62 protein-coding genes and 1 pseudogene (2 of these 63 only partly in view) are annotated in these 56,830 nt (G+C 39.4%); 36 read left to right on the top strand and 27 right to left on the bottom strand.

Features of this window, described 5'->3' with window-relative positions; translation table 11 throughout:
• The 6 genes from SULBA_RS05305 to SULBA_RS05275 all read left to right on the top strand — a co-directional run.
• On the top strand, positions 1-437 hold the 3' end of the coding sequence (locus tag SULBA_RS05305; RefSeq protein ID WP_014769247.1) for a type II toxin-antitoxin system HipA family toxin. Its footprint begins 727 nt before the window's first position; only the last 437 of its 1,164 coding nucleotides appear in the window; the start codon falls outside the window, past its left edge; the stop codon is at positions 435-437.
• Positions 438-784: 347 nt separating this feature from the next.
• Positions 785-1,537, top strand: a complete 753-nt coding sequence (locus SULBA_RS13080; RefSeq protein ID WP_014769245.1) for a hypothetical protein — start codon at positions 785-787, stop codon at positions 1,535-1,537.
• A gap of 72 nt (positions 1,538-1,609) precedes the next feature.
• The gene (locus SULBA_RS05290) at positions 1,610-2,176 is read left to right on the top strand and encodes a hypothetical protein (protein WP_014769244.1); all 567 of its coding nucleotides are present in this window, start codon (positions 1,610-1,612) and stop codon (positions 2,174-2,176) included.
• An 88-nt stretch (positions 2,177-2,264) separates the two neighbouring features.
• Positions 2,265-2,984 (top strand): TerB family tellurite resistance protein, encoded by a 720-nt coding sequence (locus tag SULBA_RS05285; RefSeq protein WP_014769243.1) that lies wholly within the window; start codon positions 2,265-2,267, stop codon positions 2,982-2,984.
• Positions 2,985-3,057: 73 nt separating this feature from the next.
• Complete coding sequence (locus SULBA_RS05280; RefSeq protein ID WP_014769242.1) at positions 3,058-4,677, top strand: L-lactate permease; 1,620 nt, start codon at positions 3,058-3,060, stop codon at positions 4,675-4,677.
• Positions 4,677-5,531: a helix-turn-helix transcriptional regulator gene (locus SULBA_RS05275; RefSeq protein ID WP_014769241.1), complete on the top strand. Its 855-nt coding sequence runs from the start codon at positions 4,677-4,679 to the stop codon at positions 5,529-5,531. Before SULBA_RS05280 ends, SULBA_RS05275 begins: the two co-directional genes overlap by 1 nt.
• 14 nt (positions 5,532-5,545) lie before the next feature.
• On the opposite strand, the pseudogene SULBA_RS05270 reads toward SULBA_RS05275, so the two are convergent.
• Positions 5,546-6,747: pseudogene (locus SULBA_RS05270) on the bottom strand (IS256 family transposase).
• A gap of 369 nt (positions 6,748-7,116) precedes the next feature.
• Between SULBA_RS05270 and SULBA_RS05265 the strand changes: the two are divergent.
• From SULBA_RS05265 to SULBA_RS05210, 12 genes are all read left to right on the top strand, one after another.
• Positions 7,117-8,244: an aminotransferase class I/II-fold pyridoxal phosphate-dependent enzyme gene (locus SULBA_RS05265; protein WP_014769240.1), complete on the top strand. Its 1,128-nt coding sequence runs from the start codon at positions 7,117-7,119 to the stop codon at positions 8,242-8,244.
• The gene (locus tag SULBA_RS05260) at positions 8,234-8,704 is read left to right on the top strand and encodes an FKBP-type peptidyl-prolyl cis-trans isomerase (protein WP_014769239.1); all 471 of its coding nucleotides are present in this window, start codon (positions 8,234-8,236) and stop codon (positions 8,702-8,704) included. The genes SULBA_RS05265 and SULBA_RS05260 overlap by 11 nt, the downstream gene beginning before the upstream one ends.
• Positions 8,705-8,922: 218 nt before the next feature.
• Positions 8,923-9,336: an NADH-quinone oxidoreductase subunit B family protein gene (locus SULBA_RS05255; RefSeq protein ID WP_014769238.1), complete on the top strand. Its 414-nt coding sequence runs from the start codon at positions 8,923-8,925 to the stop codon at positions 9,334-9,336.
• Complete coding sequence (locus tag SULBA_RS05250; protein ID WP_014769237.1) at positions 9,333-9,758, top strand: 4Fe-4S binding protein; 426 nt, start codon at positions 9,333-9,335, stop codon at positions 9,756-9,758. The genes SULBA_RS05255 and SULBA_RS05250 overlap by 4 nt, the downstream gene beginning before the upstream one ends.
• Positions 9,759-10,253, top strand: coding sequence for an NADH-quinone oxidoreductase subunit C (locus tag SULBA_RS05245; protein ID WP_014769236.1), 495 nt, complete (start codon positions 9,759-9,761; stop codon positions 10,251-10,253). It abuts the gene before it with no gap.
• The gene (locus SULBA_RS05240) at positions 10,246-11,334 is read left to right on the top strand and encodes a hydrogenase large subunit (RefSeq protein WP_014769235.1); all 1,089 of its coding nucleotides are present in this window, start codon (positions 10,246-10,248) and stop codon (positions 11,332-11,334) included. The genes SULBA_RS05245 and SULBA_RS05240 overlap by 8 nt, the downstream gene beginning before the upstream one ends.
• A 1-nt stretch (position 11,335) precedes the next feature.
• Positions 11,336-11,809 carry a 4Fe-4S dicluster domain-containing protein gene (locus SULBA_RS05235; RefSeq protein ID WP_014769234.1) on the top strand — a complete coding sequence of 158 codons (474 nt, stop codon included), beginning with the start codon at positions 11,336-11,338 and terminating at the stop codon, positions 11,807-11,809.
• 5 nt (positions 11,810-11,814) lie between these two features.
• Positions 11,815-12,177: a hydrogenase maturation nickel metallochaperone HypA gene (gene hypA, locus SULBA_RS05230; RefSeq protein ID WP_014769233.1), complete on the top strand. Its 363-nt coding sequence runs from the start codon at positions 11,815-11,817 to the stop codon at positions 12,175-12,177.
• Entirely contained in the window at positions 12,164-13,588 is a 1,425-nt protein-coding gene (locus tag SULBA_RS05225) for a glutamate synthase subunit beta (RefSeq protein ID WP_014769232.1), read from the top strand. The genes hypA and SULBA_RS05225 overlap by 14 nt, the downstream gene beginning before the upstream one ends.
• 56 nt (positions 13,589-13,644) lie before the next feature.
• Positions 13,645-14,622: a calcium/sodium antiporter gene (locus SULBA_RS05220; RefSeq protein ID WP_014769231.1), complete on the top strand. Its 978-nt coding sequence runs from the start codon at positions 13,645-13,647 to the stop codon at positions 14,620-14,622.
• A 274-nt stretch (positions 14,623-14,896) separates the two neighbouring features.
• Complete coding sequence (locus SULBA_RS05215; protein ID WP_014769230.1) at positions 14,897-15,196, top strand: sll1863 family stress response protein; 300 nt, start codon at positions 14,897-14,899, stop codon at positions 15,194-15,196.
• Between the two features lie 61 nt (positions 15,197-15,257).
• Entirely contained in the window at positions 15,258-15,548 is a 291-nt protein-coding gene (locus tag SULBA_RS05210) for a sll1863 family stress response protein (RefSeq protein ID WP_014769229.1), read from the top strand.
• Between the two features lie 142 nt (positions 15,549-15,690).
• Here SULBA_RS05210 and SULBA_RS05205 read toward each other — a convergent pair whose 3' ends face one another.
• Both SULBA_RS05205 and SULBA_RS05200 read right to left on the bottom strand, forming a co-directional pair.
• Positions 15,691-17,721, bottom strand: a complete 2,031-nt coding sequence (locus SULBA_RS05205; protein WP_014769227.1) for an FIST N-terminal domain-containing protein — start codon at positions 17,719-17,721, stop codon at positions 15,691-15,693.
• On the bottom strand, positions 17,718-18,431 hold the full coding sequence (locus tag SULBA_RS05200; protein WP_014769226.1) for a response regulator transcription factor: 714 nt from the start codon (positions 18,429-18,431) through the stop codon (positions 17,718-17,720). The genes SULBA_RS05205 and SULBA_RS05200 overlap by 4 nt, the downstream gene beginning before the upstream one ends.
• A 197-nt stretch (positions 18,432-18,628) precedes the next feature.
• On the opposite strand from SULBA_RS05200, the gene SULBA_RS05195 reads away from it, so the two are divergent.
• The 8 genes from SULBA_RS05195 (at position 18,629) to SULBA_RS05175 (ending at position 22,791) form a co-directional block, all read left to right on the top strand.
• Positions 18,629-19,006: a PA2779 family protein gene (locus SULBA_RS05195; protein ID WP_014769225.1), complete on the top strand. Its 378-nt coding sequence runs from the start codon at positions 18,629-18,631 to the stop codon at positions 19,004-19,006.
• Positions 19,003-19,929 carry a PA2778 family cysteine peptidase gene (locus SULBA_RS05190; RefSeq protein ID WP_014769224.1) on the top strand — a complete coding sequence of 309 codons (927 nt, stop codon included), beginning with the start codon at positions 19,003-19,005 and terminating at the stop codon, positions 19,927-19,929. Before SULBA_RS05195 ends, SULBA_RS05190 begins: the two co-directional genes overlap by 4 nt.
• Before the next feature lie 350 nt (positions 19,930-20,279).
• Complete coding sequence (locus tag SULBA_RS12960; protein ID WP_014769223.1) at positions 20,280-20,429, top strand: hypothetical protein; 150 nt, start codon at positions 20,280-20,282, stop codon at positions 20,427-20,429.
• A gap of 2 nt (positions 20,430-20,431) precedes the next feature.
• The gene (locus SULBA_RS12955; RefSeq protein ID WP_050985276.1) at positions 20,432-20,773 is read left to right on the top strand and encodes a BON domain-containing protein; all 342 of its coding nucleotides are present in this window, start codon (positions 20,432-20,434) and stop codon (positions 20,771-20,773) included.
• Positions 20,774-20,785: 12 nt separating this feature from the next.
• Positions 20,786-21,214, top strand: a complete 429-nt coding sequence (locus SULBA_RS12950) for a BON domain-containing protein (RefSeq protein ID WP_172634071.1) — start codon at positions 20,786-20,788, stop codon at positions 21,212-21,214.
• 14 nt (positions 21,215-21,228) lie between these two features.
• Positions 21,229-21,378, top strand: a complete 150-nt coding sequence (locus tag SULBA_RS12945) for a lmo0937 family membrane protein (RefSeq protein ID WP_014769222.1) — start codon at positions 21,229-21,231, stop codon at positions 21,376-21,378.
• 32 nt (positions 21,379-21,410) lie between these two features.
• Positions 21,411-21,701, top strand: a complete 291-nt coding sequence (locus SULBA_RS05180; RefSeq protein ID WP_014769221.1) for a sll1863 family stress response protein — start codon at positions 21,411-21,413, stop codon at positions 21,699-21,701.
• 169 nt (positions 21,702-21,870) lie between these two features.
• The gene (locus SULBA_RS05175; RefSeq protein ID WP_014769220.1) at positions 21,871-22,791 is read left to right on the top strand and encodes a phosphoglycerate dehydrogenase; all 921 of its coding nucleotides are present in this window, start codon (positions 21,871-21,873) and stop codon (positions 22,789-22,791) included.
• 248 nt (positions 22,792-23,039) lie between these two features.
• On the opposite strand, the gene trhA is transcribed toward SULBA_RS05175, so the two are convergent.
• The 5 genes from trhA to nifH form a co-directional block, all read right to left on the bottom strand.
• Positions 23,040-23,678: a PAQR family membrane homeostasis protein TrhA gene (gene trhA, locus SULBA_RS05170; protein WP_014769219.1), complete on the bottom strand. Its 639-nt coding sequence runs from the start codon at positions 23,676-23,678 to the stop codon at positions 23,040-23,042.
• A gap of 272 nt (positions 23,679-23,950) precedes the next feature.
• Positions 23,951-25,495 carry a nitrogenase molybdenum-iron protein subunit beta gene (nifK, locus tag SULBA_RS05165; RefSeq protein ID WP_014769218.1) on the bottom strand — a complete coding sequence of 515 codons (1,545 nt, stop codon included), beginning with the start codon at positions 25,493-25,495 and terminating at the stop codon, positions 23,951-23,953.
• Between the two features lie 10 nt (positions 25,496-25,505).
• Positions 25,506-26,960 (bottom strand): nitrogenase molybdenum-iron protein alpha chain, encoded by a 1,455-nt coding sequence (nifD, locus tag SULBA_RS05160; RefSeq protein ID WP_014769217.1) that lies wholly within the window; start codon positions 26,958-26,960, stop codon positions 25,506-25,508.
• 29 nt (positions 26,961-26,989) lie between these two features.
• The gene (locus tag SULBA_RS05155; protein WP_014769216.1) at positions 26,990-27,349 is read right to left on the bottom strand and encodes a hypothetical protein; all 360 of its coding nucleotides are present in this window, start codon (positions 27,347-27,349) and stop codon (positions 26,990-26,992) included.
• A gap of 145 nt (positions 27,350-27,494) precedes the next feature.
• On the bottom strand, positions 27,495-28,406 hold the full coding sequence (gene nifH / locus SULBA_RS05150; protein WP_014769215.1) for a nitrogenase iron protein: 912 nt from the start codon (positions 28,404-28,406) through the stop codon (positions 27,495-27,497).
• Between the two features lie 482 nt (positions 28,407-28,888).
• Here nifH and SULBA_RS05145 point away from each other — a divergent pair, with 482 nt between their 5' ends.
• The 3 genes from SULBA_RS05145 to SULBA_RS05135 all read left to right on the top strand — a co-directional run bounded on the left by SULBA_RS05145 (position 28,889) and on the right by SULBA_RS05135 (position 31,914).
• Positions 28,889-31,030, top strand: coding sequence for a methyl-accepting chemotaxis protein (locus SULBA_RS05145; RefSeq protein WP_014769214.1), 2,142 nt, complete (start codon positions 28,889-28,891; stop codon positions 31,028-31,030).
• Between the two features lie 220 nt (positions 31,031-31,250).
• Positions 31,251-31,541: a type VII toxin-antitoxin system MntA family adenylyltransferase antitoxin gene (gene mntA, locus SULBA_RS05140; protein WP_014769213.1), complete on the top strand. Its 291-nt coding sequence runs from the start codon at positions 31,251-31,253 to the stop codon at positions 31,539-31,541.
• Complete coding sequence (locus SULBA_RS05135) at positions 31,525-31,914, top strand: HepT-like ribonuclease domain-containing protein (RefSeq protein WP_245391444.1); 390 nt, start codon at positions 31,525-31,527, stop codon at positions 31,912-31,914. The genes mntA and SULBA_RS05135 overlap by 17 nt, the downstream gene beginning before the upstream one ends.
• Positions 31,915-32,152: 238 nt before the next feature.
• On the opposite strand, the gene SULBA_RS05130 is transcribed toward SULBA_RS05135, so the two are convergent.
• The 3 genes from SULBA_RS05130 to SULBA_RS05120 are packed head-to-tail and all read right to left on the bottom strand — an operon-like array spanning position 32,153 to position 37,927.
• On the bottom strand, positions 32,153-34,357 hold the full coding sequence (locus SULBA_RS05130; protein ID WP_014769211.1) for a DEAD/DEAH box helicase: 2,205 nt from the start codon (positions 34,355-34,357) through the stop codon (positions 32,153-32,155).
• Positions 34,354-35,679, bottom strand: a complete 1,326-nt coding sequence (locus tag SULBA_RS05125; RefSeq protein WP_014769210.1) for an ATP-binding protein — start codon at positions 35,677-35,679, stop codon at positions 34,354-34,356. The genes SULBA_RS05130 and SULBA_RS05125 overlap by 4 nt, the downstream gene beginning before the upstream one ends.
• 4 nt (positions 35,680-35,683) lie before the next feature.
• Positions 35,684-37,927 (bottom strand): tellurite resistance TerB family protein, encoded by a 2,244-nt coding sequence (locus SULBA_RS05120; RefSeq protein WP_014769209.1) that lies wholly within the window; start codon positions 37,925-37,927, stop codon positions 35,684-35,686.
• 258 nt (positions 37,928-38,185) lie between these two features.
• Here SULBA_RS05120 and SULBA_RS05115 point away from each other — a divergent pair, with 258 nt between their 5' ends.
• Positions 38,186-39,046: a D-amino-acid transaminase gene (locus SULBA_RS05115; protein ID WP_014769208.1), complete on the top strand. Its 861-nt coding sequence runs from the start codon at positions 38,186-38,188 to the stop codon at positions 39,044-39,046.
• Positions 39,047-39,137: 91 nt separating this feature from the next.
• Positions 39,138-40,283, top strand: a complete 1,146-nt coding sequence (locus SULBA_RS05110) for a GGDEF domain-containing protein (RefSeq protein WP_014769207.1) — start codon at positions 39,138-39,140, stop codon at positions 40,281-40,283.
• A 1-nt stretch (position 40,284) separates the two neighbouring features.
• Here the strand turns inward: SULBA_RS05110 and SULBA_RS05105 are convergent, their stop codons facing one another.
• Together SULBA_RS05105 and SULBA_RS05100 are read right to left on the bottom strand one after the other, a co-directional pair.
• Positions 40,285-40,779 carry a hypothetical protein gene (locus SULBA_RS05105; protein WP_014769206.1) on the bottom strand — a complete coding sequence of 165 codons (495 nt, stop codon included), beginning with the start codon at positions 40,777-40,779 and terminating at the stop codon, positions 40,285-40,287.
• A 1-nt stretch (position 40,780) separates the two neighbouring features.
• The gene (locus SULBA_RS05100) at positions 40,781-41,716 is read right to left on the bottom strand and encodes a DMT family transporter (RefSeq protein WP_014769205.1); all 936 of its coding nucleotides are present in this window, start codon (positions 41,714-41,716) and stop codon (positions 40,781-40,783) included.
• A gap of 153 nt (positions 41,717-41,869) precedes the next feature.
• On the opposite strand from SULBA_RS05100, the gene SULBA_RS05095 reads away from it, so the two are divergent.
• Positions 41,870-42,742 carry a DMT family transporter gene (locus SULBA_RS05095; RefSeq protein ID WP_014769204.1) on the top strand — a complete coding sequence of 291 codons (873 nt, stop codon included), beginning with the start codon at positions 41,870-41,872 and terminating at the stop codon, positions 42,740-42,742.
• Here SULBA_RS05095 and SULBA_RS05090 read toward each other — a convergent pair.
• The 3 genes from SULBA_RS05090 to SULBA_RS05080 form a co-directional block, all read right to left on the bottom strand.
• The gene (locus SULBA_RS05090) at positions 42,739-43,248 is read right to left on the bottom strand and encodes a M48 metallopeptidase family protein (RefSeq protein ID WP_014769203.1); all 510 of its coding nucleotides are present in this window, start codon (positions 43,246-43,248) and stop codon (positions 42,739-42,741) included. The genes SULBA_RS05095 and SULBA_RS05090 overlap by 4 nt on opposite strands.
• Positions 43,249-44,127, bottom strand: coding sequence for a CHAD domain-containing protein (locus SULBA_RS05085; protein ID WP_014769202.1), 879 nt, complete (start codon positions 44,125-44,127; stop codon positions 43,249-43,251).
• 100 nt (positions 44,128-44,227) lie between these two features.
• Complete coding sequence (locus SULBA_RS05080; RefSeq protein ID WP_014769201.1) at positions 44,228-45,619, bottom strand: MAC/perforin domain-containing protein; 1,392 nt, start codon at positions 45,617-45,619, stop codon at positions 44,228-44,230.
• 196 nt (positions 45,620-45,815) lie between these two features.
• Here SULBA_RS05080 and SULBA_RS05075 point away from each other — a divergent pair, with 196 nt between their 5' ends.
• Complete coding sequence (locus SULBA_RS05075) at positions 45,816-46,976, top strand: MotA/TolQ/ExbB proton channel family protein (protein ID WP_014769200.1); 1,161 nt, start codon at positions 45,816-45,818, stop codon at positions 46,974-46,976.
• Positions 46,976-48,133, top strand: coding sequence for an OmpA family protein (locus tag SULBA_RS05070; protein ID WP_014769199.1), 1,158 nt, complete (start codon positions 46,976-46,978; stop codon positions 48,131-48,133). Before SULBA_RS05075 ends, SULBA_RS05070 begins: the two co-directional genes overlap by 1 nt.
• 6 nt (positions 48,134-48,139) lie before the next feature.
• Here SULBA_RS05070 and SULBA_RS05065 read toward each other — a convergent pair whose 3' ends face one another.
• Complete coding sequence (locus SULBA_RS05065; protein WP_014769198.1) at positions 48,140-48,694, bottom strand: hypothetical protein; 555 nt, start codon at positions 48,692-48,694, stop codon at positions 48,140-48,142.
• A 109-nt stretch (positions 48,695-48,803) separates the two neighbouring features.
• Here SULBA_RS05065 and SULBA_RS05060 point away from each other — a divergent pair, with 109 nt between their 5' ends.
• Together SULBA_RS05060 and SULBA_RS05055 are read left to right on the top strand one after the other, a co-directional pair.
• Entirely contained in the window at positions 48,804-49,868 is a 1,065-nt protein-coding gene (locus SULBA_RS05060) for an AI-2E family transporter (RefSeq protein WP_014769197.1), read from the top strand.
• Between the two features lie 97 nt (positions 49,869-49,965).
• Positions 49,966-52,221 carry a bifunctional diguanylate cyclase/phosphodiesterase gene (locus SULBA_RS05055; protein ID WP_014769196.1) on the top strand — a complete coding sequence of 752 codons (2,256 nt, stop codon included), beginning with the start codon at positions 49,966-49,968 and terminating at the stop codon, positions 52,219-52,221.
• A gap of 45 nt (positions 52,222-52,266) precedes the next feature.
• On the opposite strand, the gene SULBA_RS05050 is transcribed toward SULBA_RS05055, so the two are convergent.
• The 10 genes from SULBA_RS05050 to SULBA_RS05005 all read right to left on the bottom strand — a co-directional run.
• Positions 52,267-52,497: a phage tail protein gene (locus tag SULBA_RS05050; RefSeq protein ID WP_245391443.1), complete on the bottom strand. Its 231-nt coding sequence runs from the start codon at positions 52,495-52,497 to the stop codon at positions 52,267-52,269.
• A 94-nt stretch (positions 52,498-52,591) separates the two neighbouring features.
• Entirely contained in the window at positions 52,592-52,915 is a 324-nt protein-coding gene (locus SULBA_RS05045; protein WP_014769194.1) for a nitrogen fixation protein NifQ, read from the bottom strand.
• Positions 52,912-54,138: an RNA polymerase factor sigma-54 gene (rpoN, locus tag SULBA_RS05040; protein ID WP_014769193.1), complete on the bottom strand. Its 1,227-nt coding sequence runs from the start codon at positions 54,136-54,138 to the stop codon at positions 52,912-52,914. The genes SULBA_RS05045 and rpoN overlap by 4 nt, the downstream gene beginning before the upstream one ends.
• 62 nt (positions 54,139-54,200) lie before the next feature.
• Positions 54,201-54,497 (bottom strand): 2Fe-2S iron-sulfur cluster-binding protein, encoded by a 297-nt coding sequence (locus tag SULBA_RS05035; RefSeq protein ID WP_014769192.1) that lies wholly within the window; start codon positions 54,495-54,497, stop codon positions 54,201-54,203.
• A 9-nt stretch (positions 54,498-54,506) separates the two neighbouring features.
• Positions 54,507-54,845, bottom strand: coding sequence for a hypothetical protein (locus tag SULBA_RS05030; RefSeq protein ID WP_014769191.1), 339 nt, complete (start codon positions 54,843-54,845; stop codon positions 54,507-54,509).
• Positions 54,846-54,858: 13 nt separating this feature from the next.
• Positions 54,859-55,227, bottom strand: a complete 369-nt coding sequence (locus SULBA_RS05025) for a nitrogen fixation protein NifZ (protein ID WP_014769190.1) — start codon at positions 55,225-55,227, stop codon at positions 54,859-54,861.
• On the bottom strand, positions 55,220-55,546 hold the full coding sequence (locus SULBA_RS05020; RefSeq protein ID WP_014769189.1) for a nitrogenase-stabilizing/protective protein NifW: 327 nt from the start codon (positions 55,544-55,546) through the stop codon (positions 55,220-55,222). The genes SULBA_RS05025 and SULBA_RS05020 overlap by 8 nt, the downstream gene beginning before the upstream one ends.
• A 15-nt stretch (positions 55,547-55,561) precedes the next feature.
• A complete protein-coding gene (locus tag SULBA_RS05015; protein WP_014769188.1) occupies positions 55,562-56,080 on the bottom strand; it encodes a flavodoxin in 519 nt (172 codons plus the stop codon).
• A 3-nt stretch (positions 56,081-56,083) separates the two neighbouring features.
• Positions 56,084-56,524 (bottom strand): NifX-associated nitrogen fixation protein, encoded by a 441-nt coding sequence (locus tag SULBA_RS05010; RefSeq protein ID WP_014769187.1) that lies wholly within the window; start codon positions 56,522-56,524, stop codon positions 56,084-56,086.
• Position 56,525: 1 nt separating this feature from the next.
• Positions 56,526-56,830 carry the 3' portion of a NifB/NifX family molybdenum-iron cluster-binding protein gene (locus tag SULBA_RS05005; protein ID WP_014769186.1) on the bottom strand. 52 nt of this gene lie beyond the right edge of the window, so 305 of the gene's 357 nt are visible here — the last part of the coding sequence; the start codon falls outside the window, past its right edge; the stop codon is at positions 56,526-56,528.

Genomic DNA, 56,830 nt, shown 5'->3' with positions numbered 1-56,830 from the left:
TCAAAACCTTTGTCTCGCCCAAACACAAGAAAAAGGCGTTGAGAGACTTCTTTAAGATGATGGTCATCAACTCCCTCGTACAAAATGGCGATGCCCACCTCAAAAACTTTGGCGTACTCTATGAAAATATTAACGACATTTGGCTTGCACCTGCGTACGATGTCGTCTGCACCACACTCTACATCCAAAAAGACATCCCTGCTTTGCATCTTTTAGGAAGTAAAAAATGGTGGAGTAAAGCGTTTTTGCTCCGTTTTGGCAAAGAGAGTTGTGAGCTAAATTCTAACGAAACACTCATGCTTTACGATGAATGCGTTGAAGCGATACGCATCACTGCGAATGAAGTGAAAGAGCGCATTGAGGGGGAAAATGATTTACATGTAAAGGTATTTTTGAGCAGTTTGGTGGAAGTGTTTGAAAGAGAAAAAGACCATTAATTGTTTCGTTTATTTTATATTCTCTTGTTTCAATGATATAGCCCTATAAAAACTCACATTACGACACAACCTGTCAGGTACTCTGGCTACACTTCTTCCATAATATTTAGGAGAAGGATGAGCCTTTATGCTTTCAATTACAATAAGTATTACTTCCATTATTCTTACAATATATATTTTAAGGCAGTGTATCTGCGATTTATCAAAATCTGAATTGGACATATACTCATGTTTTCAAGATTATGAAAGTGATATTTCAGAAAGCTATACAGCAATTGAAAAAGCTTTAGAAAATCAACAAGACATAGACAAATAATATACAAAAATCTAACGACAAGGAGCATTTGATGCTAATAAAAAAAATAGTGGTTTTATCTATTGTGAGTTTTAACTGTTGGGCTGCTACTATGCCTTGGGAGACAGGCTGGGCAATGGGCGGAACATCAACGTATGCCATTATCGACAAAGATAATAACCAATTACTCATAGAGTGTAATGACCAAAGTGGAGCGTTATATTTAAGAAATGAAAAACGAAATGATGTCAATGTAGGGCAAGTTGTTGCGATTAGTGTTAACAACACTAAAATGACTGTGCCAACAAGCATTGATACCACAAGTGCTCAAAGCGATAAAATGGCTTGGGGGAATTTTATTTATTCTCTTTCAAAATCTAAATCTATCACACTCAACAATAAAAAATTTGAGCCAAATAACTCAGAAAAACTATCAGACATAGTACAAGCATGTACAGCTTATGATGAATCGGATAGCAGTGTACCACAAAATACGCCGCAGCAAACAACAAAACCTGTACTTAAAGTAAGCGTACACTATGAACAAGGAAGCTTTGGCAGTATTCCTGTCACCGTGCCTATCTTGCATTTAGTTGGTCTTAGTGAGAAACCCTTTAAAGTTCAAGGGCTTGTCGTCAATAAAGGCAATTGTAAAGTTACTGCATACGGATTAGACAAGTTAAAAACACCTATGGTTTATGGCGAAGAAAGGACGGTTCCTTTGGCAGCATCATCGACATGTAGCACTATATTGGATATTGACGTACGAACAAATTTAGGCAATTTTTCTTATACCATGCAATAATTCTTCTAATGACACAACCTGTCAGGCACTCTTGATAAACTTCTTTTATATATTTGAAAAAAGGAGTTTGTCATGATCCCAGTAGTTGTTGGAAGTATAGCCTTAGTTGCTGCAGGTTACGGTTTAAAAAAGTATTTGAACGATGAATCGTTTTTTGAATCAGACGTATTTTCTACATTAGAAGAAGATGAAAATGATGATACAGATGCTCTTTCAAGCTTTGACGTAATCAAAAAAACCTTAGAGAATAGCACTTTAAAAGAGGTATTTTTGGCTCTTGGTGAAATTAAAAATCTTCCATTAGAGCTAAGCATCAAACCATTACAGTCTTATAAAGAGACCGCTATTGATTTACCTCTTAATGATGAAAATCTAGCCATCCTAAAATCTTTTTGCGATGTACTTGAAAAAGTAAAATCACTTCTCAATACACTTTTAGATGAACTTGATATGTTTGTCGTCAGAGAAAATGACTACTCAAAGTATAACCATGAAGAGAAAGAAAAGATGCAAGAACTTGTGTTACTTGTAAAAACACTGCAAGAGGTACTTTCTCTTCCTTTGACATTTGATCATGTGACAATCAATAGAGCGGTGAAAAGAGGGTATGAAAAACTGAAACATTTTGAAGCAATTTAAGCATCTTTATAGACAGGGGGGGGGTAATATTTGTCCTTATACAAGATTATCTTGTATGCAATATACAATATTCCATGAGGGAGAAAGAATGGGTTGGTTTAAAACTATGAGTTATATTGGTTTAGGCGTTGCAGGTGGTGTTGCTGCTATAGCAGCTGCTCCTTTCACAGGCGGTGGGTCATTACTAGGTGCAGCTACATTGGCGACGTCTTTAGCAGGAGCAGGAACAATTGCAGCAGCAACTGGAGCAGCAGCAGTTGCTGGAGGCACGGGTGCATACTTAGCTAAAAAAGATGATGATGATGATGAAAAAAAAGATGAAAAAATTTCTGAATTAGCCTTAAGAGCAAATAAATTAGAAACAGGACTAAAAAAAGCATTTCAAAGTTTTGAGGGCGATAAAGAATATTTTAATTTCATTGTAGGGATGACAGCTCTAGGTTTAGCAATGGCAAATGTTGATGGTGAAATATCTGCTGAAGAAAGAGAAGAAATAGATGAATTTGTAGGGGGAATTGCCAATTCTCATTACCCTCAACACGTTAAAGACAGTATTCAACAATTAAATGAAAACATCCCAAATCTTATGACGGCAATGAAAGTGTATATTTCTAAAGTCAATCCAAAAAATTATGATGTTTTGAGAGATTTATTAAAAATTGTCATGCTCGCTGATGGTATAGAACATGAAAGAGAAATCGCTTTTATCAGTGCATTTGAGCAACAGATTTTACAAGTAGAATACCAACCAGAAAAGATTGATACTAAAGGTGAGTTTTTATTAACTATTCAAGCAAATATCGCATAAGTTATATTTCTAGGTAGCTTTGCTACCTAGAAATATTAAAGATTTGAAACATATTTTAAGGAGTTGATACACTATGAATAGTATAGAGCAATATAAAAAAAGAAAAAATATTTTGAAAGATAAAAATAGTGTTTCTTTAAAACCCGTTAATTTTGATATTGTTAATCAACTTGTGTCTTCAAAAGTAGATTTAAATCTAATCAAAGAAATAACTAAGACAATGGAAGACCATTATCATTTTGAAGATAATTTTGCGGTAACGCAAGAAGAAGCAAAAGAATTTTTAGAACAATTTAAAAAAGATTTTAACCAAGCTAGATTTGATAAATTAATTATTGATTGTAAAAAAGATGTGATTCATTCTATCGTAACTCCATTTGGACTTGGGAAAATTGTTGCTGCTTATGATAAAGCTGGAGGTAATGTTGATACTGTCTATAATGTTCGAAATGGCATATATGCTACTGTAGCTGAAGAGGAAGTTTACAAAAATAGAGGTGAATACAATAGTAATGAATACCATAAAGATTCAAGTTATATAAAGACAAATGCGCAATATTCTGATCATAGGAAGAAAGGTGAAGCTAAAGATTATATGACAGGGGCACAATTAGACCAACATCAAAGTCACGATTTAGATCATATAAAATCTGCTAACGAAATACATGATGATGCTGGGAGAGTTCTAGCTGAAATTAAGGGAACCGAACTTGCAAATACAGAGACAAATCTGAAACCAACAACTGCTAAAAATAATCGTTCTAAAAAAGCCGACCCAATGGAGGTTTTTTTAGCTAAAAAAAATGAAAAACTAAAAAAAATAAAAGAGTTAGAATCAAAAGATAATTTATCTCCTCAAGAAAAAAAAGAATTAGAAAATATTAAAACATTAGCAAAAATTGATGATGAAAAAGCACGAGAAGCAGACAAAAAAGCACGAGAAGAAATAGATAAAAAGATAAATGGCGATTATTACGGAAGTAAAAAATTTATTGGGAATACTGCGATTACGGGTCTCAACGAAGGCTCTAAAATGGGTATGCAACAAGCTATCGGGCTTGTTATGACTGAATTTTTCACCGCTCTTTTCGATGAGATATTAGATATATACAAAAATGGTTTTTCTGCTGGATTTGATGATGATAAATTTTTAACTATTTTAAAAAAGAGACTCAAAACAATTGCTAAAAAGATAAAAGCCAAGTGGAAAGATGTAGCGATTGCTTTTAAAGACGGTTTCATTTCAGGATTTATCTCTAATCTTGTAACAACGGTTACCAATATGTTTGTAACAACAGCAAAAAGGGTAATAAGAATTATTCGAGAAGGAATTTATTCTTTGTTTAAGGCTATAAAATTACTCATTTTTCCACCAGAGAATATGACTTATGAAGAAGCGATGCACGAAGCTAAAAAAATCATTGCAAGCGGTTTGATCGTCACTTTAGGAGTCATAGCAGAAGAGTATATCGAAAAATTTCTCGCCTCAACTGGGGCATTGGCTCCCTTTTCAAGTACATTAACAGCAATTTTTGTAGGTGCTATTACAGGGCTTGCTATCACAATGACGGTTTATTATCTTGATAAACGCAAAAATGACAAAGATGCAATTAAGGCATTAATGACTCAAGTAGAGAATAGTATAGCCAATGGTGAAGCTTTACTTGCTAAACTAAATCTAGGCTATGCTTAATGAATGAACATGATAAAATCGCTACAAGATTAGCATTAATCCTTCAAAAATTAGTTTCAAAAGAGAGATTTACAATTGAAGAGCTATGTGAAGAGTTCAATGTCAATAAGCGAACCATTCAAAGAGATATAAATGAACGGCTTGCATTTTTACCTATAAAAAAAGAAAATGGGTTTTACTTTGCTGAGTCTTTTACATTTGGAGATCTAAGCTTTAAAGATATTCAGGCATTTGCTACATTATGTGGGATTAAGTCACTCTATCCTGCACTCACAAACGAGTTTATCGTCGATCTCTTAAATATCAAAACAAGTCAAGCCTATCTTATTAAATCCTTCAACCATGAAAGTATTACAAACCAACAGAAATCTTTTGAAGCCATCTCCGCATGGATTTTAAAACACCAACAAATCTCATGTACTTATAAAAATAAACAAAGAGTTTTAAACCCTTACAAGCTTGTCAATATCAATGGTATTTGGTATTTGGGTGCAGATGAAGATGGTACTTTCAAAACATTTACTTTTTCAAAAATGACCAATCTAAAATTTTTAGATACACAATTTTCAGAAAATCCTGAATTTCTAGAACTTCTTAGAAAAAATGAAATCACGTGGTTTTCTAATAGTACATTTGATGCAACCTTGCAAATCAATGCCAATGTAGCCGAATATTTTTTTAGAAGAGCACTGCTACCTAACCAAAAAATTATAGAGCAAAATGATGAGTATCTCATTCTTTCTACAAAAGTATCTTATGAAGATGAACTTTTTAGCATCGTCAAATATTGGTTACCACATATAAAAATTTTACAACCAAGGGAGTGTTCAAAAATCTGTGTCAGCACCAAGTAGTTCCTAAAATTGTATCATAAATTTAAAGCCTTGTTGAGTCTACCCTCGAAATAAATTGAGAGTTGTGAGAGGGTTAGACTCCAATTTCGTATAGGCATTGTCCATTTTTTTTCTGCATTTTTAATACCCATAAAAAGAAGTTTGAGTAAGCTATCATCATTTGGAAAAGCCCCTTTAGTCTTTGTCAATGTTCTAAACTGGCGATGAACGGATTCAATAATATTGGTGGTATAAATAACACGTCTAATATCTTCAGGGTACTGAAAATACAGTGAGAGGTTATCCCATTTGTTGCGCCATGATTGAAAAACAATAGGGTATTTTTACCCCATTTTTCTTCCAGTTTATCCAGTTCATTTTCAGCTTCTTCTTTGGAAAATGCTTGATAGACTGCTTTAAGTTCACTAGCAAATTGCTTTTGATTGATTGAGCCTATAAACCTGAGGGAATTGCGTATTTGATGGACGATACACAGCTGAACTTCTGTATTGGGAAATACTGAGTTAATCGCTTCAGGAAATCCTTTAAGTCCATCGACTGAGGCAATCAATATATCTTTCACTCCACGGTTTTGCAGATCTGTGAGCACTTGTAACCAGAACTTTGCTCCTTCACTTTCACCTAAATAAAGACCTAATATCTCTTTTTTACCATCGGTTTTAACACCAAGCACGGTATAAAATGCTTTGGAAATATATTTGCCTTCATCTTTCACTTTATAGTGAATGGCATCTAAGAATATAAAGGGATACAGCTCTTCCAAGGGGCGAACGCGCCACTCTTGTAACATGGGTAGGATTTTATCGGTTACGGCGCTTATGGTGGCTTTAGAGAAGCCTACACCGTATATTTCTTCAATAAGGTCAACTATTTGGCTATAACTGTTGCCAAGGGCATAGAGTGAGAGTATCTTTTGCTCTATTTGATCCGACATATGGGTTTGATTTTTCTTCACGATTTGAGGCTCGAATCTACCAGTTCGATCTCTTGGAACATCGAGTTCGAAGTTACCTACTTCACTCTTCATTGTTTTAGAGCTAAATCCATTTTTACGATTCTTTTGCAAATCTTGGGTAAGGTGCGATTCTATCTCTGCTTGAAGTGCTGCTTCTGTTAGTTGTTTAATAAGAGGAGCCAGTGCTCCATCTTTCCCTCCAAGGGCTTTGCCCTCACGTATGTGCTGTAATATTGCCTCTGTGTCTATCTGAAATTCCATCGTTCAATCCTTGTGTATTTGAAATACTACCTGATTGACACAGAATTTCTAACGCTCCCACAACCAACGAATTTACAAGCCAAATTTGAAAGAATTTTAAAAGATTATTTAACATTTCCTTCACCCAACTAAAAACCCTTTATGTTTTTTAACCAATGCCTTGTATAGAACCTCAATCCTCTGGTATTTGTTCTATTCTTTTATAATTGGGGTTGTTCTTTCCCTCCATGATTTTTTTAATATCTGAAGAGTTATCTAAATTATCAAAAATCTTTACTCCTTTTCATATATTTAACCAATGCAAAAGTCAATGTTATTTTGTATCTCATTGAAAATCAAGCTATAATCCCATCAAAAAAAGGTCGGTGTGTGCGTTGTGAAAAAATGAGCTCTTTTATTGTGATGGACATCGTCAAAGAGGCGGAGAAATATGCAGATGCGATTCATTTTGAAATCGGACAACCCGACCTTCCTCCCTCACCCAACGTGAAAAATGCTTTACATGTAAGCATTGATGAGAACCGCTTTTCGTATACGCAAAGTCATGGGCTTGTGGCACTGCGTGAGAAAATCAAATCCCACTACGCCACAACCTACGGTGTTCACATTGACATCGAGCAGATTTTTCTCACCCCTGGAACCAGTGGGGCATTTTTGATTGCTTATGCACTCACTTTAGGCAAAGATGCCACGCTAGGATTTAGCGACCCATCTTATCCGTGTTATAAAAACTTTGCTTATCTCTTAGACATCAAACCGCTTTTTATGCCCATTGGAAAAGCGGATAATTTTGAATTACATGTAAAGCATTTAGAGCCTCATACACTTGACGCCTTGCAAATCTCCTCCCCTGCCAATCCTACGGGAAATATCTACGATGCCAAAAACCTTGAAGCGCTTGTGGCGTATTGTGAAAGTAAAAACATAGCCTTTATCTCCGATGAGCTTTACCACGGCTTAACCTATGAAAAAGAGGCTAACTGTGCTTTGGAGTTTGGAGACAAAAACGTCTATGTTATCAACGGTTTTTCAAAATATTACTGCCTTCCAGGTCAGCGTTTGGGCTGGGTCATCGTTCCAAAAGAAAAAATTCGCCATGCCGAGATGGTCGCACAAAACCTCTTCATCTCCGCCCCTACCCTCTCCCAATACGGCGCACTCGAAGCCTTTGATGAGGCGTATTTAGCAGAAGTTAAAGAGGAGTTTCAAAAACGCCGAGACTATCTTTACAAAGAACTCTCAGAACTTTTCGACATCGACGCCAAACCTGAGGGGGCATTTTACATCTGGGCAAACATCTCACACTACTCAAACGACAGTTTTGCTTTTGCCAAAGAGCTTTTAGAGAAGATTCACATCGCTACCACACCAGGGGTTGATTTTGGAAGCAATGGAACAAGTCACTATCTGCGTTTTGCTTACACGAGGAACATCGAACACATGGCTGAGGGCATTCAAAGACTCAAAAACTATTTAAAGGAAAAAAATGAAAATTAGTAAAAACAGCGTGGTGACCTTAAGTTACCGAGTGGTCGATAAAAAAGGCAACCCCTTAGACACAGGTGATGAACCACTGGTTTATTTGCATGGCGGATACGGCGATATTTTCGCAAAAGTGGAAAAAGCGCTTGAGGGTAAAAGTGTTGGTGATGAAGTCGAAGTAACATTGCTTGCCAAAGAGTCGTTTGGTGAGTTTGATGAGAATTTGATTGTGACACAGCCTCGTAGTGAGTTTGATGAGCACATCCATGAGGGTGAGCAATTTGAAGAAATCATCGAAGATGAGTTGAGCGGCGAAGAAGAGAGTATTATCTACCTCGTCAAAGAAGTGACACCTGAGCATGTTGTTTTAGATGGAAACCACCCTTTTGCAGGCACTGATGTTGTGTTTCATGCAGTTGTTGCGGATGTAAGAAAAGCCAACAAAGAAGAAATAGAGTGCCAATACGCACGTTAAAATCTCTTTACATGTAAGGAAGTTTTCTTCCTTACCTCTTGTTTACAAACACCCCATAAAATATTCCTAATCAAATAAGGCATAGTGCATCACGTGAGGTAAACTTTTTTGATAGGCATCTTCCCAATTCTTTGATTATTGTGTTACAATACAAACTTTAAATAAGTCTTTACTTATAAAATTAATTTTAATAAAAAATATACCCAAAGAGACCCTTTATGGTAGATACTATGAACGTTTATCGCATCAATGCAGGTTCTTGTAATGGCTGTGATGTCGAGCTTTTGGCGAGTATCCTTGTTCCCAAATTTGGCTTTGACACGCTTCATTGCACCTACACCAACACACCTGAAGAGGCACATATTGTCATCGTCACGGGTTCCATCACCACACGCTCCAAACCTTTTTTAGAAGCCACGCTCAAACGGTTACCTCCTAAAAAAGTGGTGGTCGCCATGGGAATATGCCCGATCACGGGCGGTGTGTTTCGTGATAGCTACTCTATAGAGGGTCCATTGGATCGCTTCGTGGATGTGGATGTCAACATCGCTGGCTGTCCGCCCTCACCGCAGAGCATTGTTGATGGACTCATTAAAGCCTGTGCACTTTGGAAAGAGAAGGTGAGCGCATGAATGCCTACAAAGGAAAAATCACGTTTGATAAAGAGCAGTGTGTTCTGTGCCAAACCTGTGCCTTTGTCTGCCCTGCTGGTGCGATCAACATCACCTGTGTCGAGCCACAAAAGAGCTATGACTTCATCATCTGGCACAACACCTGTACCGTGTGTGGCAACTGTACCTATTTTTGTCCCACAGGTGCGATCACGTTAAGCAACACGCTAGCCGAAGCAACACCCCAAAGTGAAAAATACACCTCGATTACGGCTAATATAGTCGAATATGGTGAATGCCCAAACTGCCATGAACCGATGATAAACGTTCCTTTAACGATGCTCAAAAGAAGCTTTAAGACAATAAGCGAACCTATTACCTCTCTTTTTAAACTCTGCCCTAAATGCAGACGTGACCATACATTTGAAAGAAGAGTCCTTTAAATGAAATCTTTACATGTAAAACTCAATGACGCTCTTAACACCCTAAAATTAGGTTGTCATTTTGATCTTCAAGGTGATAGCCTTTGGTGCGAAATAGACGATAAAAACCTGCTTTTAAGCCTTGCAGAGATCCTTCAAACGATGAACGCACGGGTCTGTATGATCACTGCGTATCAAAAAGGTGAGGCGCATGAACTGGTCTATCACTTCGACCTTGATGGCATGATGCTCAATGTCAAACTGCACATCAACGACAAAAGCGTTCCCTCCATCACACCACTGTTTAAAAGTGCGGACTGGACGGAGCGGGAACTTTCCGAAATCTATGGCATAGCTATCCTCAATCACCCCAACCCCAAACGCCTTTTTCTCGATGAAGCGATTAAAGAGGCTGTTTTAAGCGAGTACTATTCACTCTCTTCCGCCATGAGTGGCAAAGTCAGCCAAGCACTTTGGAGCAGAGTTAAAGCAGAAGAAGGAAGCAACCGTGGATAACACTAAAGTCATTTTAGGACCATTTGATGTGGCACTCGAAGAGCCCGTTTATTTTAAAATTGAGCCCAACAGTGATGGCAAAACGATCAAAACGGTTGATATGATCAACGGTTTTGTTCACCGTGGCATCGAATCTATCGTACTTCAACGAAATTTTTTGCAAAATCTTATCATCACCGAAAAAGTCTGCGCACTCTGTTCCAACAACCACCCCTTTACCTACTGCATGGCGGTGGAGAAGATCGCAGGACTGAGACTGCCTGAGCGCGCCCTTTACCTTCGTGTCGTCGCCGATGAGATCAAGCGCATCGCAAGCCACCTTTTTAACCTTGGCATGCTTTCACATCTCATTCACAACAAAGCATTGATGACACAGTTTTTGGAGGCACGTGAGGATTTTCAAGACCTCAAAGAAGCCATTTGGGGCAATCGCATGGACTTAAGTGCCAACACCATTGGTGGCGTGAAGTTTGATCTAGACGCCACACTGATCGCTTCCATCAAAACGACACTGGATAAGAACAAAAGCAAAATCGAAGCGTTTATCGCTCTGTTTGAAACCGATGCAACGCTTATCTCCAGACTTTCTGGTGTAGGTGTTTTAGGCTACGAAGACGCTCTCAGACTGGGCGTTGTAGGCCCTGTGGCACGTGCAAGCGGTGTCAATAACGATGTACGAAAACGCGCTCCTTATGCTGCGTATGACCAACTTTCGTTTGATGTCGTGCTTCAACAAGATGGCGATGTGCTCTCTCGTGCGAAAGTGAGACTGTATGAAATTTTAGAATCCATGAAACTGCTTCACCAAGCGCTGGATGCCTTACCAACGGGAGAAATTGTGCTTCCAACACGCACACTCATTCCAGAAGGCGAAGCGATCTCTCGCACCGAAGCACCACGTGGTGAGCTCGTTTATTACCTCAAAACCAATGGCACCCAAAAGCCTGAGCGAATGAAGTGGAGAGTTCCCACCTACATGAACTGGGAAGCGCTCAAAGTGATGATGCCCAACAATAGCATTGACGATGTTGCCCTGATTTTTAACAGCATTGATCCGTGTATCTCCTGTACCGAGCGTTAAGATGAGACATCGATTTATTTTAGCCGATAGCACCAAATGTGTGGGGTGTTTGAGTTGTGAGTTAGCCTGTGCTGCTAGTTACCAAGGCATTGCTTTTGAGGAAGCCTACACCACGAAGTTACCGCTTATTTCACGCAATCGTGTGGTAAAGATGGAGACCAAAACCGCTCCGCTTCAGTGTATGCACTGCGAAGATGCTCCTTGTGCAACGATTTGTCCGCATGGCGTCATTGAGCGGATGGATGGGTTTATCAAACTGCATGAAGAAGCGTGTGTGGGGTGTGGCTGCTGTTCGCTCATCTGCCCGTATGGCGCGATTCGTATGATCCAAAAAGAAGACCGCAGGGTCGCTGTAAAATGCAATCTCTGCTTTAGCCATCCACAAGGGCCTTCGTGCGTGCGTGTCTGCACCACCGATGCGATTCGTCTGGTTGATTACGATACGTTTGAAACGCTTATGGCAGCCAAAGGCTAAGGGTTATGCACGAGTATTCCATCGTCGCTTCACTCATTGATGTGTGTGAAAAAGAGGCGAAAAAGCACCATGCCAAGGCAATTAAACGTCTTGAAATTCGTGTGGGAAGACTCAGTGGCATTGAAATTCATTTTTTGGAACAGTGTTTTGACACCTTTAAAGAAGGGACCATCTGCCACGATGCCACACTCGTTGTTGAGCTGTGCGACGTGGTGCTTCTGTGCGCTTCGTGTCATGAGCAAAGTGTCGTGAGTGAGAACCATTTTATCTGCCCCAAATGTCACAGCGAGGACGTCTCCATGATAGGTGGGCAAGAGTTACATGTAAAGAGTATAGAAATCATCGAGGATGAACATGAGAGACTATAAAACAATCGCAAAAGCCTATCCAAAAAAACGCCCTGCGCAGGAACGCGTTGAGGATTATTACCCCATTTATCATAATTTTGAAGAGAGCGAAGCCAAGGCGCAGGCGAGTCGTTGTCTGCAATGCCCGATTGATCTTTTGCGTGGACTTGAGAGTGAATTTAAGTTCTGTCGCACAGGCTGTCCACTCAATAACAACATCCCAAGATGGCTTAAAAAAACCTATGAAAATGACTACTTAGGAGCGTTTGAGCTCTCCAATGCACGCTCTCCTTTTCCTGAAATACTCGGTCGTGTTTGTCCTAAAAAAGGGCTGTGTGAGAGTTCATGTACGCTGGAGAAAACAGAGTACCATGCCGTTTCCATCGGCAATGTGGAAGTCTTTCTCAATGAAAAAGCGTACGAACAAGGCGCCATTCCCGATTACGGTCAAGCGGAGGGTCGAAAGTTCAAAGTCGCCGTTGTGGGCAGTGGTCCTGCGAGTTTGAGCTGTGCGACGTTTTTGCTTCGTTCCAACATCGAAGTCGAACTGTATGAGCGCGAAAACCGAGTGGGCGGGCTTTTGATGTACGGCATTCCTAACTTTAAACTACCCAAAAGTGTCATCTTGCGACGTTTTGAGTGGATGAAAGCAGCTGGTATGAAAGTGCATCTAAACACCGAAGTGGGAAAAGATGTGAGCCTCAGCGAGCTTCAAGAGAAGTTTGATGCCGTCTTTTTGGGACTAGGTGTGCCTAAAGGTCGCAGTGCCGATATGGAAAATGAAGATGCAAACGGTGTGCATCAAGTCATGACCCTTCTTACCCAAACGCAAAAAAATCTTTTCGACCATGCCCTTCAAAAATCAGTTTTACGCAACAAACACGTCGTCGTCATCGGTGGTGGCGACTCTGCGATGGATGCGCTTCGCACCGCCATTCGTCATCATGCTAAAAGTGTGACCTGTGTCTACCGAAGGGATGAGAAAAGTATGCCTGGAAGCCCTGCTGAAGTCCTTAACGCTAAAGAAGAAGGGGTACAGTTTATCTTTAACGCCTTGCCCAAAAAAGCGCTCGTGGATGAAGAGCATCGTGTCATTGGACTTGAAATTATGGAAACCTATACCGATGAAAACAAGAAATTGCAAACCAAACCACAGAGCCTTCAAACCTTACCTGCGGATAGCATCATTTTAGCCCTTGGTTTTGAAGCCAAACATTTTAGCTTTTACGATGAACTCAACCTCGCTGTTGGTCGTTCAAACACGCTTATCGTCGATGAAAACAAAGAGACCTCCCATCCGTTCATCTTCGCAGGTGGCGATGTGGTGAGAGGCGCAAACCTCGTTGTGAACGCAGCCCTTGATGGCAGAACCGCCGCTGTAGCGATTGCCCGAAAATTGGGCGTTGTGGAAGATCAAAAGCTTTACATGTAAAGAATCTTTAGCAAAAAAAGGTAAAATACACTTCATTTTATCTCACAGGATTTTTTATGCTTCTTTTTTCGTTAGCGCTTCTTTTAGGTCTTATTTTACTTGTCTGGAGTGCCGATAAATTTGTCGATGGCGCAACCGCACTTGCTCTCAATCTTGGTATGCCAACCCTACTCATTGGAATTTTAATTGTTGGTTTTGGCACAAGTGCCCCTGAAATCGCCGTCTCTTCTATTGCCGCATTTAATGGCACACCTGCTCTTGCAATGGGCAATGCACTGGGCTCAAATATTGCCAACATTGGTCTTATTTTAGGCATTAGCGCACTTATTGTGCCTATTGCACTGCACTCCAATGTCGTGAAAAAAAATATTTTGCTCTCCCTTGGCATTACCCTCCTCTCAGGCTACATGCTTTTTGATGCAACCTTAAGTCTCATTGAGGGTATAGTGCTTTTGGTGGCATTATTTGGCTTTATTGGGTGGACAATCCGAAGTGGGCTTAAAACACGACGGGATAAATTCATTCATGAGATTGAAGATGAAATTTTTCAAAAAACGATGAGCCTGCCTAAAAGTATTGTTTTGCTTCTCATAGGATTAGTGCTTTTGGTGGGAAGCTCTCAACTGCTCGTGTGGGGAGCCGTTGGCATTGCTACGATACTTGGGGTCAGCGATTTGATTATTGGGTTAACCATTGTTGCGGTTGGAACATCTTTGCCAGAATTGGCTACGTCTATTGCCGCTGTTAAAAAAGGAGAGTCTGATATTGCCATTGGAAACGTGGTCGGTTCAAATATTTTCAACATTCTAGCGGTTATGGGAGTTGCGGCTACCATTGCACCTGATTATGTGATTGCGCCTGAAATTTTTTACCGAGATTGGGGTGTCATGTTTATGATGAGTTTTGCACTCTTTTTTATGGCATACGGCGGAAAACATGAAAAAAATCGAATTGGCGTTGAAAAAGGAGCTGTTTTACTTTTAGGCTATGTGGTTTACACGCTCTATTTAGTCATGGGAGCCCTTTACATGTAAGCACCTATACGCTTACATGTAAGACCAACATACCATCCCAACCTACCTTAACTCTTTTCTCTTTGATGCATTACTCTTGTCTTCACTCACGAATGGGTACTTTCGTAATGAATAAAAGCATTATTTCCTTATTGTTCAAAAAAACCCCACAATCTTCAAAATAAGAGTATAGTAGGAGCAGTAGATGAACTTCTAAACTCCATAAAATACTCACAACACTTTATGTTACAACACTCTACCTCGTATCGACAGTCCCAAAACAGAAGGAAACACAATGAACGATAAAGAGATGCTTTACTATCACACGAAACAAACACAACTCAATGAGTGGAAAGCAGGAATGACACAGATTAGGACACAAGCCTTAGCCGCACGTGTTCATCTGCAAGTCGCCTTAATCAAACACGTTAAACTGCTTGAAGTCCAACTTGAAGAGGGAAAAACATGCCTTACTCAATTAATGAACACCACAGGCAGTGGATTTGAATCTGCTAAAAAAACATTTGAAGTTGCATGGGAAAGTATTATTAAATCACTTGAAGATACAACAGCAAAGTTTAAAGCAATTGTCTAAACAAGGAGTGCACACGCACGCCTACCATCAAAAAACCACATCACACTCTTAAGGATTTACAATGAGCGATAAAACAGTCTATGAACAACACATCAAAGCACACTTTGACGAATGCAGTGCCAAAGTGGATGCCTTTAAAGAAGAAGCTTCCAAAGCCAATGAAACAGCGCAAATCGAGATGCACAAACACATCCAATACCTTGAAGAAAAAATGAGTGAGGGTAAAGCCAAACTTGACCAACTCGTTTGTGCAAGTGAAGAGAAATTTGAGTCTATGAAAAAAGAGGTTGAATCCATTTGGCAATCCACCAAATCTACCCTACACCACGCTTCAAAACACTTTGGCAAATAAAAGCTTCGCCTCTCAACGTAAAAGAGGGAAATCCTCCCTTTCTTACGTCTGTTTACATGTAACTATCATTCGCACACCATCAACAAGGGTAAAATAAGAATCATCGCATCTTTATGGGATAGATGCGCTCTAAGGACTTGTTTTACTTCACTACCTGCAAGGGTTCCTTCATTCCAATAGGAAAATCTATCGTAATACATGCCCCACCTTCAATGTTTTTGCTAGCAATAGTTCCTTTGAAATGCTTTTCGATGATGGTCTTTGCCATGTACAATCCAAGCCCCGTCCCCGTAATGCCTTTACTCGACACATAAGGCTCAAACATTACGTTAATCATCTCAGGTGCGATGCTTCCACCATTATCGGAAATCGTAAATCGGTACATGGCTTTGAGCGCTTTGTATTCACACACGATAAAAATTTTGCCATTTTCATTGTGTTGTTCCACAATGGCATCTTTGGAATTAGAAACAATGGAGAGCAAGACTTGAACCAATTCACTGCCGTAAATAAAGAATTTTTTATCATCTTTGAGCGTGATTTCTAAATCAATTTTGTACATTTTAAGTATTGGGTCGGCAAGGGATTGGAGTTGTTCGCAAATCATCGAAGCACTGTGCCACTCTTTTTTGACATCGGGTTTAAAAAAGTTTTTAAAATCTTCAATGGTATTAGAGAGATAATTCACATTGCGATCCACCACGCCAATATCGGTGAGCAATTCTTCATCTTTGGTTGTGGCATTAAGGGCGACAAGGCGCATTTTGCTGATGACCATTCCAATGATGGAGAGAGGTTGACGCCATTGATGGGCTATCATGCTGAGCATCTCGCCGATAATGGCAGAACGTGCTTGGATGATGATAAGCTCTTCTGATGCTAGATAGCGCTTTACTGCCTCATCGACTTTGTCATTTAAGGTTGAGTTTAATGCCCCCAACTCCAATGCCGTTTGCCTACCTATGTGCAACAAGGCATCAAACGTTTCTGAATACCGATGATTGATGGCACTCTTTTTTTGAGGCAACACAGAAGATACCAGTGTGCTCATTTTATTGCTTGTATTTGCCTCTTTTAGCCCTAAAACTGTCATCGTTTCATTGAGCAAAAAGTTGCATTTCTGGTCACAATCGTGAAAAAATTCTCCGTAGGTAAAAAAGCCTGTCGTGGGTGCGATGGAAGAGAGACCTTCAAAGTCATTATGGGCATCTTCACCTAAAAAGTTTTTGCGTGTCATGCACGAAAAAACCATCACTTTCTCAGGACCAAATTCTGCTAAATCCGCAATAATTTCTCTGGCATCCGCCAAAATCGCATCGATGTCACCAAAACCAAATTGAATGATTTCACCCTCAGAAATATTGCCCGCAAAAACCACTGAACCATCCCCATTTAAACGGATGGGCGCACGACCTATCAAATGCCCTTCTTTATAAAAAACAAACGGAAATTCTATACCTCCAAGGGGAAGTTTTTGCGCTAAAGCAGAGCCTAAGTACTTTCGGTACAGCTCAAGTACCGAGATGTTATCCACCGTATAGATACAATTTTTATCGGCACGTGTCACCTTAAATTTTGGTCCCATAGGCGCCCAGTTAAAACTTTTGGTGTGATAGACTTCTAACGTATCGCTGATAAGATAGCCTACTACGATGGATTTAGAGTGGACGTGTGTATCGCAAAAGATAAAACTCTCTTCATACCGACCATTATCGCCTGCTAGTCCTCCTGCAACGACTAAAGAAGGAGCAATGGAGTTCACACCATCCATCAAAAAGTCACCATTGGTCACGATGCCATCAGCCACGATAATTGCGACTTTAGCACCCAGTTTCACACCCTCACCTGCTATCATCTGACCTGCTTTAAACGAGTCAATTTCCGCTGAAAAAAGTTCAATTTTTAAAGTCGTACTCTCAAAGGTCGTTAAAGAGAGGACAAAAGAGTGTACCATAACCTCTGTTTCAAAGATTTCACCATCGGTGGTTGAACCCATGATGGAGGCTTGGGGGAGAAGTGTTTTGATGCTTGAGAGTATCTCTTGATTGATGGCTTGGTCATCAATGCCTGAGTAACACATTACAAAAATATTGGGAGCCAAACTTAGCTCTTTTTGAACGATAAACAGAGCAAAATCTTCGTGCGAAACAAAACGATACGTATAGATTTTCATGATGCTTTCTCCTCAAGTACAATAGAATATCCAATTGTACTGTGTGTCACAATGGCACTTTCACCGATTTTTGTTCTTAATTTTTTAATCAATGTCTTCACGGAACTGTTAGCAATGCTTTCAAATTCCCACAAATATTCCTCAATCACGCTTTTACTCAAAATAAGATGTTGATTTTTAACTAGCAAAGAAAGCAATGCAAGCTCTTTTGGGGTGAGATCAATAATTTTACGGCTTGCTGTCGTATAGACAACCTCATCTATTAAATCAAACGAAACACCCCCTTTAAGCGCATACGTTTTAGAAGAGCGATTTTCCATAATCTCAATGGAGCGTCTAAGGGTTGCAAAAAGTTTTTCAAGGGTGACAGGTTTTGTCAAGTACGCATCCAGTCCCAATGGAATTGCCGCATGCAAAAAGTCTTTTTCAAAACATGCCGTTAAGAAGATGACAGAGATGGCTGAGCGCTCGGAGCGAATCTTTTGAATGAAATCAATCCCATTAATTTTTGGCATATACACATCCGTAATAATAAGATCAATGGGGTGATCTTCGATAATTTCATATGCCTCTTTGACGGATAAAACAGCGTAAACCTCTAAAAAATAGAGTTTTAAGATAGCACTAAGATAGTCTAAAAACTCCTTTTCATCATCAACACACAAAACAGTATAACGATTGCAACATGACATAACACCTAAATCTAACATCGTGCATCCTTTGTAAAAAGGCAAAATAACGCTATAGCACAACTTCACTATAGCGCAATTTTTACTCTTTGGCGCTATGAAAAATAAACTAAATCACCATAACCAAAAAATAACCATGGCTTGTTACGATGACACCGTAACAAACCTCGTGCTTACTCTAAGCTTGTACCTATTTTTTACCTAAAAAGGAGTTCATCATGAACACTGCAAAATTACTCATTACCTTTTTTATGTCACTTTCTCTTTTTTCGACAACACTGTTTGCTGAAGTCATCAGCACAAAACACTTACTGCATGCGTCAAACTCACAGGTAAGTATCGATACATTTCTTAACAAGCAAGAAGTGCAAGAGAAACTCTTACTTTTAGGGGTAAGCCATGAAGACCTGCAAGGAAGAATTGCAACACTCACGGATGAGGAGATTGCTCAAATCAACCATGAAATTGACACACTCCCTGCTGGTGCTGGAGCGGGTGCCATCATCGGTGTTATCGTGTTTATTTTTCTTGTGCTTTTAATTACGGATATCTTAGGGTATACAAAAGTGTATAATTTTACAAAGAGTGCACAATGAAACGCTTATTACTTTTATGCGCCACTATGGTGCTCTTTGTAGGCTGTGCCTCTAAAAATTATGACTATTTATCAAGTGATAAATCCATTCTTGAGTCCAAAAAACTCTCATTGGCAACGTACCCTCAAAAAGAGTATTTTTGTGGACCTGCCTCTTTGGCGACGTTACTCAACCATCAACACATTGAGTTTGTGTACGGTGATATTGTTGGTAGTACTTTTACTCCCCAACTCAAAGGAAGCTTACAAGTAGAGATAAAAGCAACAGCAAGGCGTTATGGACTTATTCCCTATGCTATCAACCAAAACCTCGCTGCTGTTTTAAGTGAAGTTTCTACCAACAGACCTGTTTTAGTACTTTTTAATTTAGGACTTCCCTCTGTCCCTGTATGGCACTATTCTGTTGTAACAGGTTTTGATAAAAATACAAAACAAATCTACCTTTCCGCAATGAAAAACAATCAAACGACAATGAGCTTTGATGAGTTTGAAACATTTTTTGAGCGTGGAGGAAGTTGGGCTATTGTTGCACTCAAACCGCCATTATTGCCTGTTGCTTCCAGTGAAATAGAGATGATAAAGGCGATTGTAGATATGGCAGAGGTTGGCTATAAAGAAGAAGCCAGACAAACCGCCATGATATATACTAAACAACATCCTAACTCGTTTTTAGGCTCTGTCATGTTGGCAAATATTGACTACGATATGAAAAATTATATGAATGCAACGGCTGAATACAAACGAGCACTTGTCTTAAAACCCAATGACCCTGTTGTTCTCAATAATCTAGCACAATCCTTGCTTAAAGAAAACAAACTGCTTGAAGCAAGACAATACGCACTTGAGGCCGTCAATGCAGGGGGTATGTTCGTTACAGAATCTCAAACCACACTTGAAGAGATCAATCGAAAACTTCAACAATAGTATTCTAAAACTATCTTTACATGTAAAGCATTTTGTTTTACATGTAAAGTGTTTAAATATAACTAAAAAGTAACCTAAGCATCGTAAGATGTTTACATGTAAAAGAGATTTCAGCGCTTCCTCAACAATGAGAACGCTTGATGAGCTTTATTTTACATACCCTGTACCGCCGACTGGATAAAATGGGTCAAGACAATGCAAGGTATCCAGTAGCTCTTAGGAGTTTTAAGAGGTGACCTTTTGACGTTTAGGCATTTACGAACATCACGTTCAAAATAAACTGTAAGTCCTGTGCTCTTCATGCTCGATGCACGACCTCATATCTATCGACCAAAAAAAAAGGAAATATCATGTTTAACAACCAAAACAAAAACAACTCAAATGACCCTAAAAAAGGCTTTGTAAACCCAGATCCAAAGAAAGATGCACCTAAAGTAACTGAGCCAAAAAAAGATGAAATCAAAGCAGATCCAAAGAAAACAGAAGCGGTAAGAAAGTGAAAATGCCACAAAATGCGAATGTCATCACGTTTGAACACTCGTTTGCTATCGCAGCCATTTGTATTGCGACATTAATAGCTCTTAATACATCCGTATTTGCCTCAAATGTAGACGACACTATAGAGTCATCTTTCAAAAAAAGTTATGTTTACAGAACTTACTTAAAAGATGAAAACATCAAAATCAAAGCTAAAGATGGGGTTGTGGTATTATCAGGTGAAGTCTTTGATGATGCGCACAAGCCTATGGCTGAGAGCACCGCTGAGGCATTAGCGGGTGTTAAAAGTGTTGAAAATAACATTGTTATACGAGAAGACCGCTTGCCTGAAAACTCTGACACATGAATACGAATGAAAGTGCAAACCTCCCTTGTTTTTCATAGCCAAGTCAGCGCCAGTAAAACAGAAGTCTATGTTCAAAATGGTGTTGTGACCCTCAAAGGTATCGCCTCAAGCGCTGCTAGAAGAGATCTAACAACAGAATACGCCAAAAAAGTTGAAGGGGTTAAAAGTGTTAATAATCAAATGAAACTGATAAAACCTGAAACTATGGCAGAAAAAATAGACGATGCCTCCATTACAGCTCAAGTAAAAATGACCCTTCTTCTTCACGGCTCTACCAGTGCAATCCGTACAAGTGTTACCACCAAAGATGGTGTGGTTTCAGTGAGTGGAAAAGCGCAAAACAGTGCCGAGATTGATTTGGTTACAAAACTTGTTGAAGATGTTGAAGGTGTTTCAAATGTTATCAATACCATGAGTGTTGATGCGTCATTGAAAAATTAATCAAGGAGACTCTCATGTTATACACCATTGCTCTTTTACTCATTATTATGTGGGCACTCGGTCTTGTGACAAGTTATACCATGGGAGGATTCATCCACCTTCTTTTGGTCATAGCACTTATTGTAGTGCTTGCAAGAATTATTCAAGGTAGGCGTGTTTTATAACACAGGATTAAAAAAATAAGAAAGGCTATATTATGAGTGACAAAGAACTCTACATACAAAAAATCCAATCAGAAATCAATGAATGGAAAGCACAAATTGAGCTTTTTAGAGCAAAAGCATCCTCCGCAACGGCTGATGCAAAAATCAGTATTAACAACAATATTAAAGCGTTTGAAGAAAAAGTAGAAGAAGGCAAAGCCAAATTAGAAGAGCTGTCAAAATCAACAGAAAGCACGTTTGATTCAATGAAAAAAACATTTGAAACCAAGTGGGAAATCATCAAAACGGCTATCAAAGATACGACCAAAAAACTAAACGCTTAAATGTTTTACCAGAGATAAAAGAGAGTTAAGATGCTCTTTTATCTCTCCCTCATAAACTTATATTTAAAAAATCCTCTTATTCTATAATGTTATCTTTAATCTTCTTCATCGTTTTTCAAATTCATTGTGTAAAATAATATTATATTGTTACATGTAAAAAGGAAATACTATGAAAATTGCTGTTCTCTCTCCTTTATTTTCCCGCTCATCTGAGTTGGTCGCAGAGCTTAAAGCACACTTTAGCGATGTACGCCTTAATGCCGATAATGCCTTGAAAACCCCCACAGACATCATCGCTTTTTTAGAGGACGTTGAAGGGGCGATAGTAGGACGAGAGGTCATTGATGAGGCTATTTTAGCGCACACACCTTCGTTGAAAATCCTCTCTCGCTATGGCGTGGGACTGGACAATCTTGATGTGGAAGCGATGAAAAAAAGAGGCATTGCTCTGGGATGGAGTGGAGGTACGAACGCCAACTCCGTTGCAGAGATCACCCTAAGCTTTATGCTCTCACTCATTCGTAACCTTCACATCTCCACCACACTCTTAAAGCAAGGTATTTGGAAGCCAAATGGTGGACGAGAACTGAGCGGTAAAACCATTGGTCTCTTTGGTTTTGGGCACATCAGCAAACGGGTGATTGAGCTTTTAGCACCCTTTTCATGCACCATTTTGGTTTACAATCGCACCCACAACGAAGCAGAAGCCAAACGCTATGGCATCACTTTTGCGAGCAAAGAGGAGATACTCGACAAAGCCGACATCATCTCCATTCACCTGCCTCTCACTCCTGAATCACACGGCATGTTTTCAAGCAAAGAGTTTGAGCGCATGAGGCGTGATGCGTTTATCATTAACACGGCTAGAGGCGGAATTATCGATGAAGAAGCGCTTAAAATTGCACTTAAAACAGGGCAAATCGCAGGGGCGGCTCTCGAAGCTTTTGCCAAAGAGCCCGTGGAAGATAAAGAGCTTATCGCCCTACCAAACCTCATCTGCACCCCACATTTAGGCGGTAATTCTAAAGAGAGCATTTTAAATATGGGATACAGTAGTATTGCTCATTTAAGGGATTTTTTTAAGGGATAATGCACGTAATTATTTTTTGTCTTAGCTAGTATGTTAAACGTAAAGCCTTAAAATGCTAATTTAGCCTATCCCATTTATCTTGAAAAAGTGCCAAAATACCACCTTTGTTTTTATTGGAAATCATAATGAAATGTAAGAAGAGAATACGTAATATATTGTATATTTTACGTAGTTATTTTCATGTTCGTCAAAATTAAATTTAAACTCTGAAAACTCTCAACTTTGGCTAGTGTTCTAAAATATAAGCCCTACGCTAAAATGAGTAGTAACACCATAAAGAAGTGAAAGACAGAGCCAGCTAGGACAAAGAAGTGCCAAATAGCATGATTAAGATGCAGTCTTCTCCACACATAAAAAATAATGCCAACCGTGTAGGTAATGCCACCTGCTACTAATAATGAAAGTGTCAATGTGTCAAGATGGGCTAGAAGCGTTTTGAAAACACCTACAACCATCCACCCCATAGCAATATAGAGAACTAAGGATGAGCGTGCAAAGCGTTTTGGAAAAAAAAGATTGAGGCTCGCACCCAGTGCAGCAATTGCCCATGCAATGCCAAAAAGTGTCCATCCCAACGCACCTTTAATGCCTAGTAAGCTGATGGGTGTGTAGGTTCCTGCAATAAGAATGTAAATAGCACCATGGTCAATGTTTTGTAAAATAGATTTGGTTCGTGGCATGAAAATGGCATGGTAAAGTGTGGAAGCGCTGTACAGAATGATTAAAGAGAGTCCAAAGACGATTGCACTAGCTATTTTGGTGCCATCGCCACTTTCTCCTGCATAAACACACAAGATACTAAGAGCACTCACACTCAGCAAAATCCCAATACCATGAATGCAACTATGCCAAATCTCTTCACGAAACGAGTAATCTCTTGATACCATAAGCGTGTCTCCTTTTAAAAGTCTTCTGAGCAATTCATTCATTATACTGCTATTTTGACACGTAGTGCTTACTTATTGCACAGAGCCTCAAAAAAGGATTTGATGCAAAAGTAGGTATTGTAAAGCTCAAAGAAAAAATGAACCATTTTTTAAAAAAGAACAGAATTATAGGAATATAGAGCTGGAGAATAGAGGGTTTGACCTTAAATTTTTTCCACCCAAACCTTAAAAATAAATTGTTACATGTAAAGAGAAGAGCCTAAGCCCTCCTCTTATCTTACGCAGTCAAAGAAGTAGTCGGTGGTGCCAATGCCTTTGGTCTCTTCATCGAGTTGGTCGAGCACGGCGTTGGTGATCCATGTTAAAAGATTTAAACACCCCTCGTATCCGCTGATGGAGTAGCGGTGCAAATGGTGTCTATCGAAAATTGGAAATCCAATGCGAATCAAAGGAATTTTCGTATCACGGTACAACTCTTTGCCGTACACATTGCCTATCATAAAGTCCACAGGTTCTGTGAAAAGTAAGCTTCTAAGCGCCCACAAATCTTTCCCCGCCCAGATGTGACACTCCTCTTTAAACGTGCCTTTATCTAAGATGGATTGCATCTCTTTTTCCCAGTTTTTGCGAGGTGCGTTGTGGCATACAACATGCACAGGCACAGCGCCCATTTCCACTAAAAAGGAGACGACACCTAGCAAAAAGTCAGGGTCTCCCCAGATGGCAAACTTTTTACCGTGCATATACGGGTAGCTATCTTGCATCGCATCGACCAATTGCGCTCGAAGTTTTGTGAGTTCCGAAGGGACGGGTTTACCTGTCAGTTCACTAAGCTTCATCACAAACGCATCGGTTCCACCTAAGCCAATAGGATTACATGTAAGGTAGTCGTGTTTCCACTCGTTTTTGATGTACTTGCCTGTCGCTGGTGTGGTGTACTTTTGCAAAGAGATGGTCGCTTTTGCGCCTTTGGCACTTTTGACAACATCCATAGGTGTACCGCCTGCATAGAGTTTATACTCTCCAGCACCTGTGTTCCATTGCTCTTCATGGTCGCCTAGCATCACAATTTTATCGCTAAACATGGCGGCGATTTTTTTCACCTCTTTAAGACTTCCCAAATAACTCTCAAACCCAGGAATGATGTTAATACGCTCCTCATCTTTCTCCACTTCTCCCTCAGGTGTGAGTGTCTTAAAAATGGCTTCCATCATGTTGTCATACCCTGTGATGTGACTGCCTTTAAAAGAGGGTGTGTGTGCCGCTGGAATATACGTCGTATCGAGTTCTCCCTGTGCATCCGTAACCGCACCTTTGACAAACGCATCCAAATCATCCCCAATAACCTCTGCCATACATGTGGTCGAAACGGCAATCATATCAGGCTTATAAAGCGCTTTACAGTTACGTAAGCCCTCTTTCATGTTTGAAAGTCCACCAAAAACCGCCGCACTCTCACTCATCGAATCACTCACACACGGTGTTGGCTCTTTAAAGTGACGGGTAAAGTAACTTCGAAAGTACGCCACACACCCATGACTTCCATGCACGTAAGGCATGGTGTTTTCAAAGCCAAGGGCTGCCATCACCGCACCTAAGGGCTGACACGCTTTAGCAGGATTGATGGTAATGTGCTCACGTGCTAAGTTTTTTTCACGGTATTCCCATGTGGTTGTCCACTTAGAAATCTCAATGACTTTTTCAGGGTTAGTCGCACCTGCGTGACCTTCAAACTGTTTTTTGTTGTTTAAGACCTCTTGATACTCTGGTTTTAAAAAGAGCTTTTGCCCGTTTACTATGTTTTCAATCTCTTGCATTGTGCTCTCCTTAATTCGATTCCCATGGTGCTTTGGTATGCGCCCACACAGGGGAGTTCATCGCCAAATCCATGTCTTTTGCGAAAATCGCAAATGCGTCATATCCGTGGTACGGTCCGCTATAATCCCATGAGTGCATTTGTCTAAAGGGTAAACCCATTTTTTGAAAAACATACTTCTCTTTGACACCACTTGCCACCAAATCAGGTTTGAGTTTTTTCACAAACTGCTCGAGTTCATACTCGTTCACGTCATCGTAAATCAGTGTTGCACGAGAAAGCTCTTCTTTGGTACGTTTATAATCATCTCCATGCCCAAACTCATACCCCGTACCAATCACTTCCATACCCAAATCTTCATACGCCCCAATGACGTGACGAGGGCGAAGACCACCGACGTAGAGCATCACTTTTTTGCCTTCTAGTTTTGGACGGTATTTTGCGATGACTTTATCGGTCATCTCTGTGTATTTGGCGATAACGGCTTCGGTTTTTGCCTGAATGCTCTCATCAAAAAAGGCGGCAATTTTGCGTAAACTCTCGGTCGTTTTGGTGGGACCAAAGAAGTTATACTCCATCCACGGCACGCCAAACTCTTGCTCCATATGACGTACCACGTAGTTCATACTTCGGTAGCAATGCAGCAGGTTGATTTTCGCTTTTGGTGCTATGGTAAGCTCCTTATAGGTTGCATCGCCACTCCATTGAGCAATCACCCTAAGCCCCATCTCTTCAAGCAAAATACGTGAACTCCACGCATCGCCCCCGATGTTATAATCCCCAATAATGGTGACATCATACGGAGTGCTTTCAAAATCTTTTTTATACGAGTTATCGCTTAGCACCTCATCACGGATGACATCATTAGCAATGTGGTGCCCCAAACTCTGGCTTACCCCTCGAAACCCTTCACAGGAGACGGCAACGGTAGGTTTTCCTGACTCTTTTTTGTACGCTTTAGCCACCGCTTGAATGTCATCACCAATCAAACCAATAGGACACTCACTTTGAATAGAAATACCATTGTTCAGCGGAAAAAGTGCATCAATCTCCGCCAAAGCAGCTTTGAGTTTTTTATCGCCACCAAAGACAATGTCTTTTTCTTGATAATCGGTGGAAAAGTTCATGGTAACATAGGTATCAACCCCTGTGGTTCCCACGTAATAATTACGTCGTCCAGCCCTTGAGTACTGACCACAACCAATCGGACCATGGCTGATATGAATCATATCTTTTACAGGTCCCCACACAACGCCTTTACTTCCTGCGTACGCACAGCCACGTTGAGACATCACCCCTGGAACGGTTTGTTTGTTGCTTTTAGTGCTATCGCACGCACCTTTAACACCCTCAGGCGCATCAACGCCTAGGTGTTTTTCTCTGCTTTTTCTCGCTTTTTCAGGATAAGCCTCAAGCACTTCCGCAATGGCGGCTTGTTGTTGGCTTAACAATGTTTCAGTTGTCATGCTCGTTTCCTTTTACATGTAACTCGCACTTAAGCGACTTTAACCCGATACAACAACATGTCATCAAGCTTTTTGCATACTGCTGCTGTTACGCCACCATCGACCGCTTTAGAAACCTCACTCATCTGATATTTATTGGTGTAATAAATCATTTTGTATTCCCCCTCAATATCTGATTTTTTATAGTAATCTGCCAATGCCGTAAAAAGAAAAGAGCCTTTTTCAACCCTTAAATCCTCTTGTTTCACACCATCACGGTTTTCGGAGATAAGAACAGCATAGCTAACATCGCTTAGGTCTCCTGCTTCACTGGTAACTTTCTCAACGACTTGTTCATGACTAATTTTATTTCCCATAGCTGCTGGGAAGTGGTATCCGCAAATAAACATAATGTGCTCCTCTTATAATTTTTATAACGTCAAAAAAGCAAAGCTCTTTTGACTACGTTAGCCACTAGGGCACAAAACAAGGGCTAAATGCCCGATGTTTCTCCGAAAAGCTTACCAACGTTGTTGGTAGAATTTTAATGTGTGCTTACGCTGTGGCTTTTTTACCGATAGCATCGGCTTCGACTTCTTCTTCTAAACCAAATTCCATTAACAAGGCTTCAAGGTCATCCATCTCGAGTGGTTTAGGGATTACTTTAAGGTCGTTAGCGATAATTTTACGAGCCAACTCTTTGTACTCAAACGCTTGGTCAGACTTATCGGCAAATTCAACCACCGTCATACGACGAAGTTCCGCACGTTGAACATGATTACTTCGTGGGACGAAGTGAATGAGTTGTGTGCCAATTTGTTCTGCTAAGTGTTTGGCTAAGTCGTATTCTCTATCTGTCATACGAGCGTTACAAATAAGTCCTGCAAGTCTCACGCCACCTGTATTGGCGTATTTTAAAATTCCTTTAGAGATGTTGTTCGCTGCGTACATCGCCATCATTTCACCTGACATAACGATGTAAATCTCTTGTGCTTTTCCCTCACGAATCGGCATCGCAAAGCCACCGCACACAACATCGCCCAAAACGTCATACGAGACAAAATCAAGCGCTTCATCGTACGCACCCTCTTCTTCTAAGAAGTTAATCGCCGTAATAACACCACGACCTGCACATCCAACTCCTGGCTCTGGTCCACCAGATTCGGTACACATAATGTAACCCTCTGTAATCGTCGTATCATCAGGATGAAACTCAGCCGCTCCAGGTTTACACACATCTTCAAGTTCTAAGTCCTCAACGGTTCCAACCTCGCTTGCTAGTTGCATAATGGTACATTGCGCTTTTTCATGCAAAATAAGACGGGTTGAGTCTGCTTTTGGGTCACACCCTACGATAAGAATTTTTTTACCAAAGTAGTGCGCCATCGCCGCGAGTGTATTTTGTGAAGTGGTAGACTTACCAATTCCACCTTTGCCATAAAAAGCAATTTGTCTGAGTTCTGACATTGTCTTCTCCTTGTGTGAGTTTATTTCACAAATGAGAATTGCATATAGTGTTCCGTAGAAAAATACTTTTGAAAAAAATAAAAATAGAAAGCAAAATGTTAATTGGTTTTAGTACATCATTCTATGTAGATGAGACTTAAACAGATGAAGCTAGACTTGAAAAATATCAAAGCTCATTTTTGTTTCCAATCTCAAAAAATTGCATGAGTGACTTAAAATGACGAAATAAAAGTTAAAAGTTTAACTCCAATCCCTATTATTTTTCATCATGCATTGATGATATGACGATTATTTTTAAGTAAATCTTGAATATTAAAATTATGGCATGAAGAAATTTGATTATATTTCTCATAATTCTAATATTTGTTACCGTGTAACACACATTCAATTAAGAAGTTTTATTTCAAGGAGTAAACACTTAATAGCAACGTTAGTGAATGGTATAGTTTATATACAAACAATAATAAAAAAGGGGGTGTGCGATGATATTTAAATCGATTCAAACGAAGATTGTTATGATAGCGGGTCTTTGTCTGATTTCAGCAGTGATTCTATTGGTGGGGTATGGGTTGTATTCATCTAAAAGCACACAAGATATTGTTTCCTCTGAGGTTTCTTCTTTATTGACGGAACTCAATATGGAGAGACTGCAAAATTTAGCCGGTGAGCAAAGTGGTACCATTCAGTCCGAATTGGAGTTGGCTTTGGATGCTGCACGTACAATGGCGAATACCTTTGAAGTCAGTAAACATAAATCTAAAGATGGTAAAGAAACTCTGGACATTGGCCGTGATCAGCTCAATGCGGTGCTTCTTAATGTCTTAAAACATAACAAAGGCTTTAATGGTACCTACTCCTGTTGGGAGCCAAATGCTATTGATGGGGCTGATGAGAACTTCCGTGTCAACAAAGACGGTAACAATCCAACGACTGGGCGCTTTACCCCTTATTGGACACGTGATGATAAAGGCAATATTGCCGTTCAACCATTAGTCGAGTATGACACCTACGACAAACATCCTAATGGTGTTCTAAAAGGTGGCTGGTATATTACCCCTCGTGAACAGAATAAAGAGAGTGTGCTTGGACCTTTGCCCTACATCGTACAAGGTAAGCAAGTGTTCCTAGCAACCATGTCTGTGCCCATTACTGTCAATGGTAAATTCTATGGTGTTGCAGGTGCGGATTATAACTTAGATTTTGTTCAGCAAATTGCCAAAAAAGTTGATGCAGAGTTGTTTGAGGCGCATGGACAGGTGTCCATCATTGCTGATAATGGTCTGTTGGTAGCCCAAAGCGAGAATCCTTCTATGATCGGAGGTCATTTTAAACAAGTGATGCCTAAAGGTTGGGAAGAGATGTATGCCGCTATTCAATCAGGTAAGGCGTTCGTTCGCATCAACGCTGATAGTGGCATGATAGAAACGGTTGCTCCCATCCAGCTGGGACAGACAGGTAAACCTTGGGCAGTTTTGATTCAAGTACCACGGGACATTATCTTGGCAAAAGCGTTGGTGCTGGATAAAAATATGAGCGATCGACTTTACAGCAATGCTTCGATGCAAGTTGTCGTTGGTTTTATCGTTGCTTTACTGGCTATTATTGCAATCTATTTTCTTACCACCAGTATTATTGCCAAACCTCTTTTAAACCTTAAAGAAACTGCCCATGATTTGGCAACAGGTGATGGTGATTTAACCAAAAAATTAGCTATTAAAAATCAAGATGAAATTGGTGATGCTTCCCATGAGATTAACCAATTTATCGATAAAGTTCACTCAACCATCAAATTAGCAAAAGAGACTAGTTCTGAAAATGCATCGATTGCGCATGAACTTTCAGCGACAACCCTGCAAGTGGGTAAACGCGTGGAAGACTCTTCAATCATCATTGCTCAAGCCACACACATGTCAAGCGAGACCAAACAAGAAATTGTCGCTTCCGTCAATGAAGCAAAAGCTTCAAAAGAAGAGATCGTTAAGGCAAATAATGAACTCCAAAGTGCTCGTAAATTCCTTCAAAAACTGGGACAGCGTGTTGAAGAGAGCGCGCAAACAGAGCAAGAACTTGCACAAAAAATCCAACAACTTAGCTCTGATGCCGATCAAGTTAAAAATGTTCTTACCGTCATCAGCGATATTGCTGATCAAACAAACCTTCTAGCACTCAATGCTGCCATCGAAGCTGCACGTGCGGGAGAGCATGGAAGAGGCTTTGCAGTCGTTGCCGATGAAGTACGCACCTTAGCAGAGCGCACCCAAAAAAGTTTGGTTGAAATCAACGCAACCATTAATGTCATTGTTCAAGCTATCACGGACAGCTCAGAGAGAATGAATGTTAATTCAGCACAAATCCAAGAATTAAACGCGCTCGCGGGGGATGTGGAAAGCAAACTGGATAACACTGTTTCTATGATGAATGTTGCAACCAAACTCAATGAAAAAACGGTTAACGACTACATCCAAACAGGTGAAAAAATCGATACCATCGTTTCCAAAATCGAAGAAATCAATACGTTATCAACGCAAAATACCAGAAGTGTGGAAGAAATCGCAGGGGCGAGTGAGCACCTCAATGAACTCACCACACAACTCAACGCCATCCTCAATAAATTTAGAACATAAGTTAAAGCCCTATTTAGGGCTTTAACTAAATGGACTAAATGGGGACAGGCTACTTTTTAAACTTTTCACTTTACATGTAAAGAAAAAGTAGCCTTTTTTTTCCGTAGAAAAACTCAAACAGAAAATTTTTTTCAAAAAGATAAGCCATTCCATTTTTTGATATACTTGTCCAAGAAGAATTAAATATCCCATAGTAAATGGGTAACGAAGGAGGTAAGCTATGAACAAAGATGCGATATTGACATACCTAAAAAATCACAAAGATGAGTTTGCACAAAAATATCACATTTCAAACCTTGCACTCTTTGGATCATTTGCACGCAATGAAAACCGTGAGGACAGCGATATTGACATTGCTATCGATACAAAACTAAGTGATTATTTTTTGCTTTATGATTTTAAAGAGAGCCTAGAGAAAGCATTTGATGCAAAAGTAGATATTGTAAGACTCAGAGAGAAAATGAATCCTACTTTAAAAAAGAGAATTTTACGGGATGGCATCTATGTATGATAAAGAGCTTGTACTCGATATTTTAGAACAGATTATCGAAGCAATAGGCATCGTACAAGAGCGATGCACATTTGCAAAGTGTCAAAATGATTTTATGGACACAAAAGAAGGTCAAGAAAAGCTCGATAGCATCTGTATGAAGCTCATCGCTATCGGTGAGAGCCTCAAAAATATCGACAAAATTACTGATAAAAAGCTTTTGGAGTCTTACCCAGAAATTGAGTGGAAAAAGATAAAAGGCATTCGAGATTTTATATCGCACCATTATTTTGATTTGGACGCAGAAGTGATATTTGGCATTTGTAAAAATCATATTGGTGATTTATTTACTGTGCTAAAACAAATGAAATATGATTTGAACAAAAAATTTTAAGAAGAATTTTAAATTCACTATAATCAAAAAGTTAAAAGTTTAGCTCCGACCCTTTTTCTTCCTTTTTAAATCTTTCATTTTTCATGTAAAGATTTATTGCTTAATTTCATTAAAGTAGCCTGTCCCCTTTTTTTGTCATGTTATATAGCAAACGACGAAGCTCACTGGCGGTAATGAAGTGCGACGGAATAGCCATCAGGTGGAGTGTCTTGTTATGCAGCATTTAGATCGGAAGAGTTCAAACAAGGTTGTCTAGTATCCACTGTTTTGTGCCCATAGAATTAAACGCTTTTCGCCCATAGCATTCAGTTAATAAATCTTCAGGAAGATATTCGTCATACTTTTCAATTAGCTTTTGCTGTAATGAAAGTGTTCTAGCCAGTTCGGTTTCGTCCGGAAGTTCAGTATTTGCCAGATATATTAAGCAGTTTTTTATGTCATCGACATTCGAATTCTGCACTTCAATAACACCGCCAAAATTACTGCAAACAAATCCGCTTCTAATGAGTAAAACAGTAAGGGTGTTAACTACTTTATCGCCCATCCATGTGAAAATATAACTGTGCTTGCCGCTTTGATAGATTGGGTGATTTTCAAGGTCTGCTTCTTTAAATAAATAAGCTCCTTCTTGAAATAGCTGTCTTCCAAGATTATTCACAAAATCTATTCTCTGATTACCTACCTCAATCCGATACTCACCCGTGCAATAGATTCTGAACATTTCTTGTCGAACCCTGTCATGAATCGACATGCCGTTACCACTGAATTTTGGAGGTTTTCCACCTTTTGTGGAAGTCACATAAATAACTTTTTTGTTATCATCAATATCTGTTACCTTCCATCTACGACCGCCAAATATTATGTGTTGGTCTTTAAGAATCAGCGAATCAACTGGTAGCGTTCCAAGAGTTTTACTTCCGGCTACAATGCGGAATTCTTCTGGTGTTTTAAAGACTGCATAGAAGGTATAGAAATTTGTAATACGCTCGCCTTCAATCCCCAAAACCAACTCACCACTATTGAGTTGCTGTATTAGTTGAACTGTCCCCATATGGGATAATAGTTGTTTGAAGTGCTGAATAGTTATTTCCTTGAAAGGCCCTTGCTCGCATAATAAAGAGTAAAGCTGATCTGCTCTGACGCTTCCCCATTGTGCAATTACGGCAAGAATCTGATGCAAAAAAGTAGAGAGGTGCATTTGCTCCGTATCTGCCGGTTCAAACCAGTTATTTACAATGAGTAAACGTACCATTGCTAGTGATTGAACCAGCTCTAATCTAAGACCATCCACGATATTGGATTTATCGCTAAGTTCATTTTCAGAGATAAGCATTCTTAAAATTGAAGGAGAATTTCTTCTACCTGACCTGCCTAACCGTTGGCGCAAGCTTGACACAGAGTGTGGAGCGGTGACCTGAATTACAGAACTCACTTTCCCGATGTCGATGCCTAACTCTAACGTCATTGTACAAATGGCGGTAGTTGGTAGGGTTTCCTTTTGCAATCTTGCTTCTAAATCTTCCCGCAGTTCTTTAGCTAGTGATCCATGATGAGGGAAAAATTCATTCGGTACAACTTGCTGTTCACATAAGTCACCTAATTGTGCGGCAATATTTTCTGTTCGGCTACGGCTATTTGCAAATACCAGATGGGAATCGCCTCTACAGAGTCGAAATATTTCATGACAAATCTGCTGTTCGGCGGATATATGTGTATCATCGGCCATTATGTCTAGCGGCTCTAAATATCCCTTAACCTGAACCTTAATAGTGCTTTGGTGCTGACTGCTGGTAATCGTTTCACAAGGTAAACTTTTATTCGGCCTGAGGGAAAGAGGTACTTTTTCAAGCTCTCCGAGTGTTGCACTAAGTGCAACCCTTGGGATGGGATTAGAAATTCGACCAGTAATATGCTCTAAACGAGTAAGTAAAGAAAGTAACTGCTTACCTCGTTCAGTTCCGATAAACGCATGAAATTCATCAATCACGATATATTTAAGTGAGGCGAAGGATTGTTTCACCCATCCCGGCTCTCTAACTAAGAGTGACTCTAATGACTCAGGGGTAATAAGAAGAATGCCTGAAGGGTTCTTTCTAGCTTTCTTCTTTTTGGATTGAAGGCTGTCACCGTGCCATGGCGTAACCTCCATATCCAACATTTCACTTAACGATTCGAGCCTACGGTACTGATCATTTATCAGTGCTTTTAAAGGGCTGATATAAAGAATACCAAAGCCGTTTTCCTCTTCTGCAATTGCACTACATGCAGGTAAAAAAAATGCTTCTGTTTTACCTGCCGCCGTTGATGCGCTAATCAACAAATCTCGGTCACCTGCTAGAATCGGTGCAATAGCCCGTTTTTGTATCTCTCTTAAATCAGGCCATCCCTGATTAAATAACCATTTTTGGACACGCTTATCAAGACGCTGATATTCCTCTATCATAATTTGAAATCAGCTAATTTATCAGAATTTAAAATTTCGTCTGCCTCTTCGTCTATAATAATTTCATCTGTGTCACTTGGGCAATCATTCTCAATCGTAATAGATTGAACTAACTGTGACCATTGCATCGAAGGGTTTTGCTCCAAGACTGCCAGCATATCTAAAAATGATTTGATGGTATTTCTTGGTGTACGGAAATAGGCATCCCCGATAGTCTGACTACAATGATGTAAAAATGATTTGAGTGCATCGTCTGGAACTAGATATTTAGAAGTATCCCCTTCGGCAAATACATGACGAAGGTTCTTCAAGAGGATATAGAGTTCCTCAGGTGTTAAACTTGCTAGATGTAACGTAGGTGATGAATAATCAATAACACCCGCACGCTGCGCAAAACTGTTTTCGGCCAAACGAGATTGCAGTGCTTCATAACTATATAATCCTCTGCGGGGATCTAGTAAAAACTCCGGCGTACCACCCAATAGAAATCCAAGATATTCAGCTGAACCCTGAAGGCAGTCATTTAATATCCGTAGAATCTGCTCATAGTTAGATGTACGTGCTTGCGTGCTGCTTAATTTATAAAGATTGACCATTTCATCCAGATTAACGAGTAAGCCTTCATAGCCCGCCTGGCGAACAAATAAGCTCATAAGTTTTAATGCATCATAAAATGAGTTGTCCGAAATTATCGTTCTGACGTCAAGATCCCTTCTGGCATCGGTCTTCGTAGTGTATTCAGCACGCAACCAACGAATAGCATTTGATTTTAGCTCTTCATTCTCCTGCTCGTGACCGTTCCAGTAAGCATCAATGACTTTTGCAAAATCATACCCGCCAACCAATTCAGATAATGATGCTAATTTTTGATGTATTACTGTTGAAACATCAGTACTTGTTTCATCTGCTTCTTTACGTGCCTGAGTTACAAACCGCTCTACAACGCTGGCTAATGCATTCCCTTCTGGCTTATTACGGGTTGCTAGATTCCTCATCAGTTCGGAATACAGATTTCGTGCCTGACCTGAAGAAGCGTGAACACGTCGATCTGGTGAAAGGTCCGCATTGACCGTAACTAGTCTCTTTTCAAGGGCAATGGAACGTACTACGCTCAGAAAAAATGTTTTTCCTGAACCATAATCACCAATGATAAGCCTAAATGCGGCACCCCCTTCCGAGATTCTTTCAATGTCTTTATATAACGCTTTAACTTCATTACTTCGACCTACCTGAATATGCTGAATTCCAATCCTAGGGGTTACCCCCGATTTTAATGATTGAATGATTGCGTCACGTTCTTTTAATCGAATACGTTTTTCCATGAGTTTACCCTTCTATTTCTTTTACAATTTCCTGATCAACATAAATAGTGTCACCATCCTCTTCAAGTACGGCTGCGTCTACTTTATCAAATGACCAGTCATTAATAGTTTCCAATGCCCCGCTAACCATCAGACCAGAATCACGACACAGTGCTTCCACTTCCTCACGTGCCCATCTATTTTTTCGTATAAGGCTTTCAAATAGTGCAGAATGTTGCTTATCAATTCCGAATTCTTCATCAATATTTGTTGTTACTTTGGATTCGTCTACGGGTTCGTCCTCCACGAATATCGCGCCCAACATGCTTTGTACATCTTTGGTTTCCGATTCGTGTATTGCTAAAATACTTTCATCTAATTTGAATACAGTGGAAGCAGGCGTGATAGATTCTGAGCGAGGACTTGAAGGTCGAGAGCCAGCTTTATTTGATGATATTTCATGAATATCTCCAGTAACAAGGGCTTTATCAAGACCTAGCAATGTATAGAGTTTTTCAAGCTGTTTGATTTCCTCTTGGTCAATTTTTCCATCAGCCATCGCCACACCGACAAGTATACGGCTTACTGCTGCTTTTTCTGTTTTACCTAATGTGTCCAATCTAGCTTTTAAGCCTGTGATATTCGAAGACGTATTAAGTCGCCACACTAGGTATGCATGTAGGGACTGTTTTTCAGTAGGTGAAAGATTGGTATCGTGATCAATGAGCTGAGTCAATAAATTTAATTCTGCCTGATTAACATGTGAGTCAATTGTGGCAACCATAGCCCCTAGACGTAGCACCATACCCATTTCACTAAATGCTTTGGATGGTTCAAAGTATTTACCGTGACCCCCATGAAATAAAACAAGCTTCCCGTCCGCGCTCACTTTTGCATGATGATAACGTATATCAGGGGCTACTCCATAACCAACCTTTTGCAAAAGATTCTGAATCAATTCACTTTCTTTTTTATTGATATTAGCAGGCAGGGGTAATTTTGTGTATGTCCAAAATTCCTCAAAATCAACCAGCCCCTTTTTTATTGAAATAGCCTCATCTGCCCATTTTATAAATTTCCCTAATCCAAGCGTTGCACCTAAATCACTGAGTTCGTCTGGCAATAACAATATGGCTTCAATATCTGTCTGCGAAGTATCAGGTTTGGCTAGATACCTGCTATAAGCATCTAATGCAGCTGTACATTCATCTGCGATGGTAATGAGCTTATTTACTGGAGCTTTCAAATTACTAGGATCAGGAAGATCCTGTTGAGGCAATGATAAACTACGTAAGGAAGAACTGGCTGGATAATACTCTATAATCAATCGTGTTTTATTCGGTTTGACAACTATACCATCTCCATATTTTTTGTTATAGAGGCGTGTAAACATCTGACTGAACTCATAATCGCAGCGCTGTGCCGGTTTCTTTAGATTATAATCTGGATAAAATCGAATCCATGCTAATGCTAATTCAGCGGGAACTGGTTTTCCCGCATTAACCGTAGTAGCCAGACGATGCTTAAATAACAAAGAATCCCTTTGAGGAGCTTTTTCGAGTTCTGGATGTGATACTACGTGCGGGCGCAGTATACACATGATTTCCAATAGCCTTGTGGAATAATTTGAAAAAGAACGACTACCTCCGTAAATACTTTTTAATCTTAGTATTTCGTCAAATAAAGATTTAAATTCTGTGTCATCCACCGCCTGCTTAATTGAATCAATTGTAATACGTCTTTCGAGTCCATAGAAATAAATAAATACATAACCGAAAGGTGTCTCTGGGTCGTTTCTATTACCAGATAGCCAGCTAAGGTAAGCGCCACGCCCGTTAGGTGTGAGTGAGATAAACTTGGGCCAATACCCTAAACTTTCATCTTCAAAACTTGACGGTTTGTTTTCAATGTTTAGTGAATCATCAACTAGCGAGGCTTCGGTTCCATACCCGTCCAATGAACTAAGCGTTCCACCAAAATAAAAATTACCGCTAGTAATTGTTTGTCCCTTTATGACTATTGATTCGCCGGATTTTATCCATTTGCCCGGTGTTTTGTTTTTGCTTTTTACTTCATTGTAACCATAAGAAATATTGAAAGTAGCCAGTTCTTCGTCATCATCATGGCTACTCGTTGTCATAGTTACACGAATTTTATTTTCGGAACTTGAGCTATTACTCTTCTGAACCTGCTGTTTTGAAGGTTTTGCCATTGCCTTAATGACGTAGTAAAAAACTACTGCGCCTACTACTAATAACCAGAATTCCATATTCACCTCAATCCTATTATTTTAGAAAAGCATAAAACGAGGGCTTGACTTTAACTTCTCTACTCTAAGCCAATTTGCCACAAACTCCAACACCCATTAAAAATAATATCTCTTTAATCTTTAAAACCAAAATAGAAAATGCCCTAAACTTTTTTTTCAACGCTTTACATGTAAAGAAAGAACCATTGCCTACTTATTGCACAGATGGCTAAGAAACCTTTTGATACAATTACGTATTATTTTTTTAGGGAGTCCGCAATGGAGAATATTGTTTTTTTAAACGGTGATTTTTGTAAGGCAGAAGATGCCAAAATCTCTATTTTTGATAGAGGATTTATTTTTGGTGATGGTATTTATGAAGTGGTACCTGTTCTTAAGGGTAAAGTGATAGATAAGGCGCCTTTTTATGAGCGTTTTGAAGCAAGTTTGAAAAAAATCAGCCTCACATCGCCTTTTTGCAGAGCTGAGCTTGATGCCATTTTAGATACGCTCATCGCAAAAAACGACGTCGTTGAAGGTGGTATCTACATGCAAGTCACCCGTGGTGTTGCTCCTCGTGAGTTTTATTTTCCTGAAAATACACCTGCTACGTTTATGGCATATACTTTCAAAAAGAACATCATTGACAACCCACTTGCAACCACAGGTGTTAAAGTCGCTAGTTGCGAAGACATCCGATGGAAACGCCGTGACATCAAGTCTATCTCTCTTTTAGGTCAAGTTTTAGCCAAAGAAGAAGTCCACCAAAAAGGTGTGTATGAGGGTTGGATGGTTGAAGATGGTATGGTGACGGAGGGAACGTCATCTGCGGCGTTTATTATTAAAGATGGTGTGATTATCACCCGTCCACTCTCCAATGCCATTTTGCCAAGCATTCGCAGAAAACTTTTACTTGAATACACCAAAGCGCATAACATTAAGGTAGAAGAGCGTCTGTTTAGCATTGAGGAAGCTTTGAAGGCTGATGAAGCGTTTATGGCAAGTGCAACCACCTTTGTTTTGCCGATTATTGAGATAGATGGCAAACCAATTGGTAGCGGAAAACCAGGGCCTATGGTACAAAAACTCCGTGAGATGTATATTGAAGCCGCACTTAAAGAGGCGTCTGAGAGTAAATAATTTTTAAAAAAAGGCGATTTAATAGTTCGCCTTTTTCTTTTTACATGTAAAATGATTAAAGCCTTCAAACGATTTCACATAAAAGAGTATCATGATAGCGATGATTGTTAAAATGCAAACCCTTGTTGATTATATTGTTGCGCACTCGCCGTGTAGAGATAAAGAAGCGCTTGCACGACTTAATCATTATGTATGGATTACATTTATCATGATTCCACTCTCTCTTGCTACGGCGTTTTATAACCTTTATATCCAACATTTTATTTTATCCATTAGTTTAATTCTTTTTTGTATCTATTTGATTGGTTCACTTTTTATTATTCCAAACACCCCTAAAGTCTACCAGATTTATTACACGGCGGTTATTTTTTTTAGCACCTTGTTTCTCTACCTTGTCTATCAATCCGATGAAGATTATTCACTTATTTTGTGGCTTTTTACTTATCCTGTTGGGATTATTTTTTTGTTGGGAAACCGTATGGGGTTTATTTTAAGTATAAGCCTTTTAGCGATGAGTGCGCTTTTGTTTCTCACTATGGAACACATCAACGATACGTATACCCTTGCGTTTAGTGTGCGTTTTTTTATTACGTATATTGTTGTTACGTCTATTGTGAGTTGGATTGAATACTACCGTGCCCGCTATCAAGCAGAGACACTCAGAACACAAGCGGCCCTTTTGTTGGAACAAGCCAATCTTAAAAAAGAGATTCAAAGACGTACCATCCTTGAAAAAGAGTTGCAACGCCTTGCCCAAACCGACCCAATGACTTCCCTATTTAACCGTCGTCACTTTTTAAAATTGGCGCAAAAAGAAATTACCAGAGCCATTCGCTACCACTACACACTGTGTTTTGCAGTCCTTGATGTGGATTATTTTAAACGTATCAATGACACATTAGGGCATCCTGTGGGGGATATTGTGGTAAAAACCTTAGCCAATTACCTTCAAAAAAGTCTGCGTGAAAATGACATCGTAGCACGTATTGGTGGTGAAGAGTTCGCCTTTTTGCTTTTACATGTAAACGAAGAACAAGCCCGTGTCAAAATGGAAAAAGTGCGAGAAGAGATTAGCCAAATTGTTGTGAATTATAGTGATTCTAAAGAGTTAAGGCTCACCGTAAGCATTGGTCTTGCGATGCTGAGTGAGGTAACCAACACCCTTGATAGTCTCTATATGAAAGCCGATCAAAAACTCTATGAGGCAAAAAAAGCAGGACGAAACTGTGTGCGTTAACTTAGCGTTTTGTTAATGCCTCGTTTTTGCGCTTTTCATTCATACGCTCACCATAGCGGTTCACCCCACCAATAAAAATCCTCTTTTGCACATCAAATGCTTTGGCACAAACCTCTTTATCGTAGAGTACTTCTATGGGTTTTTGTGCGTTTGCGTTTACATGTAAGACATACTCCACCCCTTTATCGACCATAGAGAGTTTTGAAAAATCTGTACATTGCATTTGAATTTTTTCAGGCAACGTGCGCTGTTTTTTAAGCGCTGCTAAAAGCTGTGCGTAGTGAGGGGTAGAGGCTTCAAAATGGACTTTGTTGCTTTCATAGGTGACTTTATGGACGATTAACTCAATGTTTTCATAGGTAAAACTTTGAGGCAAAGAGCCTTTTAAACTCTGAGCCATAAAGGAAGCATACATTTCAGGGGTGAGTTCAAAGCTACTTTTTGCATTGACATGTAACACCAAGAACACCACACAAAACCATTTTAAAATACGCATCTTATCGCCTCTCTTGAAAATAAATAAATAACCCTAGTCCCATAAAAACCAATGCCATCCCTATCCATGCTTGCATATTAGGGAAAAGCGCTCCTAAAAACAACATCTCTGCTAAAAGAGCAAAAACAACTTCACTTGATTGCGTTGCATCTACAGCGGCTAACTCACTAGAGGTATGCGCACAATGCCGTGCCAGTAAAAAAAGTGTGGTTGCCACAAGTCCTGAAAGTAATGCCACAAAAGCGGTGTTTACGACTTGTCCGAGTGTTGGTGCGGGAGGATGCGTGAAGGCAACAAGCAGCAACCAAAACGGGAGTGAGCCCAAAGAGAGTAAAAAAACTTTGTTAAACGCATTGTCCAACAAGGGTGAGTCAATTTTGGGAAAGTGTTTGTGCCCGTGTTTTGACTCCCATACAAGCTGATTTCCAAAAGGATAACAAAATGCTGCAATAAGCACAGGAAACGCTCCTTTAGCAAACACTAAAAAATGAAACTCTGTAATATGCGAAGTATTAATCAATCCCACACCGATAACAATGATGGTTGAAAAAACCCAAATACGCTTAGGAAACACTCTGCCAAACAGCATTAGCACAAACAATGAAGCGATAATGGTCAACTGCCACGTAGCCGCAATCACCCACGCAGGAGCATAGTCGGCACTAAAACACAAAAGAGCATAAAAACAACCAAATCCAATGCTCCCAGCCACCATCCAAAAGAGCCAATGCTTTGCAAAAAGCTGAAAAAGTTCTTCAAGTGGTTTTTTGCCTTGAAAGAAACGAATGACAAGCATTAAAAAGAGTATCATAAAAACATACCGAAGCGATGCCGACCAAACCCAATGCCCCCCTTCTAAACTCATAAGGCGATTGAGCACAAAGGTGGAGCTAAAAAAAAGAGCGGAGAGTAATCCCATAGCAATCAAAGCAACCATACTATTCCTTAAGAAATATGTGGCGCTATTATAACGATTTACACGGCAAAATGATGCTTTAAAAATAGGCGATGAAGCATTACATGTAAAGCAAACAACAGCGTTTAAATTTGCTATGATACCGTTTTCATTTGTGTGTGGAGGAACCTTATCGTGAATAAAGTTAAAGCCCATCTTATGGTACTTCTTGCCACATTTTTAATCGCAGGCTCTTTCATCGTCTCGAAAAAACTCGCAGGGGTCATTCATCCCATTTCATTAACCTTGCTTCGTTTTCTTGTTGCTGTAACTTTTCTCGCCCCTTTTATTCTGCTTGATGTGCAAAAAAGAGCACACATGAGACACACGTTTGCTCGAGCGCTTCTCATCAGCTTTTTTTATACTTTGTATTTCATCCTTTTTTTTAAAGCGTTAGAGTACACAAGTGCGCTAAGTACTGGAACACTCTATACCCTTGTACCTTTAGTGACTGCCATTTTGTGCATTTTCTTTTTTAAAGAACGCATCAGCCAAAAACAACTGTTTGTTTATGTTTGTGGTATTGTAGGAACACTGATGGTTGTTTTTAAAGGGGATATGACACTTTTGCTTCGCTTCTCACTGGAAAAGGGCGAACTCATCTTTTTAGGCGCAATTTTATGCATGTCACTCTACGCAATCTGCATGAAAGTCTTGCACAAAAAAGAGGATAACATGCTTGTGCTTGTTTTTATGACTCTGATCGGGGGAGTGCTTTGGATGTTTGGAGCCACACTTCTTTTTAAGATTCCACTGCAATGGAACACATTAAACCTGCCTTCGCTTAGTTACCTGCTCTATCTTTCTATCATTGCAACGTTTTTCACCTCATACTTATATCAAAAAGGTACAGTTGGTATTGGTCCCAAAAAGGTCATGGCGTATGTCTACCTAAGCCCTGCAAGCATCGCTCTTTTGCTCTACTTCATGGAAGGAACCACCCTCTCATGGGAAGTTTTTTTAGGCATTGGTATTTCAGCCGTTGCTACGTTTTTATTGCTTATTTAGGTTGAGTACACCTTCCCAAACAAATCCAAATGCGTGAGATAAAGCCTCACATCAAACTCTAACTGATGGTAACTTGGCTCCATTTTCTCGCATAAGGCGTAAAAGGCTTTGTTATGCTCTTTTTCTTTTAAATGCGCCAATTCGTGCACGCAAATCATTTTTAAAAAAAGCTCAGGTGTGCTTTTAAACACGCTAGCCACTCGAATCTCACTTTTGCTACGAAGCCTGCCTCCGTGGTTTTTGATGGTGATGCGATGCAGACCTAATGCATCGTTAATATCGCTGATTTTTCCATCGTAGAGTACTTTGGTTATGGGTTCACTTTTGCGTAAAAAGGCTGTGCGAAGTTCCATCACATACGCATACAGTGCTTTATCGCTGGTGATGGTATGCGTGGTGGGGTATTTTGCAAGCAAGTATTTTCCCAACTTCTCTTCTTCAATGAGCTGGCGAATCTGCGCTTTTAAGTGTTCAGGGTAATGGGAAATGTAGGTTAATTTTGGCATTTATCTCTTTTTACATGTAATGATAGCATGCAGTTTTTTGTGCAATTTTTCAATGCTTCTTTTATTGGATTTTTTGATGCATTGACGCTTGTCTTCCAATAACTCTTCTTCCAGCAATGCAATAATTTGTTCTAAAAAAACACTCTTATTGGCATGGTGTTGTTGAATGTATGCTATTTGCATATTTTTATCTTGGACATGTCCAAACGCTGTTTGTATCGGCTTAAAACTTTTTGCAAATGCTGTTAATTGTAGCGCATCGCATGTATAACGAAGCTTTTTATAATGAAGCCTTAGTGTATGAAACTGTTCATTAGCCGAGTCTAGAGCGATTTTTTGTGAGAGTTTAGCGATTTTTTTGAAACGTTTTTCGAGAATCTTTTGAGCAGGCACAAACCATTTGCCTTCTGCTTGGGAAAGATACAGCTGTTCATCCTTAAGCAGTGCCTCTATGGCTGTAACATTTTCTTGATGAACACTGTATTGTTTACAAAACTGCACATACGCAGCTTTTTTTTCACGTAAGAGTGCTTTTTCAATACGCTTAAACTCACTTTCACATGCTTTATCTACCTTTGTTTTATAGGTTTGTATACATTCGATAAAGACATCAAGATCACGCATATCGTTGGTCTCTTGCTGTAAACCTTCTAGCCTATCACTCAGAGCTTTTTTATGATTTTTTTCCATAAACATACTAAATTCTTTACACAAAGAACGTGCAAGACGTATATTAACACGGAACTGATGCAAGCTTTCAGCCTCTTTTGTTTGTAGCACATCATCCAGATACCGTGCGATATTATGGATTGCTTTTAGGAATGTTTCTTGAAGCAAATCTTTGATACTAGGTGATTCTAAACAAATCTTTTTTGACATACATTTGACCTTGTGGGTTTCAAAAATTCTAATAGAAGCATACTTTATCGTATCTTCATTTGATAACAACGCTGTAACAAATGAAGATACGCTATAAAACTTACTCTATAGGTTTATAAACATAGCACGCTATACCCTCATCAATATGCGTATTTCTATTGGCAAATTCTGATTTATCCAGTGTATAAAAATGATTTGTTTGATTGTTTGTTTCAAATAAGCAACGATATAAAGGAACAAGATTTTTATCTGTTTTATTGGATGCAAATACATACCCACAAATGCCTTCAAACGTATAACCCATGTCTCCATTTTTTAATTCACCCCAGTTTGTTGTATAAAAATGGTCTCTCTTCTTATGGTTATAATAGCGATATAATGGGATACTTCCCTCAACTTTAAGATCATAAATTCGACATTCAACATGTTCAAAGTTGTATTCACCATTACCGTATTTCAACTCATTCCAATTCATTGTGTAAAAATGATCATCTATCGCATAACAAAAATAACGATAAAAAGGTTTGGGATGATCAACCATACTAAATTCATTATCACTTAAATATTTATCAACCGCTTTTGTAAGTTCTTCTTTTTTACTTCTATATTCTGGATCGTCAGGAATTAAATCTACAATAGGAATGAGTGAGCCTTTTTCCATATCGACAAGCGTCATATTTGTCTCATTAAGACTATCCCTCCATGCGGAAAAATCACTTTTAAGATCAATATTTGCTTTTGCATAATCAAATGAAACATTCATACATTTAAAAGGATCACCACCAATAGTTTCAATATTCACTTGAAGTTCTTTGTTGTTTTTGACCAAATTTTCATCATAGGCTACCTTAAGATCAGCCGTTACGATTTTGTTATAGGATGCTTTAATACCTGCCTCAACACTTTTTTCTTTTTCCGTATCTTCAATGATAGAGCGGCACAAAACTTCTAAACGACCCCCAAGCACAATATGTGTCATAAGATGCGTGCCATAAAGTCGAATGAGTGTTGAACACGGTTTTGATTTAATATCTTTTAAAAATTGTACACTTAGATAAGGTTGAAGATCACTTGCATCAGCAATCAAAGCAACACTTGCTTTACGCATAATACTAAAGTAACTAGCGAAAGAGTACTTAGAGGAGCAACTGTTTTTATAGTCAAATTTAAGAGACAAGGAACCAGAAAATAATTTTTTATACTTTACATCTACTCCTAAGTTTGCGGTTAGTTTTGTGCAATATTTCATTGCATTTTCAGCAGCAACTGCTTTAGTATCAGAACTACTCCCGACTTTTCGTTCATAGCGATCTGCATCAACTTCATTTTCTAAAAAACGATGCATGTCAATGACATGTGCACGTACACTACTAGGATGACAATACAATCCTGTCACATCGTACCCATAACCTAAAAAACCCGTATCAGAAAGTGTTGAAGCTTGCGGCAAAACCATATCTCTATTGGCAACAGTATTCATAGGTAGACTCATTTCTTTCTCCTTAGTTCAAGTTTTTATGACTTTTTCTTTCTCTAATGTTGAAAATATGCTGAGTTCTAATATGAAAAATTGTAGTCTTTTATTATTAATAAAACCTAAAAATAGCTTAATTTAGATGATTTGTTTAATAACTGTATAAAAAGCTAGGTTATAATACACATGATTAGAATTTAACAAAGGCTTTTACATGCATGAAAAAATGAATGAAATACTCAAAGATTTAAACACACTAGAGCACAAAAATAGCAACTGCGCTTTTATTTATGCCAAGCTTATTGCCCTGCCTCTTCTAGCCTACCTCTATTTTCTCTTAGGCTATGTGGGGTTACTTCACTTTGAAGTAGGAACGCACAGTATTGTTTTGATTGGACTTATTTTTGCGGTCTCACTTCTTTTTGCTAAACACAATGCCGAATTTGGCGTGTGCGTGTTTCACAATAATTTAAACACCTTTAACACAGAGCTTCACACCTACATTCGTAAAAATCTAATGCGCATTGGTGAGGTTGAAAAATCCAATGCCAGTTTTAACAATTTTATGGATGAGTATGTCAAGGGCATTCGCAATGACAACTATGCCTCCATTGCCGCTGGGGTTTTCCCGACCATGGGTATTTTAGGGACATTTATCTCTATTGCACTGACACTGCCTGATTTTTCTTCGCAAACCGCCAGTGCGTTAGAGCATGAAATATCCATTTTGCTCAGTGGCGTAGGAACAGCGTTTTATGTCTCCATTTACGGTATTTTGCTCTCCTTGTGGTGGCTCTTTTTTGAAAAAAGAGGTTTAAGCCGTTTTGATAAACATGTGATGCTCATTCAAGATGCCAGTGCACCGCTTTTTTGGACAAAAGAGGAGATTGAACAGGCGTATTTGAAAGAGAATTTACAGCATTTTGAAAAAATTGGCAGAATGTTTGAGCGTTTAAGCTCAAGTGACTTTTTTGAACGCTTAAATCGCACCATTGAGGGTAAATTTAGCCTTTTTGATGAAATGCTAAAATTAGAAGGTGAAGCGGTCAAAAAGAGTGCAGAACATTTTAAAACAGGCATGGAAACATTGGCACGCTCTAGCGAAAAACAGCGCAATTTGGTTCAAATTCACGAAGATATGCTCAGTAAACTCAACGCCTTTAATGCCAACTCGCAAGCCTTACATGTAAAGATGCAAGAGTCCAATAAAGCAATACTCGCAAGCCAGCAAGACCTGCTACGAAGCTTAAAAGAGAGTGCCTTAATACAAGGTGAAAATGAGCCAAATTTAGAAGTGGAATTACTCAAAGAGAGCCTAAAAATGATTGATGCCGAAACGGAAGAAATCATCCATAAAATGGATACTTTACGATAATGAGAAACCTTCGTTCAAAAAGCAGTGACCAAACCTTTTGGGTTTCGTATGCAGACTTAATGGCAGGATTGTTGTTTGTCTTTATTTTGCTGATTGGCGCCATTATTATCAAATACGTTTATGCGCAAAGCGATTTGGTTGCCATTCAAACAGACCTTGATGCACAAAAACAAGCGCTTATGCTAAGCGAAGAGGAGCTCTTGCAAAAAAAACGTGATGTGGAGAGTGTGACACATAAACTCATTGCCTCTCAAGAGCAAAATCTTGAACTGACTACCTTGCAAGCAAGGCTTCAAGCCGAACTTTCAAAGCTTAAAAGCGATGTGAGCACCACAGAAGAAGCCCTTTTAGCCGCACGTGCACTCTTAGCCGAAAAAGGTAAGGCACTGGAAGATAAAGAGGTAAAATTAGAACTCAGTGCCAAAGAGGTAGAGAATCTTAAACGCCTCCTTTTGGAGGTAGAAAACGAGCGTGATGAAAATAAAGGCGCACTCCTACTTGCCCAAACTGAGCTAAGCAACACCAGCAATACCCTTAAACTCAAACAAGGTGAACTTGCCCTGCTCTCCCAAAAACTCTTAGATACGAGTTTGGCACATCAGCGTTTGGTGGAGGATTTGAATATCACCAAAGTGCGCATTAAAAACCTCACAGGCATTCGCATTAAAGTGGTAGAAGAGTTAAAATCAAAGCTAGGGCAAAAAATCAACATTGATCCCAACAGTGGGGCGATTCGTCTGCCCTCAGGCATCTTATTTGATGTAGGCTCGTATGAGCTCAAACCTGAGGCGAAAAAACAGCTCAAAGAGACCTTGCAACCTTATTTAGAGGTGCTTTTAAACGATGCGGATATTAGGGATAATATTGACCACATTATGATTGAAGGACACACGGATTCGGATGGAAGTTACATGCACAATCTGGATTTGTCGCAAAAAAGAGCCTATGCGGTCATGGCGTTTATCTACTCGTGGGATGAGAATAAAAATGCCCTTTTACAACGCTACATTAGTGCGATTGGACGTTCCTACAGCGATAGAATTTTTAAAAATGGCATAGAAGACAAAGACGCATCACGCCGTATTGAGATAAAATTTAGCCTCTCCAATAAAAAAGCGATTAACGAAATAGAGACCTTTTTAGAGCGTAAAGAGTAAGAGGGTTTAACGCCCTCTTCGCTCTTCGTAGCGATCATCTTCGTTTAAATACCGATCGTGCCGATGCTCAGGGTAACGCCTTTGCTGTTCTTGGTAGGTTTGAGGAATGTAAATCTCCTCTCGTTTAATGATAACCCCTCTATCTTCGTAACGCTCATAGCGCCTTCTATCATTTCGATACTCATCCCGTAAATCGTGCTGATGCCCTAAGCTAATGTAAGCATTAGATTTTACATCAATCCCTAAGAGTAAAGCGATTTCCCTCCATGGGGCATGGGGATTTTTACGGTAAACCCTCAAGACGTGCTCATACGATTTTCCACACAGTTCTGAGAATCTAAAAATAAGATAAGCGTCACTGGGCTCACCCACACTGTCTAGGACAAAAACGACATTGGATTCTTTGATTCGAAAGCGATCAGACAAGGCGTAGCGATACCCATAAGGATCAGCATGGTAACGATTATTTAAAGAAAGTCGCCATTCAAAATCAACCCCTGCATAAGCATTGATGGGCGATGTAGCAAACACAAACATTACCAAAAACAAGATGATTTTCATCGCTTCACTCCTTACATGTAAACTTCAAAACGAATCATACCTCATTTCCACGCTTCTTGTTTTCTTTTGTATGCTACAATAAAAAATTCAATTTTAAGGTGAGAGATTTATGAGGAACCATACCTTTTTGATTTGGCTAAGCATTGCCACTTTGTGTGTACTAATTTGGCTTTTTTCCCCTTTTTTAAAAAGCTTAGGCGTCGCACTTTTACTTGCACTTACCATGGCACCATTGCAACAACTCATTGCTCACTCCATGACTAAATATACTTTTTCAGCCTCTCAAAGAGACCTTTTTGCGGCTTCTTTGATTACCCTTTTTTTAGCATTGATGATTTTTTTACCCATGAGCCTCTTTTTCTTTCAACTCTTTAAACACCCAACCACCATCATGGAGACCATTCGCTCCTTTGATAGCCAAATTCATCTGGATGTTAACCTTTTACCTGCTTATTTAGAGTGGGCAAAAGAGCCTTTTGAGACACTCATTATGCTTACCAATATGCACAAAGATGAAATTATAGCCTTGCTTTCTAAGTGGCTTGGCAGTGGACTGAAGACCTTTTTGAAGATGCTTAGTGAAATGGTGATGATTATTGTCTTTTTCTTCTTTTTTAACCTCTACGGGCGTTCTTTGTTTCTCTTTTTAATGCCTATTATTCCCCTTGCTCGCACCATCAAGCGCCAATTTATCTCTGAGATGACCATCACACTCTGCGTGGTATTTTACACGCTTTTGGGTGTTATTGTTGCGCAAGGCTTAGCTTTTGGGCTTTTTATTGCCTTTTTTGATGGCTACAATGCGCTTTTACTTGGCTTTTTAGCAGGGATTAGCTCGATTATTCCTATTGTGGGAACGGCGCTTGTGTGGGTACCTGTTGCCATTAGTGAGTATTGGCAAGGCGAGGTGATGAACGCTGTGGTCATCGCCATTTATTCGTGGGCGATGATGGCATTTTTTATTGATAACATCGTCAAACTGCTTATCTTAAACTATGTCAATCGCTCCATGAATGGAGGCGAAGTGCGCACGAACGAGTTTATTATTTTCTTCTCCATTGTCGCAGGACTTGGAGCCTTTGGTTTTTGGGGATTTATTATAGGACCAGCTTTGGTTGCTCTTGCCATTAGTGTGCTTAAAACCCTTCGTAAAATCCATTACATAAGATCATAAATTTACACGATAGTTTTAAGCTTGTTAATGGCGAAAAATCTATTCTTTATTCCTTTTTTATGTTAAGATTATTAGCAGTGTAATACAAGGAGAGGTTGTGGCTCTTATTCAAAAAAACATATGGACAATTTTTTATATTATTCTTTTTAGTGGGACGCTTTTTTTGGGGATTGCTTCTTACAACACCTGGCATAGTATTGACGAAAAATATGCTACAAATCAAAGCAATCTGGTTAAACTCGTAGGCAATGCAACACACTCTTTATTCTTATCACAAGAGATGATGCTTGATGTTTTAGGCAAGCAAGTTCTTAAAGACAAAGAGCCTCGCATCTTAGATGATTTATTACGTTTAAACCCCTCTGTGGTTGCCTTTGGTTTTGTGGATGTAAATGGAACCTATCTTTATGTCAATAGCAAATTTGATAAAACCAAACTTCCCAATTTACGCCAAAATCCCCTTACCAAAGACTCCTTTGAATACACACTTGCAAGCGAGAAAATGATTTTAGGTAATACCTATTTTATTGCAGGAAGTGGGCGATGGGGTATTCCCATTCGTAAAAGCATTTATGATGAGAGTGGGCAGATTTTAGGTGTTATGACCGCAGGACTTGGCATTGAGGGAGCCTTTAAAATTTATACCGAAAATCTCTCTTTAGGCGATTACAATAAAGTCACGCTGATTCGTGAACGTGACGCCTTTGTTCAATTTCAATCCTCCAATCACAAAACCCCCAAAGAAGTCTATGAAGCGCCTCTAGCTGAGAGCTTTTTAAAAGCTATTTTTGATGGCATTACTGAAAAATATGGTATTTCTCTTGAAACGCTAAAAACAAATGGAAACATTTATACCGCAAAAATTCAACATGAAGCCAATGCATGCATTCAAATTGCCCTCAAATACGACCCTAGGTATGAGTTATGGATTCTCTCACAAATTGATGAAACCCAAATTCTTCATGAATTTTTTTACACGTTTATGAGCTATGTTCTGATTTTTCTGCTCATGCATGGCATTCTCTTTTTGCTTTTTAGAGTGATTGCCCATGCGGAAAACAAACGAAGCAATGATCTCATTTTTCAAGCCACCCACGATGCCCTGACAAAACTACCCAATCGAGCCTATTTTCAACAATGCATGAACGACTGGATTTACCAAGACTCGCCACCGTTTAGCCTTTTATATATGGATTTGGACCATTTTAAAAATGTCAATGACAGTTTTGGGCACCACTTTGGCGATTTGGTTCTGATTGAATTTTCAAAACGCATTTTACATGTAAAGTCTGAAAACAGTGTGGTGATTCGTCAAGGAGGCGATGAGTTTATTTTATTGAGCTACCTTGTCAAAGACGATGAACTCTTAGCACAAGCCGAAAAAATTATGCAAGAAATTTCAAAACCTTATCACATTAAACAGTTCAATTTTGTCATTGGAGCGAGCATTGGCATTGCCAAATATCCAGAACACGGTAAGACCTTAGATATGCTTTTACGTGCTTCTGATATTGCGATGTATGAGGCAAAAAAATACAAAAACAGTGTGCGCTTTTTCGCCTCTTCGATGCAAGAAGGCTATTTAAATCGTGTGAGTTTGGAGCAAACCTTACGCCAAGCTTTAAACAAGCAGGAACTTTATATGGTCTATCAGCCACAGATGGATCATTATGGAGTGATGTATGGTGTTGAAGCGTTGGTACGATGGCAAAGTGAAGAGCTAGGTCTGGTTCCACCCGATAAATTTATTCCTGTGGCTGAGGCTTCAGGACTGATGCCAAAACTGGGTGATTTTATTATGAGGCGTACTTTAGAGGAGATGAAAACCTTTCAAGAAGAGATGGGCACCTCTTTTCAAGTCTCACTCAACATCTCTATCAAGCAATTTATGGAAGCCACATTCTTAGAAAAACTCACACATGAGATTGAAAACGTACGCTTAAGCAACCTTGTTTTATGCCTTGAAATTACGGAGAGTTTGTTTATTGAAGACATTGACTATCTTTTGCCACTCTTGCAAAAAATACGTGCCATGGGGCTTTACATCTCGATGGATGACTTTGGTACGGGGTATTCTTCGCTGAGCATTTTACGAAAACTCCCTGTGGATGAGCTCAAAATCGATAAAAGCTTTGTCGACACCTTGCTAGAAGATATTACCGCTGAGAAAATGGTACAAAATATTATTACCATTGGTAAAAATTTGGATTTGGCGATTTTAGCTGAGGGAGTCGAAACCAAAGAGCAAGAAGAAAAACTTAAAAGCTTAGGATGCGATAGATTTCAAGGCTATTTGTACGCAAAACCATTACCGTACGAAGCACTTAAAAGCTTTGTGCAGGCACAAAAATAATCTTACATGTAAAAGGTTGCCCCACGTAAACATGGGGCAAAATGCTTACGCACGTGCTGGAAATATACCTTCTACGGAAATGTAGTATTGCAACTCGGGAAACGGTGCTTTATCTTTTAGATTAGGAATGGCAAAAGTCGTTCTACCATCGCCACCGTACGTCGTTCCAATAATTGCATACAACGCTTGGTTCTGCTCAATTGGCAACATACGCCCATCACACAACAGCCAGCCTCGCATCTCAAAATTAAATGCAAACAACTGAATTTGTCCCAAAACAAAATCCATACCCTACCTCCTTTACATGATTGTGATACATTATAACACAAAGTAAAATACATAGGTTTGTATTTGTTTACATGTAAATATTTTACCCCGCCAACGCACAGGCAAAGCAGTTAGAACTGTCTTTACATGTAAAACATGCAGGAGCTACTTTTCCAATAGAATCGTAGATAAATTTCTTCCACAATTTATCTAAGGGTTTTTGCTCTGCGAGTTTTGGGAAATGGCACTTCATGTAGCGTCCCATTTGCACACGGTTTTTAAAACCCAAATCTTCATACAAATGATGCTCCTTCAGTGACATCGCTGCAACATGTGGGGCAATGACATATTTTGAGTAACTGTTTTTGGCATATTTTTGCAAAAAAAGCGTCACTTCACGCTCCATGGTTTGTACGGGAGTGTTCATGCTTGTACCTTATAAATTTTTTTACGCTCTTTAGAAGATGCGACGTTCATCAATTTTCGATACTTCGTGATGGTACGCCTGACCATTTTGATGTTAAAGCGCTTCTCAATACGCTCTAAGAGCTCATCATCTGTGAGCGGTTCACTTTTGTCTTCGTATTCGATTTGTTGATTGATAAAATTTTTAATCTCAGACGAAGAGAGCTCTTTGGTCGCAACGGCATTGGTAAAAAACGATTTTAGGGGGAAAATGCCCTGCTTGGATTCAATGTATTTGTTTGAAATCGCCCGTGAAATGGTCGATTCTGCAAAAGAGAGCTCTTCTGCGATATGCGCCATATTAAGAGGTCTTAACTCACCGCCAACAAAAAAAGAGAGTTGCCTCTCGACCACTAAAAGCACAACCTTATACAAGGTTGTCTTACGCAGTTCCAAAAGATTGACAATATCACGTGCCTCTTTGAGCTTCTCTTTGATGCTCTCATTTTTACTTGAAAAGGGGTCTAAGATGAGTACATCAGGATAATAATCGTTGTTAATACGCAACCGAATATCATCGTCTACTTCCACATAAAAATCAGGAATAATCTGTTTAGGCGTTGCTTGATACTCAAGTGCAGGAGGATTTGAAAACTTCTTAATCACCGCTTTTGCCTCTTCAAAACGCCCATGCCTTGAAAATTTATCAACCCTTGCCATCTGCTCTATCATGTTTAACACCAAATGATAAAGCTCATCGTCCATATCATCGCTGAGTGCGTCGAGTTGAAACACAAAAGACTCATGAGCATCACGTGCTCCGACACCGTATGGTTCTAACTTTGAAAAACGTAGCCTAATGCGCTCTACATATTCCGTATAAACCCCACACATCTGTGCAATAGCATCTATATCACCGTCAAAATAGCCCTCTTCATTGATGTCACATAAAATTTCATGCGCTACTTTTTGCGAAATGGGCGTGGGAAAAAGGGGTGGGGAAATCTGCTCAATAATTTTTTCATGTAAAGATTCACTGCCTAAAACAAGCTCTTCAATGATGCCATGGCTCGATGCTAGATTTTGCTCAAAAGGGCGTTTCACTTCCAAAAAAGGGTTTTCGTACGATAGTGTTTCTAAATGCGTACTCAACTCTTGAAGAGGTAGTTGTAACAATGGGAGCCAAAGCTTCAAAGAGAGATTTAAACTCTGCTTCTGTTTGAATTCTAGGTTGATACTTCTCATGCAAAAATTATGCCCACTTATGAACCATATTTAGACATAATTTTTGCCTATTTTCTAAACAATTAGTATTTAATTCTCACGACACCGTTTGGTTTGTCAATTTTCATCTGACATGCAAGACGGGAATTTTTTGAGCAGGTTCCTACACAAATCTCTTTAAGAACTTTTACCTCTTTTTCATTGATAGGCGATAAAAACTCCATCCCTTGAACAATTTCCACAACACAGGTTCCACACTGCCCATCCCTACAGCCAAAAGGCAGTGCACTACCACTGGCTTCAACAACATCTTGAATGGTTGCGCCTGGTTTGACATTAATTGCTAAAAAATCGTTAATGATTTCTACTCGTGTTGTCATCATTTTCTCCTATAATTGAAATGGTTTAATTAACACATCGCCTTTAATCATCATCATTGAGGCAATGCGAATTTTAGGACTTACTGTAAATTGCTGGCAAATATCGGCATCTTCTTGAGAAATAGCCCCAAGTTTGACCAACTCATCCAACTCTTCATCTTCCATGTAGCTGGTTGGTTCTTCATCGCTAATGTGCTCCACCCTAACCAAACATTTTGTATAATCCTTATTATCAAACGTAATAGGAATGCCCTTTTCCTTTGCCAAACGCACCACGGGTTCACCAATTTTTGCATCATAAATGCCATCTTTTTCTTTATCAAAATGCATAAAGATTACTTTTGCCACGACTTTTTCCTCCTTAATAAGATTTTTGTTTTGAATAGTTCATCATCCATTCGTACTCTTCAGCTTCCAAATCACGGTAAGGCTCAAGCGCTTCTAACTCATGCTCTCTACAGCCAATAATTTCTACCTCAGCACGTGAGTCTAAAAAATGAACTTCATACACACGAATCACCTGTAAAAAATCACCAATAGAGCGAATATACCCCTGCGAGCCTTTTTCTATCATCACACTCCCCACAGGTAAATAAGGGTACGTTCCATCATTTTTGACATCTTCTAAAAGTTTGACTTTTTGACCTAAAAAAAATTTTGCTCTCTCCTCATCTTTGCTTGAGAGCTTTGCCATTACACTGTTGTGCAAGAGTATATCCACATCAGCCATCGCACCCTCCTTTGCTTAATGCACACGCCAAACACCCTTTGGCTTCACCATTTTCTATCATTCCCCAAACCTCAGCGGCACTGGGTGCATGACCGTGTTTATAATCCATATAAACACGAATCAATGCAAATTTTAAAAAATCCATGAGGTATTTTTCATCCCCATTAAAATTTTCAAATCCTTTTTTTATCAGTGTTCCATACTCTTTCATGATATGAAAACGCTTAATTGCCACGATGTTTTTATCGTATTCAATGCTAAAAAATTCAAAATAATCCTCTGCCGTTTTGAGGCGATAAAAGGCTTCAAGCGTTTTCATGGTCTATCCTTTTTGTTACATACACTCACTTTGCAACTGAGCTATCCAGTTTTCAATACGCAAAGCAGTTTTTTCAGGCTCGTTGATATGATCAATCGCTAAGCCACAGAACTTATTATCTATGAGTGCCAAAGAAGCCTCATAGGAATAATCACTTGCATCACTAAACCCAATAATCTTTGCCCCTCTTTTAGAAAAAATATCATAAAACTTACCCAAAGCGGAACAAAAATGCTCCCCATGTTTTTGGCTATCGCCAGCACCAAAAAATGCCATGGTTTTACCCTCAAAGGAAAGATTCTCAGAGCCAATTTCCAAAAGGGCATCCACCCAACTAAAATGCACATCACCCTGTCCCCACGTAGAACTTCCCAAAAAAAGCACATCAAAATTCTCAAATTGTTCAACGCTATCAAAGTCGTCTTCCATGAAAACACACGCTTCATCCTCAAGCGCAAACGCCTCTTTTAAAGCCTCTGCAATTTGTCTGGTATTGCCACCTGCACTGGCGTAAAATATGCCTATCTTTGCCATGTTTTATCCTACTTTCAAGTGGTATTGCTCAAAAATCTCAAGCGCACTGTGAAGCATTTTGCCACCTTCTTTGACCAAATCATCATAGGTTCTAAAACTGTAACGATGGGCATCTTTGAAAAATTTATTGGTCACTACAATTTTTTCAGCCAATACCACCGCTCTTCCAAATCCCTCATGGCTCATCTCCATCACCACTGAGCACATCACCCCCGTTTTGAGTTCAAATGCCAATGCAATGGACTGAAAAATAAGACGAATATCTTGAATTTGCATCTCATCAATGTCCGCAATAATCGGTATGTTTTTAAGGTCTTCTTTGCTTTTAACATACTTCTCACACAAGAGCTCTTCATCGCTCTTTTTTGCCCAGGTTCCAAATTGGTCAAGCGCTCGTAGTTGGGATGTCAGCGTTTGCAAAAAAAGTGCTTCTAATTCGCTCATCTTAACCCCTTTTCTCAATAATTTTTTGAATAAATGGTGGAGGGTTGGAGCCAAGCATGGTGCTTAATTTTTCAAGCTCTTCTTCAATACTTACGGCTGTTTTGTATTTCATAGGAAAGATTTTGCTATTGACAACTTTTGCAGCCGCTGCTGGTCCAATTTCAATACAATAGAGCATATCAATGCCCTCTTCTTGAAGCAGTGCCACCCTACCCTCAGTGCGTTCTTCCCCTGTAAGAACGACACCAAGCAGCGTAGAACCGTTTGTGTCCACATCATAAACCATAAACTGTTCTGATGAACCAA

Origin of the sequence: Sulfurospirillum barnesii SES-3 (assembly GCF_000265295.1) — a bacterium.
GTDB lineage: Bacteria > Campylobacterota > Campylobacteria > Campylobacterales > Sulfurospirillaceae > Sulfurospirillum > Sulfurospirillum barnesii.
Note: the sequence above shows the minus strand (reverse complement) of the source record. Positions and strands in the feature narration are given on the sequence as shown.

Excerpts from the sequence above, each read along its gene's own strand:
- SULBA_RS05110 (WP_014769207.1), top strand. The coding sequence starts at position 39,138 with ATGATAGCGATGATTGTTAAAATGCAAACCCTTGTTGATTATATTGTT.
- SULBA_RS05020 (WP_014769189.1), bottom strand. The coding sequence starts at position 55,546 with ATGAAAACGCTTGAAGCCTTTTATCGCCTCAAAACGGCAGAGGATTAT.
- SULBA_RS05215 (WP_014769230.1), top strand. The coding sequence starts at position 14,897 with ATGAACGATAAAGAGATGCTTTACTATCACACGAAACAAACACAACTC.
- SULBA_RS05195 (WP_014769225.1), top strand. The coding sequence starts at position 18,629 with ATGAACACTGCAAAATTACTCATTACCTTTTTTATGTCACTTTCTCTT.
- SULBA_RS05035 (WP_014769192.1), bottom strand. The coding sequence starts at position 54,497 with ATGACAACACGAGTAGAAATCATTAACGATTTTTTAGCAATTAATGTC.
- SULBA_RS05255 (WP_014769238.1), top strand. The coding sequence starts at position 8,923 with ATGGTAGATACTATGAACGTTTATCGCATCAATGCAGGTTCTTGTAAT.
- SULBA_RS05105 (WP_014769206.1), bottom strand. The coding sequence starts at position 40,779 with ATGCGTATTTTAAAATGGTTTTGTGTGGTGTTCTTGGTGTTACATGTC.
- SULBA_RS05125 (WP_014769210.1), bottom strand. The coding sequence starts at position 35,679 with ATGGAAAAACGTATTCGATTAAAAGAACGTGACGCAATCATTCAATCA.
- SULBA_RS05200 (WP_014769226.1), bottom strand. The coding sequence starts at position 18,431 with ATGTTAGATTTAGGTGTTATGTCATGTTGCAATCGTTATACTGTTTTG.
- SULBA_RS05280 (WP_014769242.1), top strand. The coding sequence starts at position 3,058 with ATGAATAGTATAGAGCAATATAAAAAAAGAAAAAATATTTTGAAAGAT.
- nifH (WP_014769215.1), bottom strand. The coding sequence starts at position 28,406 with ATGTCAGAACTCAGACAAATTGCTTTTTATGGCAAAGGTGGAATTGGT.
- SULBA_RS05070 (WP_014769199.1), top strand. The coding sequence starts at position 46,976 with ATGAGAAACCTTCGTTCAAAAAGCAGTGACCAAACCTTTTGGGTTTCG.
- SULBA_RS05025 (WP_014769190.1), bottom strand. The coding sequence starts at position 55,227 with ATGGCTGATGTGGATATACTCTTGCACAACAGTGTAATGGCAAAGCTC.
- SULBA_RS05285 (WP_014769243.1), top strand. The coding sequence starts at position 2,265 with ATGGGTTGGTTTAAAACTATGAGTTATATTGGTTTAGGCGTTGCAGGT.
- trhA (WP_014769219.1), bottom strand. The coding sequence starts at position 23,678 with ATGGTATCAAGAGATTACTCGTTTCGTGAAGAGATTTGGCATAGTTGC.
- SULBA_RS05260 (WP_014769239.1), top strand. The coding sequence starts at position 8,234 with ATGAAAATTAGTAAAAACAGCGTGGTGACCTTAAGTTACCGAGTGGTC.
- mntA (WP_014769213.1), top strand. The coding sequence starts at position 31,251 with ATGAACAAAGATGCGATATTGACATACCTAAAAAATCACAAAGATGAG.
- SULBA_RS05075 (WP_014769200.1), top strand. The coding sequence starts at position 45,816 with ATGCATGAAAAAATGAATGAAATACTCAAAGATTTAAACACACTAGAG.
- SULBA_RS13080 (WP_014769245.1), top strand. The coding sequence starts at position 785 with ATGCTAATAAAAAAAATAGTGGTTTTATCTATTGTGAGTTTTAACTGT.
- SULBA_RS05180 (WP_014769221.1), top strand. The coding sequence starts at position 21,411 with ATGAGTGACAAAGAACTCTACATACAAAAAATCCAATCAGAAATCAAT.
- SULBA_RS05045 (WP_014769194.1), bottom strand. The coding sequence starts at position 52,915 with ATGAACACTCCCGTACAAACCATGGAGCGTGAAGTGACGCTTTTTTTG.
- SULBA_RS05245 (WP_014769236.1), top strand. The coding sequence starts at position 9,759 with ATGAAATCTTTACATGTAAAACTCAATGACGCTCTTAACACCCTAAAA.
- SULBA_RS05115 (WP_014769208.1), top strand. The coding sequence starts at position 38,186 with ATGGAGAATATTGTTTTTTTAAACGGTGATTTTTGTAAGGCAGAAGAT.
- SULBA_RS05090 (WP_014769203.1), bottom strand. The coding sequence starts at position 43,248 with ATGCCAAAATTAACCTACATTTCCCATTACCCTGAACACTTAAAAGCG.
- nifD (WP_014769217.1), bottom strand. The coding sequence starts at position 26,960 with ATGACAACTGAAACATTGTTAAGCCAACAACAAGCCGCCATTGCGGAA.
- SULBA_RS05060 (WP_014769197.1), top strand. The coding sequence starts at position 48,804 with ATGAGGAACCATACCTTTTTGATTTGGCTAAGCATTGCCACTTTGTGT.
- SULBA_RS05135 (WP_245391444.1), top strand. The coding sequence starts at position 31,525 with ATGGCATCTATGTATGATAAAGAGCTTGTACTCGATATTTTAGAACAG.
- SULBA_RS05235 (WP_014769234.1), top strand. The coding sequence starts at position 11,336 with ATGAGACATCGATTTATTTTAGCCGATAGCACCAAATGTGTGGGGTGT.
- SULBA_RS12945 (WP_014769222.1), top strand. The coding sequence starts at position 21,229 with ATGTTATACACCATTGCTCTTTTACTCATTATTATGTGGGCACTCGGT.
- SULBA_RS05130 (WP_014769211.1), bottom strand. The coding sequence starts at position 34,357 with ATGATAGAGGAATATCAGCGTCTTGATAAGCGTGTCCAAAAATGGTTA.
- SULBA_RS05275 (WP_014769241.1), top strand. The coding sequence starts at position 4,677 with ATGAATGAACATGATAAAATCGCTACAAGATTAGCATTAATCCTTCAA.
- SULBA_RS12960 (WP_014769223.1), top strand. The coding sequence starts at position 20,280 with ATGTTTAACAACCAAAACAAAAACAACTCAAATGACCCTAAAAAAGGC.
- SULBA_RS05065 (WP_014769198.1), bottom strand. The coding sequence starts at position 48,694 with ATGAAAATCATCTTGTTTTTGGTAATGTTTGTGTTTGCTACATCGCCC.
- hypA (WP_014769233.1), top strand. The coding sequence starts at position 11,815 with ATGCACGAGTATTCCATCGTCGCTTCACTCATTGATGTGTGTGAAAAA.
- SULBA_RS05175 (WP_014769220.1), top strand. The coding sequence starts at position 21,871 with ATGAAAATTGCTGTTCTCTCTCCTTTATTTTCCCGCTCATCTGAGTTG.
- SULBA_RS05145 (WP_014769214.1), top strand. The coding sequence starts at position 28,889 with ATGATATTTAAATCGATTCAAACGAAGATTGTTATGATAGCGGGTCTT.
- SULBA_RS05010 (WP_014769187.1), bottom strand. The coding sequence starts at position 56,524 with ATGAGCGAATTAGAAGCACTTTTTTTGCAAACGCTGACATCCCAACTA.
- SULBA_RS05220 (WP_014769231.1), top strand. The coding sequence starts at position 13,645 with ATGCTTCTTTTTTCGTTAGCGCTTCTTTTAGGTCTTATTTTACTTGTC.
- SULBA_RS05210 (WP_014769229.1), top strand. The coding sequence starts at position 15,258 with ATGAGCGATAAAACAGTCTATGAACAACACATCAAAGCACACTTTGAC.
- SULBA_RS05155 (WP_014769216.1), bottom strand. The coding sequence starts at position 27,349 with ATGTTTATTTGCGGATACCACTTCCCAGCAGCTATGGGAAATAAAATT.
- SULBA_RS12955 (WP_050985276.1), top strand. The coding sequence starts at position 20,432 with ATGCCACAAAATGCGAATGTCATCACGTTTGAACACTCGTTTGCTATC.
- SULBA_RS05085 (WP_014769202.1), bottom strand. The coding sequence starts at position 44,127 with ATGTCAAAAAAGATTTGTTTAGAATCACCTAGTATCAAAGATTTGCTT.
- SULBA_RS05205 (WP_014769227.1), bottom strand. The coding sequence starts at position 17,721 with ATGAAAATCTATACGTATCGTTTTGTTTCGCACGAAGATTTTGCTCTG.
- SULBA_RS05100 (WP_014769205.1), bottom strand. The coding sequence starts at position 41,716 with ATGGTTGCTTTGATTGCTATGGGATTACTCTCCGCTCTTTTTTTTAGC.
- SULBA_RS05250 (WP_014769237.1), top strand. The coding sequence starts at position 9,333 with ATGAATGCCTACAAAGGAAAAATCACGTTTGATAAAGAGCAGTGTGTT.
- SULBA_RS05015 (WP_014769188.1), bottom strand. The coding sequence starts at position 56,080 with ATGGCAAAGATAGGCATATTTTACGCCAGTGCAGGTGGCAATACCAGA.
- SULBA_RS05120 (WP_014769209.1), bottom strand. The coding sequence starts at position 37,927 with ATGGAATTCTGGTTATTAGTAGTAGGCGCAGTAGTTTTTTACTACGTC.
- SULBA_RS05080 (WP_014769201.1), bottom strand. The coding sequence starts at position 45,619 with ATGAGTCTACCTATGAATACTGTTGCCAATAGAGATATGGTTTTGCCG.
- nifK (WP_014769218.1), bottom strand. The coding sequence starts at position 25,495 with ATGCAAGAGATTGAAAACATAGTAAACGGGCAAAAGCTCTTTTTAAAA.
- SULBA_RS05290 (WP_014769244.1), top strand. The coding sequence starts at position 1,610 with ATGATCCCAGTAGTTGTTGGAAGTATAGCCTTAGTTGCTGCAGGTTAC.
- SULBA_RS05225 (WP_014769232.1), top strand. The coding sequence starts at position 12,164 with ATGAGAGACTATAAAACAATCGCAAAAGCCTATCCAAAAAAACGCCCT.
- rpoN (WP_014769193.1), bottom strand. The coding sequence starts at position 54,138 with ATGAGAAGTATCAACCTAGAATTCAAACAGAAGCAGAGTTTAAATCTC.
- SULBA_RS05190 (WP_014769224.1), top strand. The coding sequence starts at position 19,003 with ATGAAACGCTTATTACTTTTATGCGCCACTATGGTGCTCTTTGTAGGC.